56 protein-coding genes, 2 tRNA genes, 3 rRNA genes and 1 pseudogene (2 of these 62 only partly in view) are annotated in these 57,671 nt (G+C 39.0%); 37 read left to right on the forward strand and 25 right to left on the reverse strand.

Going from position 1 to position 57,671, the window contains the following annotated elements:
• The 7 genes from pyrE to CORI_RS00400 all read right to left on the reverse strand — a co-directional run.
• Positions 1 to 20, reverse strand: partial view of an orotate phosphoribosyltransferase gene (gene pyrE / locus CORI_RS00370; protein ID WP_173030346.1) — the start only. Its footprint begins 589 nt before the window's first position; the window shows 20 of its 609 coding nt (coding positions 1-20); its start codon is at positions 18 to 20; its stop codon lies beyond the left edge, outside the window.
• A gap of 50 nt (positions 21 to 70) precedes the next feature.
• A complete protein-coding gene (locus CORI_RS00375; protein WP_173030347.1) occupies positions 71 to 1,738 on the reverse strand; it encodes a DUF4153 domain-containing protein in 1,668 nt (555 codons plus the stop codon).
• 80 nt (positions 1,739 to 1,818) lie between these two features.
• Positions 1,819 to 2,376 carry a ribosome recycling factor gene (frr, locus tag CORI_RS00380; protein ID WP_173030348.1) on the reverse strand — a complete coding sequence of 186 codons (558 nt, stop codon included), beginning with the start codon at positions 2,374 to 2,376 and terminating at the stop codon, positions 1,819 to 1,821.
• Positions 2,366 to 3,337, reverse strand: coding sequence for a polysaccharide deacetylase family protein (locus CORI_RS00385; RefSeq protein WP_254064935.1), 972 nt, complete (start codon positions 3,335 to 3,337; stop codon positions 2,366 to 2,368). The genes frr and CORI_RS00385 overlap by 11 nt, the downstream gene beginning before the upstream one ends.
• A 15-nt stretch (positions 3,338 to 3,352) precedes the next feature.
• The gene (gene secG, locus CORI_RS00390) at positions 3,353 to 3,700 is read right to left on the reverse strand and encodes a preprotein translocase subunit SecG (protein ID WP_173030349.1); all 348 of its coding nucleotides are present in this window, start codon (positions 3,698 to 3,700) and stop codon (positions 3,353 to 3,355) included.
• A 63-nt stretch (positions 3,701 to 3,763) separates the two neighbouring features.
• Complete coding sequence (locus CORI_RS00395; protein ID WP_173030350.1) at positions 3,764 to 4,153, reverse strand: thiamine-phosphate pyrophosphorylase; 390 nt, start codon at positions 4,151 to 4,153, stop codon at positions 3,764 to 3,766.
• Position 4,154: 1 nt separating this feature from the next.
• A complete protein-coding gene (locus CORI_RS00400; protein ID WP_169943120.1) occupies positions 4,155 to 4,856 on the reverse strand; it encodes a Bax inhibitor-1/YccA family protein in 702 nt (233 codons plus the stop codon).
• Positions 4,857 to 5,015: 159 nt separating this feature from the next.
• On the opposite strand from CORI_RS00400, the gene CORI_RS00405 reads away from it, so the two are divergent.
• The 3 genes from CORI_RS00405 to CORI_RS00415 are packed head-to-tail and all read left to right on the forward strand — an operon-like array spanning position 5,016 to position 7,674.
• The gene (locus CORI_RS00405; RefSeq protein WP_169975711.1) at positions 5,016 to 5,651 is read left to right on the forward strand and encodes a carbonic anhydrase; all 636 of its coding nucleotides are present in this window, start codon (positions 5,016 to 5,018) and stop codon (positions 5,649 to 5,651) included.
• The gene (locus CORI_RS00410; RefSeq protein ID WP_173030351.1) at positions 5,648 to 7,525 is read left to right on the forward strand and encodes a mechanosensitive ion channel family protein; all 1,878 of its coding nucleotides are present in this window, start codon (positions 5,648 to 5,650) and stop codon (positions 7,523 to 7,525) included. Before CORI_RS00405 ends, CORI_RS00410 begins: the two co-directional genes overlap by 4 nt.
• Positions 7,522 to 7,674 carry a hypothetical protein gene (locus tag CORI_RS00415; protein ID WP_173030301.1) on the forward strand — a complete coding sequence of 51 codons (153 nt, stop codon included), beginning with the start codon at positions 7,522 to 7,524 and terminating at the stop codon, positions 7,672 to 7,674. Before CORI_RS00410 ends, CORI_RS00415 begins: the two co-directional genes overlap by 4 nt.
• A 259-nt stretch (positions 7,675 to 7,933) precedes the next feature.
• Here CORI_RS00415 and CORI_RS00420 read toward each other — a convergent pair whose 3' ends face one another.
• Genes CORI_RS00420 through CORI_RS00430 form a run of 3 tightly spaced genes read right to left on the reverse strand, consistent with a single transcriptional unit; the run spans position 7,934 to position 10,777 of the window.
• Positions 7,934 to 9,217 (reverse strand): TRAP transporter large permease, encoded by a 1,284-nt coding sequence (locus CORI_RS00420; RefSeq protein ID WP_173030352.1) that lies wholly within the window; start codon positions 9,215 to 9,217, stop codon positions 7,934 to 7,936.
• Positions 9,218 to 9,226: 9 nt separating this feature from the next.
• On the reverse strand, positions 9,227 to 9,769 hold the full coding sequence (locus tag CORI_RS00425; protein ID WP_173030353.1) for a TRAP transporter small permease: 543 nt from the start codon (positions 9,767 to 9,769) through the stop codon (positions 9,227 to 9,229).
• Positions 9,770 to 9,778: 9 nt separating this feature from the next.
• A complete protein-coding gene (locus CORI_RS00430; protein WP_173030354.1) occupies positions 9,779 to 10,777 on the reverse strand; it encodes a DctP family TRAP transporter solute-binding subunit in 999 nt (332 codons plus the stop codon).
• A 329-nt stretch (positions 10,778 to 11,106) separates the two neighbouring features.
• On the opposite strand from CORI_RS00430, the gene sodB reads away from it, so the two are divergent.
• From sodB to CORI_RS00460, 6 genes are all read left to right on the forward strand, one after another.
• Positions 11,107 to 11,754: a superoxide dismutase [Fe] gene (gene sodB / locus CORI_RS00435; protein WP_169943168.1), complete on the forward strand. Its 648-nt coding sequence runs from the start codon at positions 11,107 to 11,109 to the stop codon at positions 11,752 to 11,754.
• A gap of 113 nt (positions 11,755 to 11,867) precedes the next feature.
• Positions 11,868 to 12,794: an aminodeoxychorismate synthase component I gene (locus CORI_RS00440; protein ID WP_173030355.1), complete on the forward strand. Its 927-nt coding sequence runs from the start codon at positions 11,868 to 11,870 to the stop codon at positions 12,792 to 12,794.
• The gene (locus CORI_RS00445; protein WP_173030356.1) at positions 12,760 to 13,341 is read left to right on the forward strand and encodes an aminotransferase class IV; all 582 of its coding nucleotides are present in this window, start codon (positions 12,760 to 12,762) and stop codon (positions 13,339 to 13,341) included. The genes CORI_RS00440 and CORI_RS00445 overlap by 35 nt, the downstream gene beginning before the upstream one ends.
• Positions 13,342 to 13,507: 166 nt before the next feature.
• The gene (locus CORI_RS00450; protein WP_173030357.1) at positions 13,508 to 13,861 is read left to right on the forward strand and encodes a hypothetical protein; all 354 of its coding nucleotides are present in this window, start codon (positions 13,508 to 13,510) and stop codon (positions 13,859 to 13,861) included.
• A gap of 574 nt (positions 13,862 to 14,435) precedes the next feature.
• Entirely contained in the window at positions 14,436 to 16,529 is a 2,094-nt protein-coding gene (locus CORI_RS00455; RefSeq protein ID WP_173030358.1) for a ribonucleoside triphosphate reductase, read from the forward strand.
• Between the two features lie 143 nt (positions 16,530 to 16,672).
• Positions 16,673 to 18,013: an FAD-dependent oxidoreductase gene (locus tag CORI_RS00460; RefSeq protein WP_173030359.1), complete on the forward strand. Its 1,341-nt coding sequence runs from the start codon at positions 16,673 to 16,675 to the stop codon at positions 18,011 to 18,013.
• A gap of 13 nt (positions 18,014 to 18,026) precedes the next feature.
• Here CORI_RS00460 and CORI_RS00465 read toward each other — a convergent pair whose 3' ends face one another.
• The 3 genes from CORI_RS00465 to CORI_RS00475 all read right to left on the reverse strand — a co-directional run bounded on the left by CORI_RS00465 (position 18,027) and on the right by CORI_RS00475 (position 20,730).
• Positions 18,027 to 18,704, reverse strand: coding sequence for a hypothetical protein (locus tag CORI_RS00465; RefSeq protein WP_173030360.1), 678 nt, complete (start codon positions 18,702 to 18,704; stop codon positions 18,027 to 18,029).
• A 174-nt stretch (positions 18,705 to 18,878) separates the two neighbouring features.
• The gene (locus tag CORI_RS00470) at positions 18,879 to 19,688 is read right to left on the reverse strand and encodes a M48 family metallopeptidase (RefSeq protein ID WP_173030361.1); all 810 of its coding nucleotides are present in this window, start codon (positions 19,686 to 19,688) and stop codon (positions 18,879 to 18,881) included.
• Positions 19,689 to 19,749: 61 nt separating this feature from the next.
• Positions 19,750 to 20,730 (reverse strand): putative transporter, encoded by a 981-nt coding sequence (locus tag CORI_RS00475; RefSeq protein ID WP_173030362.1) that lies wholly within the window; start codon positions 20,728 to 20,730, stop codon positions 19,750 to 19,752.
• 134 nt (positions 20,731 to 20,864) lie between these two features.
• Between CORI_RS00475 and CORI_RS00480 the strand changes: the two genes are divergently transcribed.
• The 5 genes from CORI_RS00480 to CORI_RS00500 all read left to right on the forward strand — a co-directional run bounded on the left by CORI_RS00480 (position 20,865) and on the right by CORI_RS00500 (position 24,681).
• Positions 20,865 to 21,329, forward strand: a complete 465-nt coding sequence (locus CORI_RS00480) for a DUF411 domain-containing protein (RefSeq protein ID WP_173030363.1) — start codon at positions 20,865 to 20,867, stop codon at positions 21,327 to 21,329.
• A 159-nt stretch (positions 21,330 to 21,488) separates the two neighbouring features.
• Entirely contained in the window at positions 21,489 to 21,701 is a 213-nt protein-coding gene (locus CORI_RS00485) for a hypothetical protein (protein WP_173030364.1), read from the forward strand.
• Positions 21,702 to 21,831: 130 nt separating this feature from the next.
• Positions 21,832 to 23,157 (forward strand): hemolysin family protein, encoded by a 1,326-nt coding sequence (locus CORI_RS00490; RefSeq protein WP_173030365.1) that lies wholly within the window; start codon positions 21,832 to 21,834, stop codon positions 23,155 to 23,157.
• A gap of 94 nt (positions 23,158 to 23,251) precedes the next feature.
• Entirely contained in the window at positions 23,252 to 23,833 is a 582-nt protein-coding gene (locus CORI_RS00495; RefSeq protein WP_173030366.1) for a DUF4299 family protein, read from the forward strand.
• Between the two features lie 53 nt (positions 23,834 to 23,886).
• Entirely contained in the window at positions 23,887 to 24,681 is a 795-nt protein-coding gene (locus tag CORI_RS00500) for a DUF2314 domain-containing protein (RefSeq protein ID WP_173030367.1), read from the forward strand.
• 81 nt (positions 24,682 to 24,762) lie between these two features.
• Here CORI_RS00500 and CORI_RS00505 read toward each other — a convergent pair whose 3' ends face one another.
• The 3 genes from CORI_RS00505 to CORI_RS00515 form a co-directional block, all read right to left on the reverse strand.
• Positions 24,763 to 25,818 (reverse strand): TRAP transporter substrate-binding protein, encoded by a 1,056-nt coding sequence (locus CORI_RS00505; RefSeq protein WP_173030368.1) that lies wholly within the window; start codon positions 25,816 to 25,818, stop codon positions 24,763 to 24,765.
• 110 nt (positions 25,819 to 25,928) lie between these two features.
• Positions 25,929 to 26,402: a cysteine permease gene (locus CORI_RS00510; protein ID WP_173030369.1), complete on the reverse strand. Its 474-nt coding sequence runs from the start codon at positions 26,400 to 26,402 to the stop codon at positions 25,929 to 25,931.
• Complete coding sequence (locus CORI_RS00515) at positions 26,377 to 26,628, reverse strand: DUF2798 domain-containing protein (RefSeq protein WP_172201954.1); 252 nt, start codon at positions 26,626 to 26,628, stop codon at positions 26,377 to 26,379. The genes CORI_RS00510 and CORI_RS00515 overlap by 26 nt, the downstream gene beginning before the upstream one ends.
• 102 nt (positions 26,629 to 26,730) lie before the next feature.
• Here CORI_RS00515 and CORI_RS00520 point away from each other — a divergent pair, with 102 nt between their 5' ends.
• The 8 genes and pseudogenes from CORI_RS00520 to CORI_RS10640 form a co-directional block, all read left to right on the forward strand.
• A complete protein-coding gene (locus CORI_RS00520) occupies positions 26,731 to 27,021 on the forward strand; it encodes a hypothetical protein (protein ID WP_173030370.1) in 291 nt (96 codons plus the stop codon).
• Positions 27,022 to 27,083: 62 nt separating this feature from the next.
• Positions 27,084 to 27,461, forward strand: coding sequence for a RidA family protein (locus tag CORI_RS00525; RefSeq protein ID WP_173030371.1), 378 nt, complete (start codon positions 27,084 to 27,086; stop codon positions 27,459 to 27,461).
• Between the two features lie 350 nt (positions 27,462 to 27,811).
• Positions 27,812 to 29,326, forward strand: a 16S ribosomal RNA gene (locus CORI_RS00530).
• 121 nt (positions 29,327 to 29,447) lie between these two features.
• Positions 29,448 to 29,523 (forward strand) — tRNA-Ala (locus CORI_RS00535).
• 9 nt (positions 29,524 to 29,532) lie between these two features.
• A tRNA-Ile gene (locus CORI_RS00540) sits at positions 29,533 to 29,609 on the forward strand.
• 524 nt (positions 29,610 to 30,133) lie between these two features.
• Positions 30,134 to 33,283 (forward strand): 23S ribosomal RNA (locus tag CORI_RS00545).
• A gap of 175 nt (positions 33,284 to 33,458) precedes the next feature.
• Positions 33,459 to 33,578: ribosomal RNA gene (gene rrf / locus CORI_RS00550) — 5S ribosomal RNA — on the forward strand.
• The 16S, 23S and 5S rRNA genes sit together here with 2 tRNA genes alongside, the layout of an rRNA operon.
• A 536-nt stretch (positions 33,579 to 34,114) precedes the next feature.
• A pseudogene (locus tag CORI_RS10640) lies at positions 34,115 to 34,321 on the forward strand (ComEA family DNA-binding protein); the annotation flags it as partial.
• A gap of 795 nt (positions 34,322 to 35,116) precedes the next feature.
• Here the strand turns inward: CORI_RS10640 and CORI_RS00560 are convergent.
• Positions 35,117 to 38,017, reverse strand: a complete 2,901-nt coding sequence (locus CORI_RS00560; RefSeq protein WP_173030372.1) for a S8 family serine peptidase — start codon at positions 38,015 to 38,017, stop codon at positions 35,117 to 35,119.
• Between the two features lie 299 nt (positions 38,018 to 38,316).
• On the opposite strand from CORI_RS00560, the gene CORI_RS00565 reads away from it, so the two are divergent.
• From CORI_RS00565 to CORI_RS00600, 8 genes are read left to right on the forward strand one after another with little or no spacing between them, the layout of a single operon-like run.
• Positions 38,317 to 38,916: a CDP-alcohol phosphatidyltransferase family protein gene (locus tag CORI_RS00565; protein WP_173030373.1), complete on the forward strand. Its 600-nt coding sequence runs from the start codon at positions 38,317 to 38,319 to the stop codon at positions 38,914 to 38,916.
• Between the two features lie 2 nt (positions 38,917 to 38,918).
• Positions 38,919 to 39,551: a 1-acyl-sn-glycerol-3-phosphate acyltransferase gene (locus CORI_RS00570; RefSeq protein ID WP_216842247.1), complete on the forward strand. Its 633-nt coding sequence runs from the start codon at positions 38,919 to 38,921 to the stop codon at positions 39,549 to 39,551.
• Positions 39,548 to 40,489, forward strand: a complete 942-nt coding sequence (locus CORI_RS00575; protein WP_173030374.1) for a phosphatidate cytidylyltransferase — start codon at positions 39,548 to 39,550, stop codon at positions 40,487 to 40,489. The genes CORI_RS00570 and CORI_RS00575 overlap by 4 nt, the downstream gene beginning before the upstream one ends.
• Before the next feature lie 14 nt (positions 40,490 to 40,503).
• On the forward strand, positions 40,504 to 41,073 hold the full coding sequence (locus CORI_RS00580) for a DUF1287 domain-containing protein (RefSeq protein WP_173030375.1): 570 nt from the start codon (positions 40,504 to 40,506) through the stop codon (positions 41,071 to 41,073).
• Positions 41,074 to 41,083: 10 nt separating this feature from the next.
• A complete protein-coding gene (locus tag CORI_RS00585) occupies positions 41,084 to 42,859 on the forward strand; it encodes a bifunctional alpha/beta hydrolase/class I SAM-dependent methyltransferase (RefSeq protein ID WP_254064936.1) in 1,776 nt (591 codons plus the stop codon).
• Positions 42,860 to 42,884: 25 nt separating this feature from the next.
• The gene (locus CORI_RS00590) at positions 42,885 to 44,174 is read left to right on the forward strand and encodes a phosphatase PAP2/dual specificity phosphatase family protein (protein ID WP_173030376.1); all 1,290 of its coding nucleotides are present in this window, start codon (positions 42,885 to 42,887) and stop codon (positions 44,172 to 44,174) included.
• Positions 44,171 to 44,581: a hypothetical protein gene (locus CORI_RS00595; protein ID WP_169941025.1), complete on the forward strand. Its 411-nt coding sequence runs from the start codon at positions 44,171 to 44,173 to the stop codon at positions 44,579 to 44,581. Before CORI_RS00590 ends, CORI_RS00595 begins: the two co-directional genes overlap by 4 nt.
• Positions 44,582 to 44,605: 24 nt before the next feature.
• Entirely contained in the window at positions 44,606 to 45,703 is a 1,098-nt protein-coding gene (locus CORI_RS00600) for a nicotinate phosphoribosyltransferase (RefSeq protein ID WP_173030377.1), read from the forward strand.
• Positions 45,704 to 45,827: 124 nt separating this feature from the next.
• On the opposite strand, the gene CORI_RS00605 is transcribed toward CORI_RS00600, so the two are convergent.
• The 5 genes from CORI_RS00605 to CORI_RS00625 all read right to left on the reverse strand — a co-directional run bounded on the left by CORI_RS00605 (position 45,828) and on the right by CORI_RS00625 (position 50,195).
• Positions 45,828 to 46,874 carry an isoaspartyl peptidase/L-asparaginase family protein gene (locus CORI_RS00605; RefSeq protein ID WP_169941029.1) on the reverse strand — a complete coding sequence of 349 codons (1,047 nt, stop codon included), beginning with the start codon at positions 46,872 to 46,874 and terminating at the stop codon, positions 45,828 to 45,830.
• A gap of 288 nt (positions 46,875 to 47,162) precedes the next feature.
• Positions 47,163 to 48,227, reverse strand: a complete 1,065-nt coding sequence (locus CORI_RS00610; RefSeq protein WP_173030378.1) for a tetratricopeptide repeat protein — start codon at positions 48,225 to 48,227, stop codon at positions 47,163 to 47,165.
• Positions 48,228 to 48,285: 58 nt separating this feature from the next.
• Complete coding sequence (locus CORI_RS00615) at positions 48,286 to 49,059, reverse strand: UDP-N-acetylmuramate dehydrogenase (protein ID WP_173030379.1); 774 nt, start codon at positions 49,057 to 49,059, stop codon at positions 48,286 to 48,288.
• The gene (gene fliQ, locus CORI_RS00620; RefSeq protein WP_169941033.1) at positions 49,056 to 49,322 is read right to left on the reverse strand and encodes a flagellar biosynthesis protein FliQ; all 267 of its coding nucleotides are present in this window, start codon (positions 49,320 to 49,322) and stop codon (positions 49,056 to 49,058) included. Before fliQ ends, CORI_RS00615 begins: the two co-directional genes overlap by 4 nt.
• Positions 49,323 to 50,195 carry a menaquinone biosynthesis family protein gene (locus CORI_RS00625; RefSeq protein ID WP_173030380.1) on the reverse strand — a complete coding sequence of 291 codons (873 nt, stop codon included), beginning with the start codon at positions 50,193 to 50,195 and terminating at the stop codon, positions 49,323 to 49,325.
• A gap of 295 nt (positions 50,196 to 50,490) precedes the next feature.
• Between CORI_RS00625 and CORI_RS00630 the strand changes: the two genes are divergently transcribed.
• The 6 genes from CORI_RS00630 (at position 50,491) to CORI_RS00655 (ending at position 54,996) form a co-directional block, all read left to right on the forward strand.
• Positions 50,491 to 50,718 (forward strand): hypothetical protein, encoded by a 228-nt coding sequence (locus tag CORI_RS00630; protein ID WP_173030381.1) that lies wholly within the window; start codon positions 50,491 to 50,493, stop codon positions 50,716 to 50,718.
• Between the two features lie 13 nt (positions 50,719 to 50,731).
• The gene (locus CORI_RS00635) at positions 50,732 to 51,349 is read left to right on the forward strand and encodes a tetratricopeptide repeat protein (RefSeq protein WP_173030382.1); all 618 of its coding nucleotides are present in this window, start codon (positions 50,732 to 50,734) and stop codon (positions 51,347 to 51,349) included.
• 239 nt (positions 51,350 to 51,588) lie between these two features.
• Positions 51,589 to 52,683 (forward strand): recombinase RecA, encoded by a 1,095-nt coding sequence (gene recA / locus CORI_RS00640; protein WP_173030383.1) that lies wholly within the window; start codon positions 51,589 to 51,591, stop codon positions 52,681 to 52,683.
• Positions 52,683 to 53,933: a phosphopyruvate hydratase gene (gene eno, locus CORI_RS00645; protein WP_173031893.1), complete on the forward strand. Its 1,251-nt coding sequence runs from the start codon at positions 52,683 to 52,685 to the stop codon at positions 53,931 to 53,933. Before recA ends, eno begins: the two co-directional genes overlap by 1 nt.
• Positions 53,930 to 54,208: a septum formation initiator gene (locus CORI_RS00650; protein WP_169941043.1), complete on the forward strand. Its 279-nt coding sequence runs from the start codon at positions 53,930 to 53,932 to the stop codon at positions 54,206 to 54,208. The genes eno and CORI_RS00650 overlap by 4 nt, the downstream gene beginning before the upstream one ends.
• A gap of 11 nt (positions 54,209 to 54,219) precedes the next feature.
• Entirely contained in the window at positions 54,220 to 54,996 is a 777-nt protein-coding gene (locus CORI_RS00655; RefSeq protein WP_173030384.1) for an AMIN domain-containing protein, read from the forward strand.
• Positions 54,997 to 55,126: 130 nt separating this feature from the next.
• On the opposite strand, the gene CORI_RS00660 is transcribed toward CORI_RS00655, so the two are convergent.
• From CORI_RS00660 to CORI_RS00670, 3 genes are read right to left on the reverse strand one after another with little or no spacing between them, the layout of a single operon-like run.
• Positions 55,127 to 55,363 (reverse strand): hypothetical protein, encoded by a 237-nt coding sequence (locus CORI_RS00660; RefSeq protein WP_173030385.1) that lies wholly within the window; start codon positions 55,361 to 55,363, stop codon positions 55,127 to 55,129.
• Positions 55,363 to 55,704, reverse strand: a complete 342-nt coding sequence (locus tag CORI_RS00665) for a hypothetical protein (protein ID WP_173030386.1) — start codon at positions 55,702 to 55,704, stop codon at positions 55,363 to 55,365. The genes CORI_RS00660 and CORI_RS00665 overlap by 1 nt, the downstream gene beginning before the upstream one ends.
• On the reverse strand, positions 55,689 to 55,874 hold the full coding sequence (locus CORI_RS00670; protein WP_173030387.1) for a hypothetical protein: 186 nt from the start codon (positions 55,872 to 55,874) through the stop codon (positions 55,689 to 55,691). Before CORI_RS00670 ends, CORI_RS00665 begins: the two co-directional genes overlap by 16 nt.
• A gap of 830 nt (positions 55,875 to 56,704) precedes the next feature.
• Here CORI_RS00670 and CORI_RS00675 point away from each other — a divergent pair.
• Positions 56,705 to 57,671 carry the start of a multiheme c-type cytochrome gene (locus CORI_RS00675; RefSeq protein WP_173030388.1) on the forward strand. The gene runs 1,028 nt beyond the window's last position, so the window shows 967 of its 1,995 coding nt (coding positions 1-967); it begins with the start codon at positions 56,705 to 56,707; its stop codon lies off the right edge, out of view.

The raw sequence follows: 57,671 nt of genomic DNA on the forward strand, positions 1-57,671 counted from the left end.
TAAATTTGCTCTAAATTCATACTTTAGCCTTTTAAATTTTTAAGTTTATCTTAGCACGCAAGCGCTTAAGCTACTCTTTTTCTAAGAAGAAAGCAGGCGTTGCTCTAAGTAGCGTATATCCTTGACTTGGACTCACTTTAAGCTCAAGCCAGTCTATCACAAGTACTCCTTTATCTGTGTATATCACAAGCATATCGTCTGCAAGCTGATTTATAATTTCGTAAGAATAAACAGTGTAAAAATCAAGCCCTCGCTTCTCAAATACGCGCTTGATATGATCGTTCATGTTGATTGATACGATTTTTTGATCATCTTTAAAAATTTCTATGAAGCCTTGCTCTTGCAATGCCTCTCTTTCGTAGTTTAAGCTATCTACTATCAAGTTTTTATATCCCGATAGTGCAATCTGAGTGCTACTTAGCTTTAAGCTTCTATACTCGGTTGCCTCTTTGGCGGACTTTGGCAAGTAGCCATAATGCGTTAGTTCGTCAAGTAAATTTTCATTGTTTGGCAAAGAGTAGTTGTTGTCTAGGTTTTTGATCGCATACGCCATATCGGCTAGTTTGATCTTGTCATTTGAGCTTAAATTTGAGATGTCTATCTTTTTTACTTCACCGTTTTGGTCGGTTAAATTTAACTCGTTTAGATAAGAGTGTAGCCTTGAAATTTGCGAATTTAGGGAAATTTCTCTGGCGTCTATAACAAAAAATGTTATTAAGATCAGACTCACGCTTATAACGGCACAAATTCTATAAGAAAATAGCCTTTTAACCATCATTAGTATGTAGATTATCGTTGCTAGGGTAGCTGCTGCGATGAGATAAATTCTGCTTGGAGTTAGACCATATGTATCCGTTCGCTCTAAAATTCCAACCCATAAAAGTATGAGAGTAGCTGAGCCTAGATAGGCAAAAAATTTATAAAAATTTGAGATTTTACTTGTTTTAAGAGTATTCCTTGAGCCTAAATTTAGCACACTATCTAAGGCTGTTAGGATAAATCCCGCAAGCAGATAAATAAGCACGATAATCGCTACTCCACCCTTTGGTAGGCCACTTATAAAGGCGATATTTGCCATATAAAGATAAAGTATGCCTGTGTAGATGATAAGAGTGGGTGTTAGGATGAAATTTAAAATGTTTTTTAAAAGTTGGTTTGAATCCCTAAAATAAAATTTATCCTCAAAAAGCAGAAATAAAAACGGCACGAGTGCGATAAAATTTGCCACATGAAAGTTGACCAAAAAATTTACTCTATACAAATCGGTATCAAAAAAGTAGTCAAATGCCGCAATTATCAAGCTTATAATGATGGCTAGTAGTGCAAATATACCAAACGCCAAGGCTAAATTTAAAATTTTGCTTATCGCATTTTTGATAAATCCTTCGTCGTCTTTTGCAAATTTATCAGCCAAAAGCGCAATCGCCGCTATAGTATAAACAGCCCAAAATTTTTCATTATGGAAATAAAAATCACTTTTATACTCTAGGGCATAAACAAGAAAAGAGCCGATTATCGGCACTAAAATAGAGAATTTGTAAGCAAATTTATTGTACTTGCTTAGATAGATGACAACTAGATAAAGTGGCGAAAATAGCCAGTATTCAAAGTTTGCTTCTAAAAATTTATACGGCAAAAACAAAGCAGCGAGCGCAAACCCAAAAGCTGTTAAAATTTCGATCTTGTGAGATGAGATAGTAGGTTTGATTTGTTGCAAGACAGGTAAAAGCGCACTCATCACTCTCCTTTGTAAATTTCGGCTAAATTTGCAAGCTAGAGATTACGGCTTGTTTAGAGTGACAAGCCGTAAATTTGGGCTTAAACTTTAAGTAGTTCAGCCTCTTTTTCTTTTACTAAAGTATCAATTTTATTGGTGTATGAATCGGTAATTTTTTGCACTTCGTCTTGAGCTTTCTTGCTCTCGTCCTCGGTGATTGATTTGTCTTTTTCAAGTTTTTTTACATCATCGTTAGCGTCTTTTCTTATGTTTCTAACGCTTACTTTTGCCTTTTCGCCCATGGCTTTTGCATGCTTTGCATTTTCTTGTCGTTGCTCAACCGTCATAGGAGGGAAAAATAGCTTCACACTCTCGCCGTCGTTGTTTGGCGTTACGCCTATATTTGCCGCAGAGATCGCTGCCGTGATAGTTTTTAGCATTGATTTTTCCCACGGAGTTATGCTGATAGTGCTTGCGTCGCTTGTTAGTACGGTTGCAACTTGATTTAGCGGAGTTTGACTTCCGTAATAATCAACAAAGATGTTATCAACTATGCTTATGTTTACTTTGCCCGTGCGAAGAGTTGAAAAGTCGCGCTTAAGACCGTCTATGCATCTGTCGCAAGACTCTTTTTGTTTGTTATAAATTTCATTCAGCATTTATATCCTTTACTAGAATTTTTGTTGTCGTTTTGCCGTTTACTTTTAGGCTCATTCTTACTTTGTATCTGTCGATAGGCTCTTTAAATTTAACATTCATAGTGCCGTCTTCGAGCTTTACTTTTTTAGTTCCTCTGCCTGTGACTGAAAGATATCCAAATGACGCATTTTCGTCGGTTTTAATTATAACTTCACCTATTTTATTATTTTTTGGGTAGTCTTTTGGCATTATCCATTCGGCTTTTAGAAATTTGATTGCAAGCGCAGATTTTAGATTAGTTTCGTTTACAAGGGGAGTTCGATCAAGCTCAAGCAAGTCGCTACCTTTGCCGACTGCGCTTGAATTTTGAGCTAGTAAAACTTCAAGCCCGTATTCTACAGATAGATTTCTTATTTTATCATTGTATTCTCCGTACGGATAAGCAAAATACTTTGGCTTATAGCCCATGTGCTTTTCAAAAATTCTAATACCGTCTTCAAAATCATGTTTTAATCTATCGTCACTTAGCCCTATCATATGCAAGTGTCCGTAGGAGTGATAGCCGATTTCGCCGTATTTTGCCGCCTCTTTGATCTGCTCAAAGGTCATGAAATCGCCATATTTTTTGGCACTTGCTTCAACGTAAACCATCAAAGCAAATGGATATCCGTACTCGATAAATATCGGAAGTCCGTTTTCATAAAAGCTCTTATATCCGTCATCTACCGTTAAAACTACCCATTTATCCGGAATTTCCTCGTCGTTTTTAAGAGCATTTACCAGTTTTGAAAGAGGCACCACCTCATATCCGTTATTTTTGAAAAACTCAAATTGCTCTCTTAAATTTTCATTAGAGATATTTGTGCTTGGGTGTCTTGGATCGTTAAATCTATGATAGTTAAATATGTGCGCATCAGCCCAAAGAGAAACGCTTGCAAGCAAAAACGCCAAGCAAAATTTCAAACAGATATTTTTAACCACTTTTTTCTCGCAAATTTATTTAGTCGGTGCTATAGGTGCAGCAGGAGCACTTGGTGCGACAGGCGCGGCTGGAGTTGCGCTAGGAGCCGGAACTGTGATGTTTTTCGTATCTACGCTATCAATTAGCGATTTTTTTGTTTGAGTGTTGTAAGTGTAACCTAAGGCAAGCGTGTTTAAGATGAAAATAACGCCGACTACAAAGGTAAATTTAGCCAAAAATCCCGCAGGCCCTTTTGCGCCAAATAAGCTTTCGTTACTTCCGCTGTATGCGCCAAGTCCGATTGAAGAGCTCTTTTGAAGCAAGACGGCTACGGTTAAAATTGCCGCTAAAACGAATTGTAAAACCAAAAAGAATGAACTCACAAAAAATCCTTTAAATTTGAAAATAATTAGTAGCGATTATACTAAAAAAGTTTTAAAAATTCTCTAAATTTCTTTTTCGATTTCGTAAAGATCGTATCTGATAGATTTGAAAATTTCCGAATTTGTAGCATCGATAAGCTTAAAGCATTCCTCTAAAACCCTTGCACTCTCTTGTGCGCGTTTTAAATTTGCTATTTGTAGATCCGCTAAATTTGCTCTATCAAATTCGCTTTTTACGCTTGGTTTTAGCACATCGTTTTTAGCGTCTCGAAATTTTATAAATTCGCTTGAGTCGATTTTGGCTTTGTGTCTGAGTGTTTTGATTTTAGAAGAGAGGACAAAGTCGTCAAAGACATATCTTCTGATGTCCTCAACGACTCTTAAACCCTCTTTGAGTCTATTTAAATTTGCGTCAATTACTCTGTAAATACGCTCATTTAAATCGCCGCTCATTTTACTCTCTATTTAGAATTCCTAAAATTTGAAGCAGTGAAGTAAATAGATTTACAAAGTCAAGATATAGTGCAACCGCTCCTTCTATCGGAGTTTCGTAGTTGCCGCGAATGATATTTTGCGTATCATAAAGGATATACGCACTAAATAAAATCGCGCTTACGCTTGAGATAACAAGCTGAAAAATCGGGCTTTTGAAAAATAGATTCATAATAGCCGCTACTATCACTACGATAAGCGTGATGAAGAGCATTTTGCCCATAGCTGTAAAATCTCTTTTTGTATTCATCGCAAACACGCTTAATGCACCGAATGCAACAGTCGTAAGCGTAAATGCTTGAGCCACTATGCTAGCGCCGCCAGGCATTGCTAAAACCGAAGCTAGAAGCGGAGTAAGCGTAAGACCGCTAACAAACGTAAATGCAAAAAGCAATACTAAATTTAATCCCGCTTTGCGTTTAGCCGCCATAAGACCGAATAAAAGCCCCAGTTCAACTACGACAAGACCGATGAATAGAGGTAAATTTCCTATAAACATATGCGCTATGCCAAGACCGACATATGCTCCAACGCTTGCTGCTAGAAGTGAAGCGGCAAACAGCTGGTAAGTCTGCTTGATAAACGTGCTAAGCGAGCTTTGCGAATACTCTCTCGCCAACTCTTGTTCGTGTGAGTTTGCATAATTTCTATTGTATAAACTCATCAATTCTCCTTATGTAATTTTTTATAAATTTATCCAAAAAATAGTAAATAAAGTATAAAAGATTTTTTAAAACCACCAAAAAATGTTATTTCACAAGCCGTTAACCAACCTTGAGAGCGTTTTTGATATAATTTTAAAAAATAAAATTTCGGAGTAGCGATGGAGGCACTTTTAGACGGCGCTGTTAAATTCATGGAAGAGGGCTTTTTAGAGCACAAAGAGCTGTTTGAAAGTCTTGGACAAAAGCAAATTCCACATACTCTTTTTGTAGGCTGTATCGACTCGCGAGTGGTGCCGAATTTGATCACAAATACAATGCCCGGCGATCTTGTCGTGGTGCGAAATATTGCAAATATAATTCCTCCTTACAGAACCAGTCAGGAGTATCTGGCTACGACTTCGGCGATCGAGTACGCCTTGCAAACGCTAAATGTCGAAAACGTAATCATCTGCGGACACAGCAACTGCGGAGGATGTGCGGCGCTTTATCTTGACGAGAGTAAATTTAAAAATACGCCAAACGTTAAAAGATGGCTAAATTTGCTTGATCCGATTAAAAAGAGAGTCGAAGGGTTTTTGCCTGATCCTAAAGATAGCGCAAGGAGAGAGTGGCTAACAGAGAGATTAAACGTCATAAATTCTTATGAAAATTTGCTTACTTATCCTGATGTAAAAGCAAAATTTAGAGACGGAAGTCTTAAAATTTATGTGTGGCACTATATCATAGAAACGGGCGAAATTTATAACTATAACGTAGTTTCAAAGAGTTTTAGATTACTTGGAGTTGATAGATGAAAAAGATGATTTTGGCTATTTTTAGTTTTATTATCCTGCCTTTAAATTTAATAGCAGTAGAGCTTGATGATGTCGATATAGTCGTTATCGTAAGGCAAATTGACAAGATAAATAATCAAATAGCCTTAGTAAAGGCTCAAGCAACCGATAAAAACGAAACCGCCGATGCAAATAGTCTTTTTAAAGGAATTTTGATAAAGAAAAATCAGCTTTTGGATCAAATTCCGTCATTGCTTATGCAGACTAAATTTAGCCAAGAGGAGCTGGATAAATTTCAAAGAGAAAAATCGCTACTTGAAGCCAAGGTAAAAAAGCTCAAAAATAACTCAAACAAACGCTCTTATATACAAAGTGCCGTTGGGTTGGTTAAAATGAATATAGATGAAATTTTTTATAGTTCGGTTTTAAACTTTGAAAAGCTGTTTAAAGAGCGTGCTAAAACTGCCAAGATAAGAACGGCTATTGAAGAGGCTTTGCTAAATTTGCAAACCAGCGTTTATGCAAGCACTAAAGAGATAAAAGATATCGCCGGAGTTGAGATTGTAGAGGAGTCGTCAAGCCTTTTTGAAGGGATAAGTTTACATCAAAAAACTTTTGAGGAAATTTTGATATACCTTAAAGATAATGCTGAACTAATAACGTCAAATTATGTATTTTCGGAACTAAATTTAAAAACGGCGATAGATTTTGTGAATGATAAAATCCCTTTTAGTCTTAAGGGAGTTAATTTTGGCAAGATAGTGATTATACTTTTTGTATTTTTGTTTTTTATATCATTTACGAGAATTTTATCCAAGATCACTTCGGCTCTCTTGCTGAAGCTTTTTTTTAAGGGCAATCAAGCTGCCGCAACAGAAGATAAAATCATAAACATCATCAAAAGACCGATGCTGTTTATACTGGCTCTTTACGCTTTTGATATCTGCGCATCGATAGTTTATTATCCGCTTGCGGTACCGTTAAAATTTGCTAACTATTTGTCCGTTGTTTTTATAATCGCTTTTACTTGGCTTATCTTAAGCGTTTTGAGTGGATACGGCATAGTCTTTATCAGCGAGATAACTAAAAAAAGCGGACGCAAAGAGGTTATAAATCTGATTCTTAAGATAATTTATTTTATCATCGTCGTAATAGCGCTTTTGGCCATACTAAGCCGCCTTGGCTTTAACGTAAGTGCGATCATAGCATCTCTTGGTATCGGCGGTCTTGCAGTTGCTTTGGCGGCTAAAGACATACTTGCGAATTTCTTCGCTTCGGTCATGCTTTTGTTTGACAATTCGTTTTCGCAAGGCGACTGGATAGTGTGCGGAGACATCGAAGGAACGGTGGTTGAGATAGGGCTTAGAAAAACGACTGTGAGAACATTTGACAATGCGCTTATCTTTGTGCCGAATTTAAAACTGGCTAGCGATCCTATTAGAAATTGGAATAGACGCCGTTTGGGTAGGCGAATAAGGATGAACGTGGGGCTTGAATACGGCGCGACTTCCGCTCAGGTGAAAAAATGTGCAGATGATATAAGAAATATGCTTTTAAGCCATCCGGATATAGCAAAACCTGAAGATCTTGGCTCAAACAGCATTCATAGCTCTTTGCTGTATAGGCAAAATATGGTTTCGATTGACGATTTGGCAGGGTACAAGACGAATTTATTTGTAGTGGTCGACGAATTTGCCGATAGCAGTATAAATATCATGATATATTGCTTTTCAAAAAGCATTATTTGGGGTGAATTTTTAGCGGTTAAGCAAGATGTGATGTTAAAAATCATGGATATAGTCGAGGCGAACGGACTTAGCTTTGCGTTCCCTAGCCAAAGCGTATATCTTGAAAATTTAAAAGACATAGATAAAACATTAAAGGAGTTATCATGATGGGTGATGAATTTGAATACGAAGATGAAGAGATAGAAGACTATGCCGAATACGACGACGAGAGCGACACTAACGGCTATAATTACAACTACGACGAAAACGACTATAGCTATGAATACGAAGATGAAGAAGATAGCTACGAGATGTAGCTTGAGGTTTGTCTTTGCCTAATTTAACCGCTTTAAATTTTATCGTTTAAAAGGCTAAATTTATGCTTGCAGTAGAGTTTAAATTTATGCCTTTTTCTTTATATCAATAACTTTAAAATTTCCTGTAAATTTTTAAATCGCTTAATGTCTGCACTAAATTTTACTTATATAAATTTGCTAATAATCTTTGCTTTAATATCATAAAAAGATAAGAGAGAAGGGGGTGGTAGGTCGGATATATTTTCCGACCTAGTAAATTTTAATTTCCATACATCAAATTTGGAAGCCAGAGTGAAATTTCCGGAATGTATGTGATGAGTATAAGCCCTATAAATAGTGTAAGCGTCCAAGGCAAGCAAGCCATGATGACATCTTTTAGATTCATACCAGTTAGTCCGCTTGCGACAAATAGATTAAGCCCAACAGGCGGCGTGATCATGCCTATCTCCATGTTTACGATCAGCACGATACCAAAGTGGATCGGATCTATGCCAAGTTGAAGCGCGATAGGAAGCAACAGCGGAACCATGATCATAACCACGCTTGAAGGCTCCATAAACTGACCCATGATGAAAAGGATAATGTTTACGAAGATTAAAAATCCGATTTTGCCGATATTTGCACCAAGTATAGCGTCTGCTATGGCTTGTGGAATTTGCTCGCTTGTAAGCAAGTAGGCAAACACAACCGCGTTTGTGATGATGAAAAATATCATCGCTGTAGTCATCGCAGAGTCAAGGCAGATACTCCAAAGATCTTTTATCTTAATATCCCTATAAACAAAAAGTGAGATAAACAGCGCATATACGGCACTTGCAGCCGCAGCTTCGGTAGGAGTAAAGATTCCTCCGTAAATTCCGCCGATTACGACAACTATGATAAGTAGAGCCCAAAACGCTTTGCTAAATTTTTTGATTCTCTCACCCATAGGCTCAGGAGTGCCCGCTGTAAATCCAAGTCTCTTTGCTCCAAAGTAGGTTTGCGCTAGCATCATACTTCCAAGAAGCATACCCGGGATAACACCAGCCATAAATAGCTTGCCGATACTTACTTCAGCCGTTACACCATAAACGATCATAACGACTGAAGGCGGGATGAGGATTCCCAAAGAGCCGGCAGTTGCGATACCGCCAACCGCGTAAGAAGGTGGGTAACCTGCCTCTTTTATCGCAGCAAACATAATGGAGCCGATAGCAACAACCGTAGCAGGAGAGCTTCCGCTAACTGCGGCAAAAATTATACAAGCAAATATCGCACTCATAGGAAGTCCGCCGGGGAGGTGTCCTACCATAGACTTTGCAAAGTCGATAATTCTTCTAGCCGAGCCACCCTTGCTTAGCAAATTTCCTGCCAAGATAAACATAGGAATCGCCATTAGAGAGAATTTGTTGATACCGTCAAATATAAGCTGAGGTATAGTTGCTACATCAAGATCGGTAAAAAACAGCATCGTAAGAACAGTGCTTGCTCCAAGAGAGATAGCTACGGGAACGCCGATAAGCATAAGTCCAAATAGACATATAAATAAAAATGCTATAGTCATGTTGTGTCCTTATTTCTTAACAACTGAGTCGTGTATCATCTCTGCCTCGGCATTTCTGATAACTTTGTCCGCAGGAGTCTTTGATATCTCTATGATCTTTTCACCTGCTCTATAGCTGGCTCCTAAGAATGCTATAGGAAGCACTAGCATAGGTATCCACTGGGGCATATTTAGATCCACACTCATAAATTCAAGCTCGTGTAAAATTTGTAGATACTGAATGCTGTAAACCACTATAAAAATCAAAAAAGCGGTCGTTAAAACGCTTGAAAATATAAGATACATCTTTGCCAGTTGAGGAGGAAATTTCTCTATAAGAATAGTAACTGATATATGTATGCCCTTTTTAAACCCGTATGCCGCTGCAAAAAAAGCAGACCATATAAATAGATAATTAGTAGCCTCTCCCGCCCAGGAAAAGCCACTATTAAACACATATCGCATTACGACGTTAACGAAGGCAAGCAGCGTCCCCGCTACTATGCCTACCACGGCTATCGTCTTGTTTACAGAAGCGATGCCGATATCTAAAATTTCAAAGAATCTCTGCATTACAAGAGCCTATTTTGTATTTATAGTTTTTTCGATTAGGTCTTGTCCTATGACTTTATAGAAATTCGGATAAATTCCTTTCATAACCTCCGCCCATTTAGCCTTTTGAGCTTCATCAAGCTTTAAAATCTCAAGTTTTTTAGTTTCGCTTGCGTATTTTTCAAGCATCTCAACTATGTGCGCATCTTCTTTGGCGGTTTCTTCGCGCTCATAAGCAGTAGCCTCTGTCATTGCCTGATTTACGTGTTTTTTCATATCTTCAGGTAGGCTCTTCCAGAATTTCTCGCTGATTACTACTAGATATCCCAAGTATCCGTGAGATGAAAGAGTAAGTGAGCTTTGAACCTCATGGAATTTTGAGTTATAGAAGTTTGAAAGCGGGTTTTCTGTCGCATCTACAACTCTTTGTTGAAGTGCTGAATAAACTTCTGAAAACGGCAATACTTGCGGGTTTCCGCCAACTACTTTAAACTGCTCTTCAAGAACTTTTGAGCTTTGGATTCTAAATTTCTGTCCGCTTGCGTCTGTTGGTTCAACGATAGCTTTTTTGCTTGAGCTAAAATGCTTAAATCCCGCATCCCAGTAATCAAGCGCTACAAAGCCTTTTTTTGAAACTAGATCTTTTAAAGCTTTGCCGACTTCACCGTCTTGAACTTTGTGAAGGTGTGCTTCATCTTTGAATATAAACGGTAGGTCAAACAGCTGAAACTGCGGAACTATAGGCGTAAATTTAGAAAAGCTTGGAGCCGCCATTTGAACGTTGCCTAGTTTAAGTGCGCCAAATACACGGTCATCATCGATTAGCTGAGCCGAAGGGAAAACTTGAACTTTGATAGCTCCCTTGCTAAGCTCTTCAACGCGTTTGGCAAAGAAGTCCGCCGCCTTACCTTTTGGGGTTGTAGGGGCTACAACGTGAGCAAATTTTATAGTATAAACTTTTTGAGCTGCAAAAGCGCTGCCCGCAAGCGCACAAGTTAAGAAAAGTGCGGAGAGAAGTTTAAGTTTCATTTTGAATCCTTAGTGTAAAATTTGATTCACTACAAATTATTTATAGCTAAGTGAGATTATAAAATACAAAAATTACATTTTGGCAATTTTGTTTCGATAATTCCCAAAAATTTATTTTAATATGAGTAAAAATGTAACAAAAATCTTTTATAGAACGATTACAAGCTTTAAATTTAATATTTAAAATTTATTAAAATTTTAGAAAAGTGTTACAAAAATACACTAAAAACGAAACTTAGAAAATAATACTAATTTTATCCTATTAACAATTTAATTACTTTTTTATCTTATAATTCGTTCAAATTTCATTATAAAAAAGGAGATAGACCATGTTTAATCTTAGAAAATTACCATTTGATCCCGCATCAAACGCAATCGTTAGCAGCGACACCTGTAGCTACCACTACGGCAAGCACCACCAAGCTTATGTTACAAATTTAAATAACCTTGTAAAAGGCACAGAATTTGAAAAAGCCGGGCTTTATGATATCTTGATGAAAAGCTCAGGCGGTATCTTTAACAACGCCGCGCAGGTTTATAATCACGACTTTTATTGGGATTGCATTGCGCGCAAAAGCGAAATGAGCGCAGAGCTTAAAGCTCGCCTTGAAAAAGATATCCCAAATTTCAAAGAGGAGTTTTTAAAAGCCGCTACGACGCTATTTGGTTCAGGCTGGGCGTGGTTGGTTTATAATCCAAACTCAGACAAGCTTGAGATAGTTCAGACTTCAAACGCCGCAACACCTCCTACGACAGGTCTTGTGCCGCTTCTTGTTGTGGACGTTTGGGAGCATGCTTACTATATCGATCATAAAAACGCTCGCCCTGCGTATTTGGAGAGATTTTATGAAAATATCAACTGGGACTTCGTCTCCGTAGCTTACGAGTGGGCTCTTAAAGAGGGTCTTGGCTCCGTTAAATTTTACATTAATGACATCCATCCTGCAACTTGCGGAAGCGGTTGCGGCTGCAGATAATTATTTAAAAGCCCCAAAAGGGGCTTTTAACTACTTTTAAATTTTTCTATTTTCAAAATCCGTTTTTAAAACTTTGCTATTATTTGCTTTGAAATTCACACAAGGCTATAAATTTGTTTAAAGATATAAAAGATAGATTAAATTCCGTTAAAGACTCCCCTTTTGTCGCTCTTCTTAGCTATGATACTCCGGAACTTGATATAGTTTGCTCGCCTGAGGAATTGCATAAATTCGGTATCAAATTTAAACTAAATGCCAAAAATGATAATAAAATCAAATACGAACTGCAAAAATTTCCGATAGAATTTGGCGAGTATAAAGCCAGATTTGACAAAGTATCGTCTTATCTTAAAAGCGGCGAGATCAGTCTTTTGAATTTGTGTTTTAGGACTAGGATAAAGACAAATTTAAACATGGATGAAATTTACGCTCACGCAAACGCAAAAGCGCTCATTTACAAAAAAGATGACTTTATATGTTTTACGCCCGAGCCTTTTATAAGGATTGAAAACGGACGTATCGACACCTATCCGATGAAGGGAACTATCGATGCTAGTTTGCCAAACGCAAGAGAAATTTTGCTAAATGACGAAAAAGAAATTAGCGAGCAAAGAGCGATGGTAAAGCTTATGCAAGATGAGCTTTCAGGTATCTGCGATGAGGTTAGGCTTGAGAAATTTCGCTTTATCGAGCAGGTTGGATCACTTTATCAGACAAGTTCGCATATCAGCGCTAAACTGCGCGAAAATTTGGGCTTTGGAGATGTGTTTGAAGCGCTTTTGCCGGCCGGTTCTATCGCCGGAGCTCCAAAGCAAAAAGCGCTTGATGTGATCAAAGAGTGCGAGTTAAACCCGCGCGGATTTTATACGGGAATTTTTATCTATTTTGACGGGCGAGTTTTGCAAAGCTTTGTGCTTATAAGATTTGTAAAATGCGAAAATGACGAGCTTTATTTTTATAGCGGTGGCGGAATTACTGCTCAAAGTGAAGCTAAAAGGGAGTATAATGAACTCTTGGCAAAAGCCAATTTTCCTATTTGAAACGATTAAAATTTTGGGCTTTACGCCGCAGAATTTAAAATTTCACGAGCGCCGCATTAGTGATTCACTTGAGAGCGCAAAAGCAAAATTTGATCTAAATAAGCTTTTAAATTCGCCGTTTGACGGAGTCGTTAGAGCAAAAGTGATTTATGATGCAAGAGGAAATCTTGTCGATACGAAGTATTTTCCTTATGAAATGCGCGAATTTAGAGAATTTAAACTTGTTGATATTGCATTTGACTACTCTAAAAAGTTTCTTGATCGAAGCGATATCGATACTGCAAAGGGTAAATTTGAAGAGATTATCATGATAAAAAATAACTTTGCAACCGATACAAGTATCGCAAATTTAGCGATTTTTGAAGATGGCTGGATAACGCCTAAAGCCCCGCTTTTAAAAGGAACTACAAGAGCAAGACTGCTTGAAGAAGGCTTTTTAAAAGAAGATGATATAAGCGTGCAAAGGCTTTTAAATGCTAAAAAATTTGCCGTGATGAACGCTATGATAGGGTTTTGCGAGGTTAAAGAGTTTAAATTTATACTTTGATAAAATTTGAGCGTTTTGGTGCACTTTTGCCATTAAAATTTAATAGCAAATAAATTTAATTAATTCTCAATCAAATTAAACAAAAGACACATCTATAAAAACTTAAAATAATATAAATTTACTTTTTTATGCTAATCTTGTGCAATATTTTTAAAAAGGACAAGAAATGAAAAAAATTCTAATTTCATCTTTGACTGCTGTTGCTCTTTTGAGCGGTTGTGCTTATATGACGCCAAAACAAGAGGCTCCTGCCGCGAAAGTTATAGAGGTCAAAACTATTGATTTTCAAGGCGTAAAAGATAAAAAATATAAAGCCACTTTGATATCTGCTGATGATTTTGAAACAGCTGTTTTAACAGATACTAAAGGCAATAAATTTAAGTTAAAAGCTGCACCTGCAGGAAGCGGAACAAGACTAATAAGCGATGATGGAGCAGAGATACACTTCAAAAAAGGCGAGGCTGTAATGGTTCCTGCAAAAGGTCAAAAAGAGGTATTTTTAAAATATAACGAAGAGTAAAATTATGGGGCTATAAGGCCCCTTTCTTCAAAATTTACTTTTATCCCTCCCCAAAACTCAAACCAAAAACAATTATCTTACAAACAAAACGACATGATTAATCACTATTTCAGCCGATTAATTGCTTCGTTTGATTATATAGGTTTCACCAAGTTTTGATTTAAGAGATGTAAATATCAAGACATAAAAAAAGACATAGATAAATTAAATTGTCGGCTGTAAATTTTTACTAAAAGACTCGTGTAGTAAAATGACTTGATTTGGAATTTGAAACTGGGCTACAGGCGATTTATGGGCTAAATTTAAGAAAATTTGCCAAATATATTTAAAAATAAATATTAATATTTATTTTTAAGATTAAATAGGAGCATAATTGTCAAATTTTGCTATAAATAAGTTATAATTTAATAAAAATTTAAAGCTTAAAAAATTGTCATTTTTATATTATAAATGATAATCTGTTATCAAAAATAAAATAAATTTCATCTCCAATATTAAAGTTTAAGCCAGATTTTCTTATACTTTCAATTTAATTAAATTCTAGCATACAAATTCGGTGTAAAAAAGGGTGATTATGAAGCAAATTCTAAAGCGCGACGGCACAAGGCAAGAGTACCTTCCTTATAAAATTCAAGATGCGATCAAAAAGGCTTTTGAGAGCGAAAGTAAGGAGTATGACGATAAAATTTTCGCCTATGTGATGCAAGATGTCGCGCAAAAGGATTTGATCACCGTTGAAGATGTGCAAGACTACATCGAAAAAGCCCTTTTTGAAGCAGGACACTTTGACGTCATGAAGAGTTTCATGCTTTATCGCCATACGCATAAAATGCAGCGCGAGCAAATTTTAGGGCTTAATGAAGACACCACTTACATAAATTCAACCCAAACGATAAATGAGTATATAAATGGCACGGATTGGCGAATTTCGGCTAATTCAAACACAAGTTATTCAAACGCAGGACTTATAAACAACACCGCAGGCAAGGTCATCGCAAACTACTGGCTTGACGCGATTTACTCAAAAGAAGAGGGCATAGCACATAGAAACGGCGATTATCACATCCACGACCTAGACTGCCTTACGGGGTATTGTGCCGGCTGGTCGCTTAGAGCGCTTCTTAATGAAGGCTTTAACGGCGTTCGTGGCAGGGTCGAAAGTCGCGCGCCAAAGCACTTTCGCGAAGCTCTTAGTCAGATGGCAAATTTCTTAGGAATTTTACAAAGCGAATGGGCGGGAGCGCAAGCGTTTAGCAGTTTTGACACCTATCTTGCACCTTATGTTTTTAAAGATAAATTAAGCGATACAGAGATAAAAAAGGCGATTACAAGCTTTATTTTTAATCTAAACGTTCCTGCCAGATGGGGTCAAAGTCCATTTACTAACGTTACTATAGATATCACTTGTCCAAGCGATCTAAAGGATCAAATTCCAACTTCAACCGACATACATCTATTTTCAAATTTGGATGATGAGGAGCTTAACAAGCTTGCAAAAGAGCGCGGATTTAATAAACTTACGGATATGACTTACGGGGCGTTTGAGCCTGAAATGGCGCGTATCGATAAGGCGTTTTATGAAATTTTAACCACGGGTGACAAGTGCTCGCAGCCCTTTACCTTCCCGATCCCTACGGTAAATATCACGGAGGATTTTAACTGGGATAGCGAAGTGGCTCAAATTTTGTTTGAGAATACTGCGAAAATGGGCTCAAGCTACTTTCAAAATTTCATCGGTTCTCAGTATAAATTTGATGAAAACGGCAATCGCGTTCCAAACGAAAGCGCTTATAAGCCAGGACACGTTCGCTCGATGTGCTGTCGCTTGCAGCTTGATCTAAGAGAGCTTTTAAAGCGTGGCGGAGGGCTATTTGGAAGTGCCGAGATGACGGGCTCAATAGGCGTAGTTACTATAAATTTAGCGCGCCTCGGGTATCTTTATAAAGGCGATAAAAAGGGGCTTTATACAAGGCTTGAGTATCTGCTAAATTTAGCCAAATCAACCCTTGAAAAGAAGCGCAAATTTATCCAAGAGATGTATGATCGCGGACTTTATCCATACACGGCTCGCTATTTAAAGCACTTTAACAACCACTTTAGCACTATCGGTATTAACGGAATGAACGAGCTTTTAAGAAATTTTACAAACGATAAAGAGGATGTTTCTACGGAATTCGGACGAGAATTTGCACTTGAGATGGTTGATTATCTGCGCTCTAAAATTAGGCAGTTTCAAGAGAGCACGGGAAATCTTTATAACCTTGAAGCAACTCCTGCGGAAGGCACTACATACCGCTTTGCCAAAGAAGACAAGAAGCGCTATCCTGATATCTTGCAAGCGGGCATGGGTGAAAATATCTACTACACCAACTCAACTCAGCTTCCTGCAAATTTCACAGATGATGCTTTCGAGGCACTTGATCTGCAAGATGAGCTTCAAAGCGCTTACACGGGCGGAACGGTCTTTCACCTTTATATGAAGGAGCGCATCAGCTCGCCTGAAGCGTGCAAGGATCTGGTGCGCGGCATCGTAAATAACTACCGCTTGCCGTATATCACCATCACGCCTGTCTTTAGCGTCTGCTCAAAGCATGGATATATCGCGGGCGAGCATGAGTATTGTCCGATTTGTGACGAGGAGTTGATGAGGCAACTTCAAAAGGCTTAAATTTCTAAAATTTATGCTTTTGTTTATGCTAAATTTGAGCCTTTCAAGCGAACCAAAATTGCTTTTATAAGTGATATTTAACGATAAAATAAAATTTTAAGAATTATCTGGCACAATTCGTCTAAATTTTCATGGAGTAAGTCGTGTCAAATCACTATGATGTTTTGGTTGTGGGCGGAGGAATTTCAGGGACGGCTCTATTTTACGAGCTTGCACGTTATACGGATATAGAGCGTATGGCGCTTTTAGAGAAGTATCCCGCTTGTGCGACTCTAAATTCAAAAGGCACGAGCAACTCGCAGACTATTCACTGCGGCGACATAGAGACTAATTATACTTTCCAAAAAGCAAAAACCGTCAAAAAATCAGCCGATATGATCGTAAGATACGGCCTTATGCACGGCTATGAAAACAAATTTATGTTTGCTCATCAAAAAATGGTTATCGCAGTAGGTGAGATGGAATGTGAAGCGATAAAAGACAGGTTTGATAAATTTAAAGAGCTTTATACTTCGCTTGAAATTTTCGATAAAGAAATGCTAAAGAAAATCGAGCCTTTGGTAGTGCAAGGTATGGACGGAGATGACCGAAAAGAGCGGATCTTAGCCATGGGAGTAACCGGCGGCGAGTATACGACTGTTGATTTTGAGCGGATGTCAAATAGTCTTATAAAGCACGCAAAAGAAGAAAACAAGACCACCGATGTGTTTTTTGACGCTTGGGTGAGCAGTATCAAAAATCAAGGCGACAGGTATCTGGTTCAAACTCGCGACGGACGCAAATTTAGCGCAAATTACGTGGTTGTAAATGCCGGTGCGCATTCGCTTTATCTTGCTCACATGATGGGACTTGGGCTTGAATTTAGCTGTTTGCCTATCGCGGGAAGCTTTTACATGAGCAAAAAGCGGCTGTTAAGAGGCAAGGTATATACCGTGCAAAATCCAAAACTCCCATTTGCCGCTATCCACGGCGACCCTGATATCCTAGCCGATGGGCTTACGAGATTTGGTCCTACTGCTCTTGTGCTGCCTAAACTTGAGCGCTACCGAGGAAATTCGACGGTTGTTGATTTTGTAAGAAGCTTGCGACTTGACTCAAGTGTGATGAGTGTGCTTACGGGGCTTTTTAAAGATGGCGATATAAGAGAGTATGTGATGAGAAATTTCGCCTATGAAGTGCCTATGATAAATAAAATTTTATTTGTAAAAGCGGCAAGAAAGATCGTGCCTTCGCTTAAAAGCGATGATGTTTATTATGCTAGAAATTTTGGCGGAGTTCGCCCGCAGGTGATCGATAAAAAGAGCAAAGAGCTGATGCTTGGAGAGGCTAGTATAAACACAGGCGATGGGATTATCTTTAATATGACGCCAAGCCCGGGAGCTACAAGTTGTCTGGCAAATGCCTGTAGAGACGCTAAAAGAGTGTGCGAATTTTTAGGCAATAAATTTGACGAGGATAGATTTAACTTTGAGCTTGTAGGCTAAATTTGAAGCGAATTTAGACTGCCGGCGGATAGATGTTTAGCTTGTTTTTATCAAATTCGCAAAAGTGTCCGAGTAAGAAAATTTCAAAACGACTCTTTAAAAAATCCTTTTGAGGCTTATGTTTAAGCGCAGGATAGAGTAGGTAGCTTGCCAGTAGCAAATCTCCGGTAGCCGATCTATAAGCCTCTTTTAAAACCCAAGCTTTTTCTTCGGCAAATTCCGCTTCGTTTAGCCATTTGCTTATGGTTTTATATATTAGCTCTTCTAAAATAGGCTCAAAAACCGCCTCTCTTTGCTCTTGAATTTCGATTTTACGGACATTTTTAAGCGCTTTAAGAAGCTCTTTGTCTCCCATAAATTCGCCAAATTTTTTAATGTCTTCTATATGAGCCTTGCCAAGCGCCGTAAGTCTTGCTTCATCGCTTGAAGGAGGAGGTGAAAATATCTGGCTAAACCCCGCCTTGATCCAAGTATGAGCTTTTGCTTTATTTGCTTCATAAAGCGGCATAATCCTATCTTGTAGCTCCTTGCCGCAATTTAACGGCTCAAATACTTTATGCACGCCATCTCCGCATGGTAAAAATTCATCAAAAAGCCCGTAAAAGCAAGCGCTTAAATCTCTTAAATCGCCCGAGTAGATGTTGATTTGTATTAAATTTGCCAAATACTTTGCGTAATCAAGCTTGGTCATTTTATCCTCTGTTGTCGGCTAAATTTCAAAAATCATATATTCATAAAATAAATGTGCACGGAATTTAGCGCTCTTAAAACGAGTAAATATGTAAATTAATCCCGTAAAATAGTAAAAAGAATTTTAATCAAATTTACCTAGAGCAAGCGGGACACATAAACCCGCTTGCAAATTTTAATTAGCCTTTTGCGCCGCCAGATATAGAGGCTCTACCTTTTTAGCTATCTCTTTTAAGTCCTTTATACGGCTTGCGTTTGAAGGGTGAGTGCTTAGGATTTCAGGTACCGAGTCTCCTGATTTTTTAGACATCTTTTCCCATACCGTTACCGCTTCGTGCGGATCGTATCCCGCTCTTGCCATTAGCTCCGTACCGATGTGATCGGCTTCGGTTTCATGACTTCGTGAAAAAGGTAGGCTTATGGTGTATTGAGTAGCTAAATTTATAAGCCCTGTTGCCGTATCGCCAAGCCCTGCTGCGGTTGAAACGGCAAAAATTCCTATGTTTTTGAGCTGATCCGTGCTTGCTTGTTCGCGACTATGCTCTCTTAGTGCGTGGGCTATCTCGTGACCCATGACTGCTGCTATCTGCGCATCGGTTAAGGATAAATTTTTGATAAGTCCGCTATAAACGGCGATCTTGCCTCCCGGCATACACCATGCGTTTAGTGTGTTTGAATTGATAACATTTACTTGCCAGTCCCATTTAAGCGCATCTTCACGGAAAGCCCCGACTTGCGCTATCAGGCGCTTGCCTATAGTTTGAACGCGTTTAGTAAGCACGGGATCGATATTTAGCGCTTTTTCTTGTCTTGCGGACTGAAGCGTTTTGGCATAGGCTAAATTTGCACTTTGATTCATCGTCTCAGAGCTTATCAAAAACAGCTGCCTTCTATCGGCTCCAACCGCACCTGCACCTGTTGAACTTACGAAGCAACCCGCTAAAAATATCATAGTAAGAACAAGAGGAAGTATAAATTTTTTCATCTTTTAATCCTTAAATTTAGGTTATGAAATTTCAAAAATTATACTAAATTTTCTTAAATTTCTACTCCCAGCCGACTTTTTTATAGTTGATATTGTGCTCAAATTCTTTTAGACGTTTGTGAATGGAACGAAGCTCTGTTATGGTCTTCCAGTTACTGATGAAAACACCAAAGCTTGATCTAACTTGCGCAAAGGCGTTATTTACCTGAACCAAAACTCCAAGCGTGATAAGCCCTGTAAATAGCCCTCCACCCATTATGAGATATGGAACTATGGTTAAAATTTGATAGTAGGAGTAAAGCCAAGTATTAAAGTATCCGTAGTGTAAAAACAGTCTTGAGTAGTTAAATTTAAGCCCTGTAAATAGCTCAACTATCGTAGCGGGGTGAGCGTAATTTACTTTGTTATCCTCCGCTAAAACAAGCTCTTTTCTAAATGCGGCTTCGACTTTTTGGTTGTTGTATTCAAGCCCCGGAAGTTTGATACCTACAATCCAAGAGATGATAAGTCCGCCCACGCTGATAAGCAAAGCTATCCACACAAGAGAGCCCGGGATGTCTTTGATATAGGGTAAATTTACTTTACTGCTAAGCCCCCAAAGTATCGGGATAAAGGCGATTAGAGTCATTATGGAATCCAAGATATCAACTCCAAGATCCTCCATGATCTTTGCAAATCTATAAGTATCTTCTTGCATACGCTGCGAGCTTCCTTCTACGTCTTTTTCGACCTTTCTCCAGTAGTTAAGATAGCTAAAAGTCATCGCCTCGCGCCAGCGAAATATCCAGTGGCTTGAAAAAAACGATATAAAAACCCGAAGCAATACATAAGGCATAGCCAGATATAAAAACAGCTTTATGCCGTCCCAAAATTCCTGCACATCGCGCTCTTTTGCATTTTGCAAGATGTCGTAAAAGTTTTTATACCAGTCGTTAAACTGTATGTTTAAGTAGGTTTGAATGATAAGAGATAGCGATATCAAAGTTACGCCGCCGTAAGCCCAAGCAGCCCATTTTTTGCTTTTAAAAAAAGATGAAAACACGATCTTGTCCCGATGTTGATATAGAATTTCAAAAGTGAAAGTATAGCAAAAAAGTTATGAGTTTAAATTTTAATATTAATCTTAAATTTATAACTTTTTCATAAAATTGCGCTATTTTTTAAGAAAGGATCGGGATGAAAAAGAGTAAAAATTTATTTTTGAGTTTAGCTGCGGTTTGCGCCTTTGCTTCAAGCGCCTTTGCGGGCGGCATGATAGAGGTGTATAAGTCTCCAAGTTGCGGCTGTTGCGGGCTTTGGGCCAATATAATGAAGCAAAACGGCTTTGAGGTAAAAGAGCATATGACCGAAGCTATCATCGAACTAAAGGCTAAAAATAGCGTTCCGCTTGAGCTTTCAAGTTGCCATACGGGCGTGATAGACGGATATGTCGTAGAGGGGCACGTACCCGCTGAAGACATAAAAGAGCTTTTGGCCAAAAAGCCTGCCGATGTTGTGGGAATTTCCGTTCCGGGTATGCCTCTTGGAAGCCCCGGGATGGAGCAAGGCGGCATAGTTGAGGATTATGACGTGATAGCTTTTAAAAAAGACGGCAGCTACGAAATTTTCTCAAGATATAAAAACGGCAAAAGGTTCAAATAGTCCTTCTTAAAAATTCGGCTCAAATTTAGAGCCGAATTTCTGCTTTTAAATTTCTATTCATTTATAAATTCCATTTAAATTTCATCGATTGCTTGGCGTGAAGTCAAAATTTAGCTTAAATTTACTACCATTTTAAAAGCTAAATTTAAGGAGGTTAATTTGTTTAGAATTGTCTTTGTTTTAGCCGTTGTTTTTGCTCTTGTGTGGGTTTATATGGGTGCTGATAATAAAACCGTTGCCGATTATAAAAACATGAGCAAAGAGCAGCTTGAAGCTCTTTGTCTTGATAAGCGCGATAAGACCGCGTGTCAAAAGATCGCTATTGATTTTATAAATATCTCCAAATCAAACGGCGGAGAGCCTAAATTCTAGTTTTAATTTAGTTCTCATAAAAGCCGAATTTGTCTTTGGATATAGGGTTAAAGCACGAATTTTAGCTTGATTGAGATTTATTTGCTTTTTTGATATAATGCTGATTTATCTTAATTTCTAAGGATTTTAATTGCACCCCAGTAGCGATTCATATTTTATGATTTTACTCGCAGTTTTCTTTGTGCTTCTTAACGCTTTCTTTGTTTTATCAGAATTTGCCATCGTAAAGGTTCGCAAGAGCCGCCTAGAAGAGCTTATCAAAGATAAAGTTCCAAACGCAAAACTCGCTTACGAAATGTCAAACAAGCTTGATACATATCTAAGCGCGACTCAGCTTGGTATCACCCTTAGCTCGCTTGCGCTCGGTTGGATAGGCGAGCCTGCTATCGCCAGACTTATAGAAAAACCGATTCAAACATATTTTGACGTAAGCGACTTGGTGGTTCATACCGTTGCGTTTGCTATCGCATTTACTATCATTACGCTCTTTCATGTTGTGCTTGGCGAGCTTGTGCCAAAGTCCATAGCAATCGCAAAAGCGGAGAAATCAACCCTTCTTGTTGCAAAGCCGCTTCACCTGTTTTGGGTTGTGTTTTCGCCTCTTATTAAGACTTTTGACTATCTTGCGTGGATATCTTTAAAAATGCTTGGCATAAAACCTGCCAAAGAGAGCGAGCTTGCACACTCCGAAGAGGAGATAAAGATAATCGTAGGAGAGAGTTTAAAAGGCGGAGTGTTAGATAGCTTTGAGACCGAGATTATCAAAAATGCGGTCGATTTTAGCGATACGGTAGCTAAAGAGATAATGACGCCTCGCCGCGATATGGTCTGCATAAATAAGCAAAAAAGCTACGAAGAGAATTTAAAAGTCGTGTTTGACTCGAAGTTTACTCGCTATCCTTATATAGACGGAAGCAAGGACGTAATCCTTGGAATGATACATATCCGCGATATCCTGCAGATTGATCTTGTGGATAAGAAGCGAGATTTTGACGGTATAGTGCGCGAATTTGTGATCGTGCCTGAAAATTTATCTATCTCAAAAATTCTCGTTATGATGAATAAGCAACAAATTTCAGCAGCCTTGGTTGTCGATGAATACGGCGGGACAGCGGGACTTCTTACTATGGAAGATATTATGGAGGAAATTTTAGGCGACATCAACGACGAGCATGATGAAGCAAGACCTCTTTATAAAAAGATAAACGAAAATATTTACGAATTTAACGGCAGATTTGACATCGAAAGCGTTGAAGAGCTTATGGGCATAAGCTTTGATGACGAGACCGAAGAGCTTACGATCGGCGGATATGTGTTTAATCTCATCGGAAGGCTACCTGTAGTGGGGGATAGAGCGGAGGATAATAACTGCCACTATGAAGTGCGTAAAATGGACGGCACAAGCATATTAAGCGTGAAAGTCCGTAAGAAAATCGAAGAAGAAGATGATGATTAACAGCTTCAATTTATAGTTTTATATCGCATTCAAGCGGCTAAATTTGACCACCTAAAAGCCGCTTTAAAGCCTTAATTTTATTTAAGGAGCCAAAATGAGTGTTGTTTTTAAAATTAAAAACAAAAAGAAATTTTTCGGCTACGAAAGTGTTTTAAACGTTGCTCAGGCACTTGAAATTTTGCCCGGTTTAGAGCAGTTTAACTTCGATGAAAACGATCCGGCATTTAACAAGCAAAAATTTTATTCATTTAAAATACCTAAAGACGGGTATCTGTTTTTGGGTATAAGAGGCGTGAGCGGACGCGGATTTGAGCTTAGGTATGACGCTGGAAGTAAGAGTTATGAGATCCGTATCTTAACTCCGAGCGCAAAGAGCGATTGGGAAACGGGACTTGAGTATATCTCAAATTTAGCTTTAAGGCTTGGCTCAAGTATTACAGCCGATATCAATGAAGAAATTTACGACTCTCAAAGCGTGCTTAAATTTGATTATCAAAAAGACATTTTATTTGGCTTAAAAGGCATACAAAGCGAGCTTGCAAACAGCGACGAAGAGAGTATAAATGAGGGCTTAATAAGGGCTTTTGCAATAAATTCAAAGATGATAGATGAGATATTATCCTCTAGCGATCCCGTGGCTAAATTTAGCAAGCTTATGGTTGAAAGTCAGTGCTAAAGCCTTGAAATTGCACACAAATTTGCAAAAAATATCAAAAATTAGGAGTTAAAGTGAGCTTCTTTAAAAAAATTTTCGGCAAGCAAAGACAAGAGGACACGGGCGAAAAGATGCCGATTTATTATGTAGATAGTGAGCAAGATGCTATGAGTAGGGCTTATCAGGCGGCTCGCGATACATTTGGATATTTTTGGCGTGAGCTATACTGGGATCGCCGAAGGATAGTTCCGGGCATTAGCGTCGCATGCGTAAAAGTATTATTTAAAGATAATGCTGGCGGCGAAGAGATTGGCGAGCATATGTGGATCAACGATATAGAATTTGACGGTGAAAACGTGAGCGGAATTTTGGTAAATGAGCCAAATGACGTTAAAAACATAAAAAACGGTGATTTTGTGAAAGTGCCGCTAAGCGAGGTTAGTGACTGGTTGTTTGTGATTGACAACAAAAGCTACGGAGGCTTTAGCGTGCATGCTTTGCGTGCGAATATGAGCGATAAAGAACGCGCCGAGCATGACTTGGCTTGGGGGTTTGAATTTGGCGATTTTAACGATATTTTAGTCGCTTATGAGCAAAAAGAGTGTCCTGAAAATTTGATCGAGCACCCGATGTGTAAAAACGTGATAGATCAAGTTAAAGAGTATATAACAAACAACTCAAACATACTAAGTGATGTGGATGAGCTTGGATATACGCAGCTTCATCATGAGGCTATAGCCGGGAATTTGGGTGTTGTTGAGATTTTGCTTGAAAACGGCGCGGATAAAAATGCAAAGACAAATAGCGGCAAAACCGCGCTTGATTTTGCTAAGGCGTTAAAATGGGAGCACATAGCAAGAGTTTTATAAATTTACTACCGAGCTTGAAATTTGGCTTTTTGGGTTACTTAAAAGCAAGTTGTCCGATAAGAGATATTATCGGACGATGAGTTATTTTTGCATATTTTTGATGTAGGTGTAGTCTGAAATTTCAGTCCATTTTCTACTAATCTTCATAAAATTTCTTCTTGATTCCAAAATCTCCTTAAACAGAGGATCTTTGACCGAAAGCTCGTCTAAAATTTCATCCGTAGCCTTTTTAAGAGCGGCTATTATCTCAGGCGAAAAAGATGAAATTTTCACATCCGGATGCTCTTTTAGGATTTTTTGAAGAGCTAGGGAATTTTCATAATACGCAGCCTCCAAGACGTATGCCGCAACCGCTTTGGTGGCTGTTTCGACTATGCCTTGAAGATCTTTTGGCAGCTTCTCCCATAACTTTTTGTTGATGTAAAATTCATTTTCGCTGGCAGGCTCTTGCCATCCCGTGTAATAAAATTTAGCGATCTTTTCAAAGCCCAAATTTATATCTACGGCAGGGCTTACCCACTCGACCGCATCTATGGTGTTCATCTCAAGAGCCATATAAAGCTCTCCTATGGGAATTGTGTTTATGCTTACTCCAAGACGCGCCATTATCTCGCCGCCAAGCCCGGGAATTCGAACTTTTAGCCCTTTTAAATCATCTATGCTTTTTATCTCTTTTTTAAACCAACCGCCCATTTGCATGCCGAAATTTCCGCCGTTAAAAGGGATGATATTGTGCTCGCCATATACTTTTTGAGCAAATTCCTTGCCTCCTGCATGGCTATACCAAGCGTGCTGCTCTAATGCGTTCATGTCAAAAGGAACGGTGGTAAATAGCATAAGCTTAGGATCTTTGCCTTTGTAAAAATATCCCGCAGTGTAGCCGATGTCGTATTGAGCGTTTTTAACCAGATCAAGTATGGCAAACTGCGCTTTGTGCTTGGACGGATAATCAATCCTTACTTCAATGCGACCGTTACTCATGGTTTCAACCATCTCTTTAAATTTCTTAGGAACTTCGCCTAGAACAGGAACGTTGCTCTCATAAGTCGTAGCAAATTTTAGCTTATAGGTTTTTTGATCTCCGAGCAAAGAGCTAGCAAGTAGAGCCGTAAGCATAAAAGCGGCAAATTTCTTCATCATCTCTCCTTTAAGTTAGGGTTAAGTAGATTATACGAAATTTTATATTTCTTGCCGATTTTTATGAAAATTTATATATTTTAAAATATAAATTTGAGTAAATTTGTAATTTAGTAATATCCCAAGCACATAGCTTCGGTTAGCTTGATGCGCTTTTCAAGCGGTGCGGGAGAGAAGAAGCTGCACTTTTCTATATAAATTCTATATCCGTAGTCAAGCCCTAGATCGTCGTAAAATTTCTTTAAATTTATGAATTTTATCCCGCAGATTTTTTTAAACTCAAAGAGCGAGTATAATTTGGAGTTGTTTTTTTTGACCAGATGTGAAGGCGCAAGCGTGGTAAGCGAGCAAAACGCGCTTGTTAAAACTAGCCCGCTTAAGTCCGTGCAGCTTGATAAAACGTGGCTAAATTTAGCAGGAATGGTCTTTTTGTGAAGAAAAACGGTGCGAGAATTTTCAAATTTGGCTGAAACCACGCCTTTCCAAAAGAGGTATGCGTTTGAAGATACCCCCGCCTTTAGAGCAAATTCCGCGCCCAAAACGTAATCATCTAAAAATTCATTTGGCGCCAGAGTTACTTTCATCGTTTGTTCTTATGAGGGATTTGGTAGCTTTAGCGGCTATGGGAGCTATGAATAAAACGCAAGGGTAAGCCACTACAAAAGCTTTCATCCAGCCTTCAAGCCAGATGAGAAAAAAGTTGTCTATAAGCCCTAAATTTATATATGTAAGCACTCCGGACATGATAAATGACATAGTAAAAGACATAAAAAATGCAAATATAAATCTATAATATTTCTGTGAAAACATACCTATCCTTATAATTAATGCGCGATTATATCAAATTTGGGCTTGTTTGTTTGGAAAGATGACTCAAAATAGTTATAATGCGGTGTAAATTTAGGAGAAATAGTGAGAGATTTTTTGGGCAAAAGCGTGCAAGCAAGCTATATAGGAGTCTTTGGAGCTCTTGGAGCTATAAAAGGAGAGATGAAATTTAGCGAAAATTCTATGAAATTTGCTCCATTTAGCCAGAACTTGACCGAGCTTGACATAAGATATGCGGAAATATCAAATTTAAGCTCAAAACGAGGCTTTATAACAGGAAAGTTAAACTTGGCTATCGAGATGAAAAATTCTCAAAGATATAAATTTAGCTTTGCGGACGATGAGGCGGTTTTGTTTATAAAAAGCCGAATTTAGATTATTTGCGTGTCTTTTACTAAGCTAGATAAAATATAAATTCTATAAATTTAGGAGAAATAATGAAAAAAATAATACATACGACAAACGCTCCTCAAGCGATAGGTCCTTATTCTCAAGCGGTTTTGGCAAATGGATTTTTATTTATCTCAGGACAGCTTGGTGTAAAACCAAACGGCGAATTTGCAGGAGTCAGTGTTGACGAGCAAGCCGAGCAATCCATGAAAAATTTAGAAGCGATACTTCTTGAAGCTGGAATGAAATTTGAAAATATCGTAAAAACTACGATATTTTTAGCCGATATGGATGATTTTGTAAAAGTAAATGAAATTTACAAGCGTTATTTTAGCGGAAATTTTCCTGCAAGAAGCACTGTTGCGGTAAAGACGCTTCCAAAAAATGCTTTAGTTGAAATAGAAGCGATAGCTGTAAAAGAGTAAAATTGTTCTTTTGTTTGGAAGTAAAATTTCTAAATTTTTAAAATTTTACTTCCAAAACCCCATCGTTTCCACATTTTTTAACCTCCCTTTAAGCTTTGCTCTTATATAATTCCAGCTCACGAATTAAGAAACCACCTTTAACTTCTTCTTTCAAGTTAATAAAGCTTTTTCTTTTTTATCGTTGTTCTCTAACTTAACACTGTTAAACTAATTAGTCAATCTTTGAAATCTAAACAAGTGATCGATTGAGCCAATTTACTTTCAGGCTTTCTTCGGAAAGTAGTTAGTAAATAAAACTAATTAATATAAATAAAAATTAAAAGTTTTTTGATTAAAAACTTCATATAAATTATATGGAGAGTTTGATCCTGGCTCAGAGTGAACGCTGGCGGCGTGCCTAATACATGCAAGTCGAACGGAGATTAAAGTAAGCTTGCTTATTTTAATCTTAGTGGCGCACGGGTGAGTAATGTATAGCTAATCTGCCCTACACTAGAGGACAACAGTTGGAAACGACTGCTAATACTCTATACTCCTTCTTTACATAAGTTAAGTCGGGAAAGTTTTTCGGTGTAGGATGAGGCTATATCGTATCAGCTAGTTGGTGAGGTAATGGCTCACCAAGGCTATGACGCGTAACTGGTCTGAGAGGATGATCAGTCACACTGGAACTGAGACACGGTCCAGACTCCTACGGGAGGCAGCAGTAGGGAATATTGCTCAATGGGGGAAACCCTGAAGCAGCAACGCCGCGTGGAGGATGACACTTTTCGGAGCGTAAACTCCTTTTCTTGGGAAAGAATTATGACGGTACCCAAGGAATAAGCACCGGCTAACTCCGTGCCAGCAGCCGCGGTAATACGGAGGGTGCAAGCGTTACTCGGAATCACTGGGCGTAAAGGACGCGTAGGCGGATTATCAAGTCTTGAGTGAAATCTAACGGCTTAACCGTTAAACTGCTTGGGAAACTGATAATCTAGAGTAAGGGAGAGGCAGATGGAATTCTTGGTGTAGGGGTAAAATCCGTAGAGATCAAGAAGAATACCCATTGCGAAGGCGATCTGCTGGAACTTAACTGACGCTAATGCGTGAAAGCGTGGGGAGCAAACAGGATTAGATACCCTGGTAGTCCACGCCCTAAACGATGTATACTAGTTGTTGCCAAGCTAGTCTTGGCAGTAATGCACCTAACGGATTAAGTATACCGCCTGGGGAGTACGGTCGCAAGATTAAAACTCAAAGGAATAGACGGGGACCCGCACAAGCGGTGGAGCATGTGGTTTAATTCGAAGATACGCGAAGAACCTTACCCGGACTTGATATCTAACAAATCATCTAGAGATAGAAGAGTGTCTGCTTGCAGAAATGTTAAGACAGGTGCTGCACGGCTGTCGTCAGCTCGTGTCGTGAGATGTTGGGTTAAGTCCCGCAACGAGCGCAACCCACGTATTTAGTTGCTAACGGTTAGGCCGAGCACTCTAAATAGACTGCCTTCGTAAGGAGGAGGAAGGTGTGGACGACGTCAAGTCATCATGGCCCTTATGTCCGGGGCGACACACGTGCTACAATGGCATATACAATGAGACGCAATATCGCGAGATGGAGCAAATCTATAAAATATGTCCCAGTTCGGATTGGAGTCTGCAACTCGACTCCATGAAGCCGGAATCGCTAGTAATCGTAGATCAGCCATGCTACGGTGAATACGTTCCCGGGTCTTGTACTCACCGCCCGTCACACCATGGGAGTTGATTTCACTCGAAGCCCAAATACCAAACCGGTTATGGTCCACAGTGGAATCAGCGACTGGGGTGAAGTCGTAACAAGGTAACCGTAGGAGAACCTGCGGTTGGATCACCTCCTTTCTAGAGTACAATGAATATTCTCTCACAAGATATTCATCAAAGGAAAATTTAGATTAGCCTTTTAAACTAATCTACTCAATCATCCTTGTTTAGTTTTGAAAGATTGATATTGAAGCTAATTGGGGAATTAGCTCAGCTGGGAGAGCGCCTGCTTTGCACGCAGGAGGTCAGCGGTTCGATCCCGCTATTCTCCACCAAATACATTAGGGCCTATAGCTCAGCTGGTTAGAGTGCACCCCTGATAAGGGTGAGGTCACAAGTTCAAGTCTTGTTAGGCCCACCATTAATTAGTAAATAAATTAGTTTAACTACAAAAGATTTTAAACATCAAAGTTTAAATCAAGTATTCTAAAATGAATATTTGCTTTAGACTTTGAATTATAGCCTATCTACTAATAAATACGGCAACGCTTAAAGCGTTGGTGTGCTTTAGGTGGGTGCAGGGAGTGAAACTCCTGCTCGGAGCAAGAGCTTTGCTCTTGCGAGAAGTCTAAAACGTTCTTTTATTTATCATTGTTAAGAGTCACAAGCAAGTTTTAAATAAAACAATTTTACAGGACTTGTTAAAGATTTAAATATCTTATCTCTTGAATATAATCAGTATTCAGAAGTTTAACGTCACAAGATATCTAGAGTTAAAACTTATCTATATATCAGTTAATGCTTTCCGTCTTGGGGATGAGAGTTTAAATTTAGTAATAAACTTAAATTTGCTTCATATATTCATATATGATTTTAAATTTTTGTTATTTATATTACCTTTAACAAGGAAGTGATGCGAATTAGAATATGAAATATACTAATAAAAGGTAAGCTGCAAAGAGCAAATGGTGGATGCCTTGGCTAGTAGAGGCGATGAAGGACGTGCCAGGCTGCGATAAGACTCGGGGAGCCGTCAAGGGGCTTTGATCCGGGTATTTCCGAATGGGGCAACCCAACTGATAGCGATGTCAGTTACCGTAATGGAGCGAACGAGGGGAATTGAAACATCTTAGTACCCTCAGGAAAAGAAATCAAACGAGATTACGCTAGTAGCGGCGAGCGAACGCGTAAGAGGGCAAACCGTTAGTTTACTAACGGGGTTGTAGGACTGCAATATAGACTAAACAAAGCTAATAGAATAAGCTGGAAAGCTTAAGCATAGAGGGTGATACTCCCGTATATGAAAGCGATGTTTTACTTAGCAGTATCCTGAGTAGGGCGGAACACGTGATATTCTGTCTGAAGCCGGGTAGACCACTATCCAACCCTAAATACTACTACTAGACCGATAGCGCACAAGTACCGTGAGGGAAAGGTGAAAAGAACTGAGGTGATCAGAGTGAAATAGAACCTGAAACCATTTGCTTACAATCATTCAGAGCCCTATGATTTATCAGGGTGATGGACTGCCTTTTGCATAATGAGCCTGCGAGTTGTGATGTCTGGCGAGGTTAAGGAAACCCGGAGCCGTAGCGAAAGCGAGTCTTAATAGGGCGTTTAGTCAGATGTTGCAGACCCGAAACGATGTGATCTATCCATGAGCAGGTTGAAACCGGTGTAAGAGCCGGTGGAGGACCGAACCCGCTAGCGTTGAAAAGCTATGGGATGACTTGTGGATAGGGGTGAAAGGCCAATCAAACATCGTGATAGCTGGTTCTCTCCGAAATATATTTAGGTATAGCGTCATGTAGTAACACTAGGGGGTAGAGCACTGAATGGGCTAGGGCATACACCAATGTACCAAACCCTATCAAACTCCGAATACCTAGTGTGTAATCATGGCAGTCAGGCGGCGAGTGATAAAATCCGTCGTCGAGAGGGGAACAACCCAGACTAACAGCTAAGGTCCCTAAATCTCATTTAAGTGGAAAACGATGTGGAGTTACTGAAACAACCAGGAGGTTGGCTTAGAAGCAGCCATCCTTTAAAGAAAGCGTAATAGCTCACTGGTCTAGTGATTCTGCGCGGAAAATATAACGGGGCTAAAATGAGTACCGAAGCTTTAGACTTGCACTTAATCATTTATACTAGCTCGTCTTTTGAGCGTATTTAAATGAGCTTGAAATTTTCTTAATCGACAGCCTATATGGCTAGTCTCAATCGAAAATGTCATCGCAACATTTAAATCCATCTCAAAACAAGTGAAGCGCTTTTTGCGTAAGCAAAAATGTTTCATTGAAAATACTTTGCTTAATCCGTTCTTTTAAATTTCAGGTTAAGCACTAGAATTTAGAGTATAAATTTGATAGTATGAATAATTAAGTGCAAGTGGTAGGAGAGCGTTCTATTCAGCGTTGAAGGTGTACCGGTAAGGAGCGCTGGAGCGGATAGAAGTGAGCATGCAGGCATGAGTAGCGATAATTAATGTGAGAATCATTAACGCCGTAAACCCAAGGTTTCCTACGCGATGCTCGTCATCGTAGGGTTAGCCGGGTCCTAAGCAAAGTCCGAAAGGGGTATGCGATGGAAAATTGGTTAATATTCCAATGCCAACTATTATGTGCGATGGAAGGACGCTTAGAGTTAAAGGAGCCAGCGGATGGAAGTGCTGGTCGAAAGGTGTAGGTTGAGTTACAGGCAAATCCGTAACTCTTTATCCGAGACCCCACAGGCAGACAAAGTTCTTCGGAACAGCGTTTGAATCCTTGATACTGTCGAGCCAAGAAAAGTTTCTAAGTTTAGTAATAGTTGCCCGTACCGTAAACCGACACAGGTGGGTGGGATGAGTATTCTAAGGCGCGTGGAAGAACTCTCTTCAAGGAACTCTGCAAAATAGCACCGTATCTTCGGTATAAGGTGTGCCTAGCTTTGTTAAGGATTTACTCCGTAAGCAAAGAAGGTTACAACAAAGAGTCCCTCCCGACTGTTTACCAAAAACACAGCACTCTGCTAACTCGTAAGAGGATGTATAGGGTGTGACGCCTGCCCGGTGCTCGAAGGTTAATTGATGACGTTAGCTCTGCGAAGCGTTTGATCGAAGCCCGAGTAAACGGCGGCCGTAACTATAACGGTCCTAAGGTAGCGAAATTCCTTGTCGGTTAAATACCGACCTGCATGAATGGCGTAACGAGATGGGAGCTGTCTCGAAGAGGGATCCAGTGAAATTGTAGTGGAGGTGAAAATTCCTCCTACCCGCGGCAAGACGGAAAGACCCCGTGGACCTTTACTACAGCTTGACACTGCTATTGGGATAAAGATGTGCAGGATAGGTGGGAGGCTTTGATCTATAAACGCCAGTTTATAGTGAGCCGTTGTTGAGATACCACTCTTTTTTATTCTGATAGCTAACTGGCATGAGTTATCCTCATGCAGGACAATGTCTGGTGGGTAGTTTGACTGGGGCGGTCGCCTCCCAAAATGTAACGGAGGCTTACAAAGGTTGGCTCAGAACGGTTGGAAATCGTTCGTAGAGTATAAAGGTATAAGCCAGCTTAACTGCGAGACGTACATGTCAAGCAGAGACGAAAGTCGGTCTTAGTGATCCGGTGGTTCTGTGTGGAAGGGCCATCGCTCAAAGGATAAAAGGTACCCCGGGGATAACAGGCTGATCTCCCCCAAGAGCTCACATCGACGGGGAGGTTTGGCACCTCGATGTCGGCTCATCGCATCCTGGGGCTGGAGCAGGTCCCAAGGGTATGGCTGTTCGCCATTTAAAGCGGTACGCGAGCTGGGTTCAGAACGTCGTGAGACAGTTCGGTCCCTATCTGCCGTGGGCGTAAGAAGATTGAGGAGAGTTGACCCTAGTACGAGAGGACCGGGTTGAACCAACCACTGGTGTACGAGTTGTCCTGCCAAGGGCACCGCTCGGTAGCTAAGTTGGGATGTGATAAGAGCTGAAAGCATCTAAGCTCGAAGCCAACTCCAAGATGAATCTTCTTTTAAGACCTCATAAAGACTATATGTTTGATAGGCTGGGTGTGTAATGGATGAAAGTCCTTTAGCTGACCAGTACTAATAGGTCGTCTGCTTATCTTTTAATAAGCATCACTTCCTTGTTAAGGGTAAACCTTGCAAGAAAAGATTGTTGTTTAAAACGCTTTAACTCTTAACAAATAAAAGACAGTGTTAAATAAGAAATTAGGAAGCAGGTTGTTGAGATATAAATAAAAATATCTTGGTTAAACTCTGCAATGATTTTTTATTTAACACTGCCCGTGACTATACAGACGAGGAAACGCCTTGCTCCATCTCGAACCAAGAAGCTAAGCTCGTCCTGGCTGATGATACTCTCCCTTACTGGGATGTTTGGAAAAGTAGGTCGTTGCGGGCTTTGTTATTATTCTTCTAAATTCATATCAAAAACAGCTAATCCAAAAATATTAACAATAAAGATAAAAATTTTTTACATTTATTATATTTTTACATACTTTTAAATTTAAACCGATTAGTTTTTAAATTCTTTATATATTTATCTGCTTTATTTACAATTATCCAAAGTAACTTCTGTATTTATTCTTTATATCTATAGTTTATTTGTTTATTTTATTTATTAAGCTTGTATGATTACTTTACGAATTAAAAGATATTGTAAAAAGTCCATATTTTTTTATGGTCGTCTTTTAATTCATTTTTTCATAGAATTGTAAAGCTCCCTGTTATTAAGCTTTGTTAGTAACACAATCATAAATTTAATAGATTAAGACGCTTCTTGTGAAATTTAGATTAAAATAAATTTGCTTATACTTATTTATAAATTTATCATTTCTTTAACATAGTGTTATAGAATTTTAACTACTTAAATTTAAACATCTTAATAAAAAGGAATTTACTATGAATACGGTAAAAAATATACTATTAGCACTGATTATGCTTTGGCTATCTGCATTTGCTCAGATAAATTTAAACACGGCCACTAAAGAGGAGCTTATGAGCTTAAAGGGTATAGGAGAGTCCAAGGCTGAGGCTATAATGGAATATAGAAAAATGAATAAGTTTAACTCTATAGATGATATTAAGAATGTAAACGGAATAGGAGATAAGACATTTGAGGCGTTAAAGCAAGATATATCGGTATCGGGTAAAAGCGTAATGCCTGCTAATACTACTAAAAAGATAAAAGATAAAGTATCTAAAACAAAAGATACAAAAGAAAAAACAACTAAACAGGCAGACAAAGTAAAAGATACTAAAGACAGTCTAAGCAAAAAAGTTAAAGACAAAGAAGATAACTTAAAGAAAGAGGCAAAGAAGGCTAAGAGTAAAGAAGATAAGACAGATAAGGCTAAGGATGCAAAAGAGAAGATACAAGACGCCAAAGAGAGTATGAAGAAGGATACTAAAAAAACAAAAGAGAGTAAAGACGGAAAAATAAAGAAAGAGAAGAAGGGGTAGTAAGGGTTTTTGGGGAGGGGGGGGAGAAAATAAAGGTGAGTAGGGGTGGATTAATATAGAAAGACTATAAAGAGATAAGAGGATGGAAACAGGAAAATATTAAAAGAGACAGTGGATGTAGAATGGTAGAGTGAGGTTATGAAAGAGACATATAGTGGTCGCCACTTTCTACTGATGAAACAACATTAAAACATTCTACGATAATCACTTATAAGACATTTATAGCGTTTATGAAGTTGAAGGTGGTTCGGGTAATGAAACGGAAGCAAGTTGAGGCAAAAAATGCAAATAAGAGAATTAAAAAAACAAAAAACGAGAAAGACTAAATAAGGATAAATAAGAAAGCAAGATAGCGCAATAATAGAAAGATGAGTAGCGGTAATAGACTACTGCGGCAGATGCGGTTTAGATCAAGGTGTGAGAGGGTTTAAGAGGGTGCCTCCAACAATGGAGGCGAGATTTGGAAAGTGGAGATATTTAGTTAAATCTATAAACGCAGCCTATGCTAAATACACCACTGTCTTTTCTGTTGTATTGTATAGATAAAATGTATCTAGAATCAATTATAAATTTATCTGATATTTTATAGTTTAGTCCAAGGCTTAAATGAGTAGAATTTTTAGGCTCACTTGTGCCTTTTATTTTTATGTTCTTATCAGATCCTTTAAATTTAGCGTCAAAAGCAAAGTTTTCAGGAGACGGTGTGTATGTGTAAGCTATGCCCGAATTTATACCAAATTTATTTAAATTTATATCAGTCCTTAGTCCCGCGGTAAATGAATTTGTTTTATATGATGTTTTATTTGAAACAATACCAAAAGGAACATTTTCTTCAAATTTTCCTCTTGAAATTCTAGAGTATTGAAAAGCTGCAAAAGGATTTAGCAGTAGATTTTCAAATTTCATAATAGTTCCAAGCTCGGTATATAGATTGTAAATTCTGCTTTTGTAAGAGGTGCTTGAGCTGCTATCTATAACGGTTCTTTGAACTTCATTTTTTGAATCGTTTATTCCGAATTTGCTAAGCGTATAAAAATTTGTAAAATCATATGAGCCGTATATTGAAACGCCGTTATTTTTTATGTTGATATTTCCGAAAGGCTCATCAAAATTCGCTTTTGACTCTCCTTTAACTAAAGCCACGCCAAGTGTTATCTCATCTGTTGGTTTTGTGTCCAAACCCATAGCAGAGCCTTTTATTTTAGCTTTTGAATCCGCATATCCCTCTTTGTGTATTTTACTATCCGCATATATTCCGTCTATCCAAAATCCGCTTTTATCCGAGTTCATAAGAGAGGCTATGCGGTTGCTTAGCGTGCGGTTAAAGATACTGTTTTGTTTAATTAATATATTTTGACTTGATGAGTGAATTTCGCCCGAAAGAGAATCTATCATCTGAGGCAGTAAATGAGCTTTTGCATTTACTATTTTTATGGCCGCATTTGAAATTTCACTCTGCTCATTTTTTTCTGCCACATCATCTAAAACAGCGTCTAAATTTCTGGCGGTATTTAAAGAGCTTACATTCGCATGTCTTATAGAATTTAAGACATATTCGGTAGAATTTCTATTGTATTGTACATATATATTTTGTTTTGTTTTGTCCATGTAGAAATTTGATAAATTTATATACTTTGAAACATTTTCTGAAATTTTATAATCGCCACTATAGTTTTTAATTTCACTTGCTGTTATTATTTTTTTCGTTTGAGTTTCAGATTTTGGAACCAGTCTTACATCTTCTACGTCCGCTAATACATAAGAGCTATTCCCCATATCCATAGAACCTGTTATTTCTAAATTTGACCTATCTATGTCTATCGCTATTCGACCATTGTCTTTAGATATATAGTCTCCGTCTATCTTTAGACCTACTCCATAAACATTTAAAGAACCGCCGTTGTTATTGATTGTATATGTATAATTTGTATTGTTTTTACCGTTTCCTATTTTTACTTTATTGTTGTTTTCTGATTTTGCAAGCAGGGTTCCTTCTTTTTCTATAGTAATTTCTGAATTTAACATCAAATTTGAGATACCTATAGTTCCTTGCTCTATCCAAGTTATGCTTTTATATGTATTTTCTCCTGTTAGATATAAAGTTCCTGTTCCTTTTTTATGTATTCCGGCATCGCCTGCCATGTTATTACTCCATGTTAGCTTGCTTTTATCCATATAGTCTCTATGGTCAAAATTTACCGTAAATAATTTTTGCAGCGGTCCGTGCTTATCTTTGTCTGTTAAAAGTAAGCTATCTAAGCGACCGGGCCCCTTAAGCGCCCTTTGCTCATTTAAAATTCCCCAGCCAAAAGTAGAGTCTGGAGCCTCGGTTTGTTCTTGAGTACCTGGTTTATTGGCAGAAGATAGTATCGTCATAGTTACTAAGTGATTGTTCATCCAAGGAAATTTTTCCCATACGTTTGCGACCGCAGCAGTTACTCTAGGAGTTGCAAAAGATGTTCCTGTTTCTCGTTTTGTTTTTCCGGGCTCATACTCTATATCCCAATTTCCTTTAGCCGTTATACCCCATGTTTTGCCTTTGTCGCCTATTTTATTTGAGTACCATGTAAGAGCACTGTCGTTTTCGTTAGCTACCGCCATTACCGCTATCCATCCGTTTTTTGCATTTTGGTTTAGGCTCGGGTATAAAGCTTGAGGCGATGCATTGTTTTTAGACTCGTTTCCTGCCGCCCAAACAAATATACTATCTTTTTGCGCATATCTAGCTATATTATCAAATGGCGCTATCGCACCGGAATTTGGCATTGGATCGCTTCCGTAAGAGTTGTTAAAAATCCTAGCTCCTTTTTTGTAGGCATCGTCAAACTGATCGCTGCCGCTAGCTATAATAACTCCGCCTCGTCTAAACCCTCCTTTATATGCAAATATTCTTGCATTTTTATTATGATCGGCTATTATGCTAGCAACCATAGTTCCGTGTTCTGTTTTGTCTTCGGGCAACATATCGTTTTGTTCTTGGATATGTATTCGCCAGCCTCCGTTATCTTGTTTAAATTTATTGTTTTTATAAAAGAAAGTATCGACTATTGCGATATCTGTGATTTTATTTTCATCTCTTTTTTGATCTAACAGCACCTGTTTGTTTATTTTTTCTTCGCCTTTTGACAAGCCGACTATTCTGTCTTTTTCATCTATTTGAGGAACCGGATTATTTATTACAGGCGGCACTATAGCCATTGGAGGAACTTGATTTGCCTGATTGTTTCCTGTATTGTAACTTGGTGTAGATGGACCTGAGCTACCTCCGCCTCCACCGCCTCCACCACATGCGGTCAGCATTATGGATGATATGGCTAAAATTATAAAAAATTTATAATCTGAGCTTTTTATAAAATTAATGCACTTATTAAATTTCATTTAAAATCCTTTGGTTTAATAAATTTTTGATGTTGGCCAATTTTATTTCTGGCGACAAGTTTATTTTTGTACTCTCGTTTGGATAAGCTAAAATTTATTGATTTTGAAGCAAGTTGTCTGAGTAAAAGCGAGGATTATACTATAAAAATTTAAAAAAATCAATAAAATATTAACTTTTATTAAATTTATATTTATAGAATATAAATTATTCATGTAATATAAGATGATTTTTTGAAATTAAATTTGGTATAAGAAAATTTATACAATAATACTATCTATTAATATTTTTTGGAGCTTTTATGACTATTTATGAGCTAAAGCCAAAATTCCAAAATCTCCTACGTCCTCTTACGACTAAGCTTTTTAATCTCGGTATCACGGCAAATCAAGTTACCTTTTTTGCCTGCATTGTATCCGTATTCATAGGATTTTTGCTGGTTAAATTTTCTCATATTTCAGCGCTGTTTTTTATCTTGCCTATTTGGCTTTTTCTTAGAATGGCGCTTAATGCCATTGACGGAATACTTGCTCGCGAATTTAACCAAAAATCAGCCCTCGGAGGCTATCTAAACGAAGCTACGGACGTGATTTCAGATAGCGCTCTTTATCTGCCTTTTGCCTTTATCGCACCGTTTGATTGGGGTACTATTATGCTTATAATTTTTTTATCGCAACTTAGCGAATTTCTGGGTGTTTTGGGGCAGGTTTTAGGCAGGAACCGTAGATATGACGGCCCTATGGGTAAAAGTGACAGAGCCTTTGCTTTCGGGCTTTTTGGGATGCTATACGCTTGTTTCGGCGAGCTTTGGCAGTGGGTTTATTATCTTGGCGTTTTGATAATAGTATTGCTTGTGATAACCTGCATAAATCGCGTGAAATCAGGACTTAAGGAGGCGTAATTATGATAAAAGATATGGCGGCTAGGGTTGTTGATTTTGCATTGTGTAAAATAGCGGTTTTTATCACGGGTATTCGCCCTAGCGAGCAGTTAAAGAAGATGAGCGATTTTACGCCTAAAATTTACTATGCCAACCACACTAGCCACGGCGATTTTTTGCTGATTTTCGTATCGATGCCCTATAAGTTGCGCAAGCAAATTCGTCCCGTTGCGGGCGCTGATTACTGGACTAAGGGCAAAATTCGTCCGTTTTTAGCTAGACACGTTTTTAACATGTTTTTGATAGATCGCAAGTCTAAAAACCCCATGGAATTTATAGAAAAGATGAGTGAGGCGCTAAAGACTCATTCTCTTATCATCTTTCCTGAGGGCACGCGCAAGATGGATGATGACATTGAAATCGGAAATTTCAAAAGCGGAATTTACCGCCTAGCCAAAGCTAATCCAAATGTAAATTTAGTCCCTCTTTGGATAAATAATATCCAAAACGTTCTTCCCAAGGGTTTTTGCCTGCCGATTCCGCTTATTTGCGATATTTGCGTGGGAGATGAATTTAGATACGAAAACGAAGACAAATTTGAGTTTCTAGCAAAAGCCAAAAAGGCCTTATTAAGCCTAAAAAAGGATGAGAAATGAGTAGCGGCGAGGCGATTTTAAAGCTATTTTTGGGGCTTTTAGTTATGCTGGCGCTATCTTCAACCATAGCTTTTATACTTAAAAAATTTGTCGCTAAAGGCGCGCCAAACGCTACGATCGATAACCTAACCGCGCGCATAAACGCTTGGTGGGTGATGATTTTAGTCATATTTGGCTTTGTTTATATGGGCACAAAGGCGCTTATATTTTTGTTTTTTGTCATATCCTTTGCCGCTTTGCGAGAATTTCTATCGCTCATTTACATAAGACGCAGCGATCACATCGCTCTTGTGGCTTGCTTTTATGTCATCTTGCCGCTTCAGTATCTCTTTATCCTTATGGATTGGTACTCTATGGCGATGATATTTATCCCTGTTTATGCGTTTTTGTTTTTGCCGATTTTGTCCGCCCTTCTTGGCGATCCTGCGCACTTTTTGGAGCGCTCGACTACTATCCAATGGGCGATTATGATAAGTGTTTTTTGTATCTCTCACATCCCTGCGCTTCTTATTCTTGATGTGCATGAATTTGAAGGCAAATCGGTTCTTTTAATGCTCTTTTTGATCCTTGTAACTCAAGCTAGCGACGTGCTTCAGTATATCTGGGGCAAGCTCTTTGGTAAGACAAAGATAGCTCCAAATATATCTCCTTCCAAAACTGTCGTAGGCTTTACGGGTGGAGTGATGAGCGCTAGCTTGCTTGGGGCGTTTTTGCACTGGCTAACGCCTTTTAGTTTTATTCAGGCGTTTTTTATCAGCCTTGTTATTTGCCTTATGGGCTTTTTGGGCGGACTTGTGATGTCTGCCATTAAACGGGATTTGCGCGTGAAGGATTGGGGCAATATTATAAGCGGGCACGGCGGAATGCTTGATAGGATGGATTCGCTATGCTTTTCTGCGCCGATATTTTTTCATATAGTGCGCTATTTTTGGGCGTAAATTTAAGGAGTAAGATGAGAAATTTTAAAATTTTAGTTAAATTTGCCTTGCTACTAGCAGGCTTAAATTTGCTGGCTTTTTCGCCAAGCGAGCTTGTAAAAGACGCAAGAAGCCAGATCGGTGTTACGCTTTATTATGACGCGAGCTACGAAAGGCTTGCCTATCCGATGGGCGATGTGGATATCTCAAAGGGGGTTTGTACCGATGTGGTTGTGCGTGCTTTAAGAGAGCAAAATATCGACTTGCAAGAGCTAATCCATAAAGATATGAGCGCAAATTTTAGCTCCTATCCTAAAAATTGGGGCTTAAAAAACACCGATAAAAACATAGACCACAGAAGAGTGCCAAATATCGCTACATATCTTAAGCGCAAAGGCTACAAAGTAAGCGATAAAATTTATAAACCGGGCGATATAGTTACTTGGACGCTTGATAACGGCAGACCGCATATCGGCATAGTATCCGATAAGAAATCCCTCTTTGGAAACACCCCGCTTATTATTCACAATATCGGGCTTGGCGTGCAAGAAGAAGACGTGCTAAATGATTTTAAGATAACCGGGCATTTTAGGATTACGAATTAAAGGAATTAATATGCAAGAAAAAACTTTTCTCACAAGCGACGGAGCAGAGCTTTTTTATCGCCACAAGTCGCCAAGCGATCAGGGGCAAAATGGAAATTTAAACAGCGTGCAAAGCTCAAATTTAAGCCCCCAAAAAGCTATCGTGCTCTTTCACAGAGGACATGAGCACTCCGGACGCATGATGTTTATGAGCGAGGAGTTAAATTTAAGTGATTTTCATTTCTTTGCTTGGGATGCGCGCGGTCACGGCAAGAGCCCCGGAGAGCGAGGAGATGCGCCAAGTATCGCTAGGCTTGTGGCCGATGTGGACGAATTTATAGAGCATATAAGCAAGCATTACGATATAGCCAAGGAAAATATCGCTGTGATCGCTCAAAGCGTAGGTGCGGTGCTGGTTGCTACTTGGCTGCATGATTATGCGCCTAAAATTCGCTGCGCGGTGCTTGCAAGTCCGGCGTTTGACGTGAAGCTTTATGTGCCTTTTGCCAAAGAGGGTTTAAAGCTGCTTTATAAATTAAAAGGAAATTTTTTCGTAAACAGCTACGTCAAGGCGCACTACCTCACGCACAACAAGGAGCGCATAAACTCTTATAACGAAGATAGCCTCATAGCGCGCGCCATATCGGTTAGGATTTTGCTTGGGCTTTACGAGGCAAGCAAGCGGGTTGTAGGCGATGCTGCGGCTATCACTACGCCTTTGCAGCTGCTTATATCAGGCGATGACTGGGTGGTAAATCACACGCCTCAGCATGAATTTTATAACTCGCTTGGCTCGCATATCAAAGAGCGCCACGTCATGCAGGGCTTTTATCACGATACTTTGGGCGAGCAGGATAGACATCTGGCTTTTAAGAAGATTAGGGGCTTTATAAACGAGCGATTTAGCAAGCCTTTAAGCGAGGTTGATTGCACGCAGGCGGATAAATTTGGCTTTAGTAGAGAAGAGGCTGATAGACTAGCCACTCCGCTTTGTAAATTTCATCCTAAAAACGTCTGTTTTAGTGTGCAAAGATTTGGCATGAAGCTGCTTTCGCCTTGGGTTAAGGGGCTTAAAATCGGCGAAGATAGGGGTTATGACAGTGGTAGTACGCTTGATTATGTCTATCAAAACCAGCCGCAAGGCTCAAACGCTTTTGTAAAGTGGGTTGATAAAATTTATCTAAATTCAATCGGCTGGAGAGGCATAAGAAAGCGCAAAGAAAATATCGCTCATGCGCTAAATTTCGTGATGAGCGAGCTAAAGCAAAAAGGCGAGCGTATAGAAATTCTCGATATCGCTTCAGGGCACGGCAGATATATACTTGATGCGCTAAGCGGTGAAATTCGCCCCGAAAAGATACTTTTAAGAGACTACGACAAAGTAAACGTAAAAGCGGGGCAGGAGCTCATAAAAGAGCGAAATTTAGAGGATATCGCGACATTTGAAGAGGCAAACGCCTTTCATAAATCAAGCTATGAAAATTTAGAAAATTTCGCAAGTATCGGCGTGGTTTCGGGGCTTTTTGAGCTATTTAGCGATAACGCACTGATAAATACTGCGCTTAATGGCTTTGGGCGTAGCGTGCGCAAGGGCGGATATCTCATCTATACGAATCAGCCGTATCATCCGCAGCTTGAGATGATCGCAAGGGCGCTTTCAAGTCATAGAGACGGCGAAGCGTGGATCATGCGTAGACGAAGCGTGGTCGAGATGGATCAGCTTGTTAGTAGAGCGGGATTTAAAAAGATCCGCCACTGGATAGATGAGGACGGGATATTTACCGTTAGCGTCGCAGTAAAAGAGTGAAATTTGTCCCATTTAAAGATGAGAAGTGAAATTTAGCCCTAAGCTTAGCCGGTTTTTAACTAGACTTGGTTATCTGCTTTGCGTAGCAACTGCATTTTACGCAAGCTACGGCTTTGCAAACTACCTTGCTTCAAAGCAAAGCTTCGTGCCCGAAATCATCTTTGAATGGGAGCATGCTATCCCGTTTATCGCTTGGACGATACTGCCTTATTGGTCGTTAAATTTGCTTTACGGGCTTGGATTTTTGCTGTGTAAAAATTCTCGCGAACTAAACCGATACACGGCTCAGCTGCTGCTTTCTCAGCTTATCGCGGTTGTATTTTTTATACTCTTTCCGCTTCAAATTTCTTGGAGTAAGCCTGAGAGTTTTGGGTTGTCCAAATTTCTCTTTGATAGCCTTGCGACGTTTGATATGCCGTTTAATCAAGCTCCATCGCTTCACATCATCTTGTGCGTGGTCGTGGGTTCGCTTTATATATCAAAAACGAGTAAAATTTGGCTTAAGGCTATCATTTTAGCGTGGTTTGCCCTGATAGCTCTTAGCGTGCTTACTACATATCAGCACCATTTTATCGATATACCTACAGGGTTTTTAGTGGGCTTTTTAGTGCTTGTTATAGTGCCAATTGAGGGCGAAATTTTAAAATTTAACCTCGCTCATACGACATCTCATATCAAATGGGCGAGCTTTTACGCTCTGCTTGCGCTCATATTTGCCGCATTTGCTTTTTATCTTGGCGGAGCCTTTCTTTGGTTGCTTTATTTTAGTGTTAGCTTTACTCTTGTCGGTTTTGGTTACGCCTTGTTCGGTGCACAAATTTTTCGCAAAGAGCAAAACGGCAAAATTTCATCTTTTTGGCTGCTCTTGCCATATCTTATAATGGCTCGGTTAAACATCATCTACTGGCTAAATTTAAAGCATGCGCCAAAAAGCAGTGAAATTTTGCCAAATGTCCATCTTGGCTCGATCACCGAGGCGCATACATTTGAAGCCGTTTTTGACCTTACGGCGGAGTGCGAATTTCATCCCAAAGCGGAGCAAATTTACTTAAATTTCGCCATGCTTGACATGGTAAAGCCAAAATTTGATGAGCTCAAAGCCGCCGTAAAGGCAATGGATAGTATAATTAGCAAAAATAAAAGAACGCTCATTTGTTGCGCGCTAGGATACGGCAGAAGCGCTCTTGTGCTGCTTGGTTGGCTGGTTTGGTGTAAGAAAATGAACGTAGATGATGCGATTTTACTGATTAAAAATTCGCGCCCTAAAGTTGTCATAGATGATAGCGTGAGAAAATTTTTTATGGAGTTTGGATGAGCAAATCATCGCTGGCACTTACTACTTCGCAGCTCATAAATACCCATAAGATAATATTGCTTGTAAATTTGATCCACGCCTTTATATTTTGGCAGTATCCGCACAAAATTTGGCAGGAATTTATCTTCGCCGCGCTTTATATTTTTATATTTTATCTTCATATCAGGCTTTATTTTGACGCGAAAATTTTTAAGGAATTTGCTGACGGCATGCTTAGTCTTGAGAGGTTTGACGAAAGTTTAAGGACGCTTGGACTTGTTAAGCAGATATCTTTTAAAGATAAAAAATCCTTCATCCAAAGAGATATGACCTCAAGGTGCAAAGGCGCTATGAAGCTTTGGTTTATGCTGATTGGCGTTAGCTTTGCGGCTGTTATTTATACGCTTTGCCTTAAGTGGATAGCGTGAAGCAAATTTATATAAAGAGGTGTGATGAGTAACGAGATAGAGCTAAAAAAACAAGGCGTCATCAAGCGTCTTACGAACAAGACTTTTAAATTTGACCCAAGGATAGCCGAGGGATTTTATACCGCAAGATATTTTTTAAAGATAAATCAGGTCATAAAGCAAAATTTACCCGACCAGCACGTAACTATGCAGTTTTTTCAAAGGGCGAACAACATCACTTTGTGTGGTATCGATGAAGCTATAGCGATCGTATATACCTTCGCTAAAGAGCCTGAATGGCTTGAAATTTACGCGTTAAATGACGGTGATATCATAAACGCAAACGAGCCTGTTTTAAAGATAAGCGGCAAGTATGAAAATTTCGGCTTTTTAGAAAATATTATAGACGCCACTCTGGCTCGCAGAAGCTCGGTAGCTACGAATGTTGCTAGAGCCTTAAAGGCCGCAAACGGCAAGGTAGTCTTTTCTATGGCGGATAGGCAAGATGACATCTCAACGCAGATAGGCGACGGATACGCCACTTATGTCGCGGGCATAGATCGCGTCTCAACCGACGCTCAGGGCTTTTGGTGGGGTGGCAAGGGTATGGGGACTATGCCCCACGCGCTTGTTCAGATGTGTGAGGGAGATATAGTAAAGGCGTGTGAAATTTACGCTAAAACATTTCCCGGCGAGCTTGTAACGGCACTTGTTGATTACAATAACGACGTGATCACTGATGCACTTTTAGCTGCAAATGCGCTAAAATCAAGGCTTGGTGCCGTTAGGGTCGATACATCTCAAAGCCTCATAGACAAGTATTTTGAGGACAAAGACACAAGCGGATTTGATCCGCATGGAGTCTGCAAAGAGCTTATCTTTGCACTTCGTAAAGCTCTTGATGAAAATGGCTTTAATCACGTTAAGATAGTCGTTAGCTCGGGCTTTACTCCTGAAAAAATTGCCGAATTTGAAGCGCATGATACGCCTGTTGATATCTATGGCGTAGGAAGCTTTACCGTTAGAAACGATACTTGCGGATTTACGGGCGATCTTGTGGAACTAAACGGCAAAGCAGAAGCCAAAGTTGGGCGCCGAAATTTCATCTCCGAGAGACTGCAAAAAGTAGAGTTTGAAAGATAAATTTAGGCGCAAACGAGCTAAATTTGCGCCTTTGATTTTAAATTCGCAAACGTTTTTGCGCTACAAATTCTAATCCAATGCAGGTAGGCAGACAAATTTGCCACCTGCATCGATCTTGTATGAATCATTTGCCGACAGGCCAATGCACGATAGGTTCAGACCCTACTTTTGCTTCACCGTGATACATTCCTAGCTTATGTTTTGTCCAAGCAAAGCCGATTTTGCCGTTTTTGTCAATTGAGATTATGCCGCCGCTTCCGCCTAGAGCATCTACTTGTTTTATAGCATTTTCGGCAGCTTTTTGCACATCGCCGCCAGCGTATTTGTAGTGGGCTGAAACTTCGTGAGCCGCATTTACTCGCATATAGATATCTCCGGTGCCTGTGCATGAAACTGCTACAGAATCGTTATCCGCATAAGTTCCTGAGCCTATGATAGGACTATCTCCGATACGTCCTGTCATCTTGTTTGTCATGCCGCCGGTGCTTGTTGCTGCGGCAAGATTGCCGTTTTTATCAAGTGCGATCGCTCCTACCGTGCCAAGATAAGGCTCGGCTTTATCTTTTAATGCTGCGAGTTTATCGCTCTTATCGTCATCTTTCATAAGCATGAGTTGTTGTTTTTCTTTGGCTTTTTTGAGCTGATCGTATCTTTTTTGCGTGAAATAATACTCTTGCTCGACCATTTCAAGCCCGTTTGCTTTGGCTAGCTTGTCCGCCCCTTCGCCAGCTATAAGCGTGTGCCAAGTCTTTTCCATCACAAGGCGCGCGCCTAAAATAGGGTTTTTGATATGTCTTGACATAGCCACTCCACCCGCTTTTTTAGTTGCACCGTCCATGATAGAAGCGTCAAGTTCGTTAAATCCATCTGAAGTAAAAACAGCTCCTTTGCCCGCATTTAAATTCGGATCATCTTCCAAGATGATTATAGCGGCCGTTACCGCATCCATCGCTGTTCCGCCTTTTTCAAGGACTGCTTGGCCTGCTTTAAGAGCCTTTTTCATCGGTTCTGCACGAAGCATAAATTCATCTTGGGATAGATCAAGTTTGCTTGTGCCCCCGTGAATTACAATTAGTGGAGTAAATTTCTCACCGGCATTAAGGCTTAAAAAGCTTAATGCAACAATACTAGCTGCAACCATTGCAGTTTTGGTTAAACTAAAAAATTTCATGCACTCTCCTTTGTGAGTAAATTTAAATAGTTATTGTAATTTTATTACTTAATATCAAATTTATAATTAATAAATTATATTTGAGGCTTTTAGTGTTGGACAGGTTCTCAAATTGAGCTTATTCTTTTGGGGGTGTAGTAAATTATCATACTTAGTAATTTACCGCTAAGAGTTAAATAATAAATCAGAAGCAAAAGTTGGGCGCCGAAATTTTATCTCCGAAAGATTGCAAAAAGTAGAGTTTGAAAGATAAATTTAGGCGCAAATGAGTTAAATGCGCCTATAAGTTTATTTTATAGATTCTAGCGCGCTACAGCATTGAGCCGAGCCTATATCGCAGCCTTTTTTGAAGTAAATTTTAGCCTTTTCAAGATCTTTTGCGACCCCGCTTTCAGCAGGCGGCATCTGGTATGTGTAGCCTGCAAATAGGCATGATTCGACTAAGCCGTGTTCGCAGCCCTTGTCAAAATACTCCACCGCTTTGGCAAATTGCTTTTCTTGATAGTATGCAGAGCCTGCGTATTCGCATCCAATGGCGATCTTGGCTTCGCAAGCTTTTGCGGCATTGTTTTTATCTTTTACGTATTTTCCTGAAGCTTCATGATCTTTTTTTTTAAAGGCTAGCAAATAATACTCAAACGCCTTTATCTCGTCTTTTTTGCCGTATTTGTCGTCTTGGTAAATTTCGCCCAGCTTTGCGCATCCGTCAAATTTATCGCCCCCGCAAATTTGGCTTAGAATTTCGATCGCTTTGTCTATGTTTTTCTCGACACCTTTGCCGTCTCTATAGCCCATCGCTACGAATTTGCAACCGTCATCGTAGCCACTACTGCAAAGTTTTGAAAATATCTCAAAGCCCTTTTTAGGATCGTGCTGCGCGCCGTTTTTGCCTTCAGTGTATGAATATCCAGTCCATAAACATCCTAAATTTGAGCCCAAATCGCAAGCTTTTTGGTAGTATTTGATGTCTTGTTTTTCATAGGCGTAGTCTATACAAGCTGATGCATCGCCGTTTTCACAACCTTTTTCAGGGCTTACGGCTGTTTTATCTTTTACTTTATTGCAGCAATCGGATCTTTTGCCAAATGATATCTCGCAGCATTTTTCATAAGCCTGCTTTGCAAGCCCAGAATCTTTTTTGACATCAGAGCCCTTTCCGAACTCATAAAGCTGCCCAAGCTCTTTACAAGAAGAATCAACTTTTTCTTTATAGCAACCTAGCTTGAAGTAGTGCTCCGCATCTTTCCACTGACCTTTGGATTTTGCCGCTAGCCCGTTGTTGTGATTTGGTCCGGCTTGTGCTACCGACAAGCAACTAAATACTAAAAACAGGGTTAAAGCTAACTTTTTCATAGACTCCTCCTTGCGAGTAAATCTGTAAGAATTATAACTTTTTTAATATATTTTTAATCTAAATTATAACAACTTCCGTTTTTAGTTCTAGGCCGAATTTTTCCAGCACTAGTTTTTTGGCTAAATTTATGAGATTTATTGCATCATCAAAGCTTGCATTATCAAAATTTATCAAGAAATTTGCGTGCTTTTCGCTAAATTTTGCTCCGCCGATAACGTGCCCTTTTAACCCGACGGCTTCGATAAGTCTGCCTGCGTAATCGCCAGTTGGATTTACAAAGCAGCTTCCAAAGCTGGCTCCTTTTGGCTGGTTTGAGCGTTTAAGCGCAAATTCGCTTGCAAGTGCAGCGTTAAAGCCTTTTGTTGCTTTAAATTTGGCTGCAAAAACAATTTCGTTTAGCTCACAATATCTATAAGCAAATTTTATCTCTTCTTTTTTTACCCAGCCTTGTTTTAAACGCATCTCAAGCAGATTGTCACTCATGGAAATTCCACAAAGCCCCGCATTCATCTTAATCATTCCTCCAAGCGTGCCCGGGATATTTTGCAAAAACTCAAAGCCCGCTAGATCGTGCTTTTTAGCAAAATTATAAATTTTACCACTCTTTGTAGCAGCACCTATCTCTAAAATTTCGCTTTCAAGCTTTATATAGTCAAATTTATCGCTTAAAATCGCCATCGGTGCAGGGCTTGGCGAAACTAAAAGGTTGTTTCCGCTACCTATTATCACGCGTCCTTGCGTATCATCTTGCGTGCTATCTATGAGCAAAACCTCGTGCATGCCGCCGATTTTAACGGAAGTAAATTTAGAAAAATCAATAAGCCTAGTCATTGCACGAAATGCGGGATAAACTCAATCATTCGGATAGTAAAATCAACCATCATGCTTACCATCCAAGGCATGAGAAATATGATAACGACGACTACGAGGATGATCTTTGGCACGAAGCTTAGCGTCATCTCGTTTATCTGCGTAGTCGCTTGAAAAATGCTGATGATAAGACCCGCGCTTAGACCTGCTAAAAGCATGGGAAAGCTTAGATAAAGCGCGGTTTTAAAGGTCTCTATGCCCAGTTCGATTAGGGTTGATTGCATTTAGCTAAACCTTACGTCGTTGTATTCAGTTGGCACCAGATAGTCGCGCGCATCGATTAATTCATCGTAAAAGCCGTGCTTGTAGCCTATCTCAAACAGCTTGTTTACGGCGTTTAGTTGTGTTTCATTCATCGATATGGAGCTATCGTTTGCATATAAATTCAGATAAATTTTAAGCTTTTCTTTATCGACTCGGATCAAATTTCGCTCCATGAGCATGTGAGATAAAAACGGCTTATGCTCGGTTGCGATTTTAACGGCTTTGGTAAGCACTCGCTCGCACTCTATGGCGTCGGTTATGGGAAGTGAGCGACGAACGGCCATGCCCCCAAGCGGAAGAGGTAGATCCCCGCCTGAAAACTCCTGCCATATATCCCAAATTTCACGCTCTACGCAAAGCCCGTCGCTAAAGGTTAAGATACTTTCGTGTATGAGCACCCCTGCATCAACTTCGCCGCTTAAAACGGCATTTTCTATCTCTAAGAAATTTTTATAAACTATGCGCACCTCAGGATATGCCACACGAAACAAAAGCGCGTTTGTGGTGTGTTTGCCTGAGAGTGCGACCTTGAAATTTCGTTTTAGAATTTTATCTTTTTTCTTTACCAGTTTTGGTCCGTATCCCTCTCCGAAACTAACCGCGCACCGAAGCAAGGCATAGTTATCCCTTATAAGCGGATATAATCCAAAACTAATCGCAGTAGCGTCGTAAGTGCCTTTAAGCGCCTCTTCGTTAAGCGTTTGGATATCTAAAGCAAGGTTGCTAAAACGCAAATTTGTAGAATCAACCCAGCCGAATTTTATCGCCATATACATAAAAATATCGTCCGCATCGGGTGAATGCGCTACGCTAATATCTTTAAAATGTCTCAAATTTAATCCTTTTTAGGATTATAGGTTAAATTTTATGAATAGTTGATTAAATTTAAGCTTCAAACAAGCTTTTATATCTTGAATAATAAAATTTGCTTTATTGCGATACAAGTTCTCGGTAAAATTAAATAGATTCGTGGAGAGTACTATGAAAAAGCATTGTTTTTTAGCGGATGTGCGAGTATTTTTGACGGTACGAGTTGGTATATAAATCCTAGTTTAAAGCAACTAAAAGGACAGCATATATCGCTGGTGATAGATCGTATTAAGTTATTTTCCTCATGTAGATATCGGTATGCTTAGCAATAAGTATTATATATACAAAGAGTGCGAGTACAAGGGGGACAATATCACTTATAACGGATACGGCGTAATCTTAACTCGTTATCCGATTTATCACTGCGGAAATATGCACTTTGTTACCGATAAGGACGGCTTCATCAAAGATTACGTAGAAGAGGGCTACAGATATCATGACGACTATCAGAAGTATTTTAAAGATCTGATAATAATCAAGAGATAATTAAGGAGAGATAATGAAATTTAAAATTTTAACCGCGATACTTGCCGCTTTTGCCATTAACTGCTTTGCCGAGGTTCCCCAAGATGTTGTGAATAGATATTTTGAGCTTACGGATAACGGCAAATTTAAAGAGGCGATTGATCTCATGATGCCTTATGCCGAGCAAAAGGATGATGACGCCGAGCTTAAAGTAGGCTATGCTTATGAAGCGGGGCTTAAAAACTACAAAGACGGCATGATGTGGTATAAAAGATCGGCAGATAGAGGAAATCCCGTGGCTAAGTCGAATTTGGCGAATATTTATTATCATATGTTTGATTATAAGCAGGCCTTTAAGCTATATGAACAAGCAGATAAGCAAAACTACGCACCTGCAGCTTATATGCTGGGTATTATCTACTACGACGAACAAGGCGATATAAAAATCGGAAGAGACTTAGTAAAGGCGGCGAATTATTTTAAAAAGGCGGCTGATTTAGGACATGCGGGGGGGGGTCAGTATATGCTTGGAATTTGCTACATGAACGCCCACGGTGTAGCTCAGGATCTAAAAGAGGCTAAAAGACTTTTTACTCTTGCGGCTAAAAATGGAAACAAACGGGCTGAGGAGATGCTTAATAAAATTAATTGATCAAATTTGCGGCTTATATGAAATTCTTTATAAAATCGCAACTTTTATAAATTCAAATTTACAAAAGAGCTATATTTTGGTAGCTCTTTTGGCTTTATGGTGATTATTTATTTTGGTTTTAGGGCTTTAAGCTTTTGTGCAAATCAAATATAAAATTTAAACTTCAAATTTCAAATAAACGAAAATTCATCTCAAATTTGATAAAATCAGACAATTTATTACAAATTTAAAGGCAGTAAATGGCAGCTGAAAAAGACGACAAGAAAAAGTTAACCCCCCTAGAATCCGAATCCGACAAAAAGAAAGCTCTTGATCTGGCGTTAAAGCAGATCGATAAAGCTTTTGGTAAGGGCACTATGGTGCGCCTTGGAGATAGGCAAGTAGAGCCTATAGACTCGATAGCTACGGGCTCGATCGGACTTGATCTGGCTCTTGGTATAGGCGGCGTTCCAAAGGGTAGGGTTATAGAAATTTATGGACCTGAAAGCTCGGGAAAGACGACTTTAACGCTTCATATCATCGCCGAAGCTCAAAAAGCGGGCGGAATTTGCGCATTTGTCGATGCGGAGCATGCTCTTGACGTGAAATACGCTTCAAATTTAGGCGTTGATACGGATAATCTTTACATATCTCAACCCGATTTTGGCGAGCAAGCTCTTGATATCGTAGAGACTCTTGCAAGAAGCGGAGCGATCGATCTTATCGTAGTTGATAGCGTCGCCGCACTTACGCCAAAAAGCGAGATAGAGGGCGATATGGGTGATCAGCATGTAGGACTTCAAGCAAGACTTATGAGCCAAGCCTTAAGAAAGCTAACCGGAATCGTGCATAAGATGAAAACCACCGTCATCTTCATCAACCAAATTCGTATGAAGATAGGCGCTATGGGGTATGGTACGCCTGAGACTACAACAGGTGGAAATGCGCTTAAATTTTACTCTTCCGTTCGTCTTGACGTTCGTAAAATCGCGACCCTTAAACAAAATGAAGAACCTATCGGCAACCGAACGAAAGTAAAAGTAGTGAAAAACAAAGTTGCGCCTCCGTTTAAAACGGCTGAATTTGACATAATGTTTGGCGAAGGAATCAGCAAAGAAGGCGAGATAATCGACTACGGCGTTAAGCTTGATATAGTCGATAAAAGCGGCGCTTGGTTTAGTTACAATGCGAGCAAACTCGGTCAAGGCAGAGAAAATGCCAAGGCGTATTTAAAAGAAAATCCTGAAGTGGTCGATGAGATCGTAGCTGCGATAAAAGGATCTATGGGAATTGAACACATTATAAGCGGCGGCGGCAAAGATGACGAAGATAGTCAAGAAACAGGAGATGAATGATGATTTTTGTAGATGATGTTACGGCGATAGAAGTTTTAGACAGTAGAGGAAATCCGACTGTGCGCGCTACGGTTGCGCTAAGCGACGGGACGATTGCAAGCGCTGTCGTACCAAGCGGAGCTAGTACCGGCAAGCGCGAGGCTTTAGAGCTTAGGGATAAGGATAGTAGATATTGTGGCAAGGGCGTGTTAAAAGCGGTTAGCAACGTAAATGAAGCTATAGCCGAAGCGATAATCGGGCTAAACGCTTACGATCAAAAATCAATCGATGATGAGATGAAGAGGCTTGACGGGACCGATAATTACTCAAATTTAGGCGCAAATGCCGTGCTTGGCGTATCTATGGCGGTTGCTAGAGCGGCTGCAAAAAGCTTAAATATGCCTCTTTATCGCTATCTTGGCGGAGCGAATGCAAGCGTGCTTCCCGTGCCGATGTTTAACATCATAAACGGCGGAGCGCACGCAAATAACAGCGTGGATTTTCAAGAATTTATGATTATGCCTTTCGGGTTTGAGAAATTTAGCGATGCCCTAAGAGCCGCGGCTGAAATTTATCAGGTTTTAAAAGGAATTTTAAACGAGCTTGGACACAGCACCGCAGTTGGCGATGAGGGCGGATTTGCACCGAATTTAAAGGATAATGAAGAGCCTCTTAAGATCATAATGCAAGCGATTGAAAAAGCTGGATATAAGCCGGGCGAGCAGATAAAACTGGCTCTTGACGTGGCTGCAAGTGAGCTTTATAAAGCGGGCTCTTACGAGCTTGAAGGCAAGAAATTTAGTTCCGAAGAGCTTATAGAATACTACGCAAAACTTTGCGATAAGTATCCGATATTTTCTATTGAAGACGGACTTAGCGAGGATGATTGGGACGGTTGGGCGAAGCTCACGGCTAGACTTGGAAGCAAGGTTCAGCTGGTAGGAGACGATCTTTTCGTAACTAATGAGAAAATTTTACGAGAGGGCATTAAAAAAGGCGTTGCAAACGCGATTTTAATCAAGCCAAATCAGATAGGAAGCGTAAGTGAAACTATGCAAACTATCCGCTTAGCGCAACGCAAGGGCTATCGCTGCGTCATGAGTCATAGAAGCGGCGAGAGTGAAGATAGCTTTATAGCTGATTTTGCCGTAGCGATGAATACGGGTCAGATAAAAACGGGCGCAACCTCAAGAAGCGAAAGAAACGCCAAATACAACCGCTTGCTTGAGATCGAGCTTGAGACGGATGAATTTTTAGGAAATGAAATTTGAGTGAAATTTTAAAGGAGTATGACGAGAACGAGATAAAGAGATCATACTCTTTTAAAACTATTGTTAAGATTATCGGATTGCTTCTTTGTGTGGCTCTTTTTGGCATATATGTGGGAAATATAATGTTTGGCAAGAGGTCTTTAGATGTAATGCTGGGGCTTCAGGATCAAAAAGAGCAGCTTAAAAAAGATGTGGAAATTTTAAAAAAGCGCAATGCCGAGCTTCAAAAGTCGTTTTTTGAGCTAAAAGAGCTTGAACCGCAAGATAGTAAATAATTGGAGTTGATATGGGTAAAATTTGGTTTTTTGTATTGATTTTTTTAAGTGCTAGCTTTGGCAGAGAGAATCCGTTTGTGCCGACGGGCGAGTTAAATACAAGTGTAACTACGACAAATTCGGTTGAAATTTTAGCTCCTTTTGAAAAGCAAAACATAAAATTCCCGAGCGATGCAAGGAATTTTATCTCTATATCGGTTAAGTATAAGAGCGAAGACGGAAGTATCAAAGAAAAAGTTATTGATGTAAATAAGAGTATAAATTGGCATGATGAACTAACGCTAACAAAGACTCTATCGCCTGCGGTAGTGCTAAAGCCTGATGTGTCGGTTACGATGAATGAGCCTGTTGTTGATGTTTCGGTTAAAACCGCTCCCAAACCTATGGGCGCTGATATAAATTTAACCGGACAAGACACTATGAAACAAGAGCCGATGCAAGAAGTGGTTATCAAGCCTGCTCCTGCTGAAGAAAAAAAACAAGAGCCACTTAAAAAAATAAGCTTTCATAAAGCGGATTTTGAATTTGGTCCTATGAGCCTTAAAATTCTCACAAAAGATATTAAAACAAGAGACTTTGCCGTGCTTAAAGACAAAAAGATCGTAATTGACTTCAAAAATCCAAAAGGGTTTCTTACTAAGACTTTTAAGCTTGACTGCGGTGCTTTTGAATCAATCACTTTTGGAGCTCACGATGGATTTTACCGAGCTTCCATAACTCTTGATAAGAGATATAAATACACAATTACTAGTGACGAGGAGGGATATGTCTTAACTTTAAAGAGGTAACCTTTGCTCTATTTGACTTTTAATATTGTTAAGATATATTGGTTTAAGCGTTTTTGTAAAATTTTTATATCTGCATGATAATAAATTTGGTTGTTTAAAATTTAAGCCTATGGGCTTTGTTTGATTAACTTCACTGTATAGTTGCTTGATTCATATCTTTACTAAAATTTCTTGATGTTTTCCTAGTGTCATATTTAAATCTTATCTCGGTTTGTTTTGTGATTATCTTAACTAAGTTTTCTAGGCTGTCAAGTCTTTTATTAATGCTATCTATCCTTAAAGATATTATCCAGTTAAGACCCGTAAGCAAAAGAGCCGATACTGTTACTATCGGCTCAAGATGATTTAAAAAATCAAATGAAGTCATTACGATATAGCAACTTCGGATATACCGATGATATAAACTTCATCAAATTTAACGTTATTAAATGTAACGTCTTTTAATGCCGCTTTTATTTCGCTCTCTTTAAGTCCGGCTTTGCCGTAAAAAGTTAAAGTATGCTTTCTACCTGCTTGACTTTTACCCGTAACAGTTACCCTTAACACGCTTGCCTCTACTTCATTACCTGAAGTGCTTTCAACTTCATAAATGTTGTAAATTCCCTCTAAGTGATTATCACAAAAAGTTTTAGCCGTTGCTCCGTCGGCAGGAACTGCAAAGCCAAAGGTTCTGCCTGCTATTTGATTTCTTACTAATGATTTAGCCATTTTCTTATCCTTTCTTGCTTGTCAAATTTAAGCGTTACGTATTCGCATTTTACATCGCTATCATAAGAGCTATCAAATTTACCTTTTATATCGGCTAAAAGCTCTGGATATTCGCTTGCGGATTTAACGTGAGGAAACAAGATGTAATTACTGTCGCAAAAGATAAACATTAAATTGGATATGGAATAAAATTTGATGCGAACGGATTCTTTTTAGTATTTATTTTTACTATTGTACTAAAGCTAGTCAATACATAAATTGCTCAAAATATTTAACTCTGTTGAATTTAAGTTTGGAATACAAAAATGAATTAGCAAACAACAAGTATTCATTAAAATGAGACTTAATAACTCTTAAATTTAATTAGAAAAATTAAATTTTAAATTTTAAAGAATATTAAAGAATGTTTCAAATAGTTACATAGTGTAGTCAGAGTATTTTAAATAAACTAAAAGTATTATTTTATGCATAATTTTAATTTATTTTTAACAAAAAATAAATTTGGCAAATTATAATTTGTAACGATTTAGTTACTATTTTTATTATTTAAAATTATGTATATCTAAATTTTGTACATAGAATTATATATAATAGTAATACATCATATTTTTAATATTAAATATCAAATAGTGAATTTACAATATTTCTAGATAATAAATTTATAATTTATATATAGAAAGGTTATAATATTAAAAAAACATCATAAAAAACGTGAAAATAATATTTCGCTTACACTTAAATTTAGAATAGTTTAAAAAAATATATATTAATATTTTATTTAAAATAGGATTAATACATTAGTTCTTGTGTTTCTCTTGTCATGAAAGGAGGGTATAAGGACAAGAGCTAGATTTGATTTGTTTCTATATAAAAAGATCAAATAGTCAAAAATTTGGCTTTAGTTTTTTTAAATCTAAAGATTAAATTTTAATATTTAGATTTGTACCGATAGCATAATTTTTGAAAAATGTTGTTTATAAAATTTATGAAGGAGAATGAGATGAAACGAGGTTGGTTAAAATTTATAACCTGTAGTTGTTTTCTTGCTATGTGCGCTATATCTCCTCTAAGCGCAAACGACAAGTACGAGGAGCCCTTTGAGCAAGGTGAGACATTTCAGAATGACGGTGTTGCCCCAAGAACTTTGGAAGACTATGTTGGGCATGAAAAAGAGTATTGGGAGTATTTGAAGAAAAATCACCCAGTTTTTCATTACGAAAAAGAAGGTAGGCTCGTAGGTAAATACGGCTTAAGCGATCGTGTGGAGGAATTTATCGAGATAAACCAAGGCCCTGCTTATGCTAAAGAGAACAATATGGAGCATACCGCAGTTACTTATCGTCTTGGTATGGAGTCATTCCTTGACTTTCCAAACAAATTCGTAGGGCATAAAAAATGCGGCGAGTGTCACCCTGCTCAATATATGCAATGGGAGCGCTCACGTCACGCTAAAACCATAAGATGGCCAGAAGAGCTTGAAGAGGTAGGCGGAGATGTTAAAAAAGGACTTCCGGGAGCTATTGAGACAACTCCTATTCTTACTACAGGTATTGAGCCTGATGATACATATGGCATCATAGGAACCCCAAGAACAAAATACGGCTTCCTTGATAAATGGTTAGTTCGCGGAACATATCACGTTGAAGACGGAAATTTAAGCGATCTTAGCGGTAAACTAGTAGCGGGCGGTAACCAATACTCAGTTTTATGGGCTAAATTCCTAACTCCTGAAATGACTAAAAAGATAGCAGAATTCTCACCGGGATTCCCTACTAAAATGGAAGATTTCGGCAAGAGCGGTTCTCATATGTGGGGTATGAACTCATACGGCGCATCAAATAGAAAAAATTTCAAATTCCAACCTGCAAGTGCGTATTGCGAAATTTGTCACACATTTAAATTCGACTTTAAATCTAAAGATGAATTCTATGCAGCGCTCGGCGATGCTAAAAAGCTAAGAGAGCATA

Source organism: Campylobacter sp. CCUG 57310, assembly GCF_013201975.1.
Taxonomy (GTDB): domain Bacteria; phylum Campylobacterota; class Campylobacteria; order Campylobacterales; family Campylobacteraceae; genus Campylobacter_A; species Campylobacter_A canis.

Excerpts from the sequence above, each read along its gene's own strand:
- CORI_RS00375 (WP_173030347.1), bottom strand. The coding sequence starts at position 1,738 with ATGAGTGCGCTTTTACCTGTCTTGCAACAAATCAAACCTACTATCTCA.
- frr (WP_173030348.1), bottom strand. The coding sequence starts at position 2,376 with ATGCTGAATGAAATTTATAACAAACAAAAAGAGTCTTGCGACAGATGC.
- CORI_RS00395 (WP_173030350.1), bottom strand. The coding sequence starts at position 4,153 with ATGAGCGGCGATTTAAATGAGCGTATTTACAGAGTAATTGACGCAAAT.
- CORI_RS00400 (WP_169943120.1), bottom strand. The coding sequence starts at position 4,856 with ATGAGTTTATACAATAGAAATTATGCAAACTCACACGAACAAGAGTTG.
- CORI_RS00405 (WP_169975711.1), top strand. The coding sequence starts at position 5,016 with ATGGAGGCACTTTTAGACGGCGCTGTTAAATTCATGGAAGAGGGCTTT.
- CORI_RS00410 (WP_173030351.1), top strand. The coding sequence starts at position 5,648 with ATGAAAAAGATGATTTTGGCTATTTTTAGTTTTATTATCCTGCCTTTA.
- CORI_RS00415 (WP_173030301.1), top strand. The coding sequence starts at position 7,522 with ATGATGGGTGATGAATTTGAATACGAAGATGAAGAGATAGAAGACTAT.
- CORI_RS00420 (WP_173030352.1), bottom strand. The coding sequence starts at position 9,217 with ATGACTATAGCATTTTTATTTATATGTCTATTTGGACTTATGCTTATC.
- CORI_RS00425 (WP_173030353.1), bottom strand. The coding sequence starts at position 9,769 with ATGCAGAGATTCTTTGAAATTTTAGATATCGGCATCGCTTCTGTAAAC.
- CORI_RS00430 (WP_173030354.1), bottom strand. The coding sequence starts at position 10,777 with ATGAAACTTAAACTTCTCTCCGCACTTTTCTTAACTTGTGCGCTTGCG.
- sodB (WP_169943168.1), top strand. The coding sequence starts at position 11,107 with ATGTTTAATCTTAGAAAATTACCATTTGATCCCGCATCAAACGCAATC.
- CORI_RS00445 (WP_173030356.1), top strand. The coding sequence starts at position 12,760 with ATGAACTCTTGGCAAAAGCCAATTTTCCTATTTGAAACGATTAAAATT.
- CORI_RS00450 (WP_173030357.1), top strand. The coding sequence starts at position 13,508 with ATGAAAAAAATTCTAATTTCATCTTTGACTGCTGTTGCTCTTTTGAGC.
- CORI_RS00455 (WP_173030358.1), top strand. The coding sequence starts at position 14,436 with ATGAAGCAAATTCTAAAGCGCGACGGCACAAGGCAAGAGTACCTTCCT.
- CORI_RS00465 (WP_173030360.1), bottom strand. The coding sequence starts at position 18,704 with ATGACCAAGCTTGATTACGCAAAGTATTTGGCAAATTTAATACAAATC.
- CORI_RS00470 (WP_173030361.1), bottom strand. The coding sequence starts at position 19,688 with ATGAAAAAATTTATACTTCCTCTTGTTCTTACTATGATATTTTTAGCG.
- CORI_RS00480 (WP_173030363.1), top strand. The coding sequence starts at position 20,865 with ATGAAAAAGAGTAAAAATTTATTTTTGAGTTTAGCTGCGGTTTGCGCC.
- CORI_RS00495 (WP_173030366.1), top strand. The coding sequence starts at position 23,252 with ATGAGTGTTGTTTTTAAAATTAAAAACAAAAAGAAATTTTTCGGCTAC.
- CORI_RS00505 (WP_173030368.1), bottom strand. The coding sequence starts at position 25,818 with ATGAAGAAATTTGCCGCTTTTATGCTTACGGCTCTACTTGCTAGCTCT.
- CORI_RS00510 (WP_173030369.1), bottom strand. The coding sequence starts at position 26,402 with ATGAAAGTAACTCTGGCGCCAAATGAATTTTTAGATGATTACGTTTTG.
- CORI_RS00515 (WP_172201954.1), bottom strand. The coding sequence starts at position 26,628 with ATGTTTTCACAGAAATATTATAGATTTATATTTGCATTTTTTATGTCT.
- CORI_RS00525 (WP_173030371.1), top strand. The coding sequence starts at position 27,084 with ATGAAAAAAATAATACATACGACAAACGCTCCTCAAGCGATAGGTCCT.
- CORI_RS00560 (WP_173030372.1), bottom strand. The coding sequence starts at position 38,017 with ATGAAATTTAATAAGTGCATTAATTTTATAAAAAGCTCAGATTATAAA.
- CORI_RS00565 (WP_173030373.1), top strand. The coding sequence starts at position 38,317 with ATGACTATTTATGAGCTAAAGCCAAAATTCCAAAATCTCCTACGTCCT.
- CORI_RS00570 (WP_216842247.1), top strand. The coding sequence starts at position 38,919 with ATGATAAAAGATATGGCGGCTAGGGTTGTTGATTTTGCATTGTGTAAA.
- CORI_RS00575 (WP_173030374.1), top strand. The coding sequence starts at position 39,548 with ATGAGTAGCGGCGAGGCGATTTTAAAGCTATTTTTGGGGCTTTTAGTT.
- CORI_RS00580 (WP_173030375.1), top strand. The coding sequence starts at position 40,504 with ATGAGAAATTTTAAAATTTTAGTTAAATTTGCCTTGCTACTAGCAGGC.
- CORI_RS00585 (WP_254064936.1), top strand. The coding sequence starts at position 41,084 with ATGCAAGAAAAAACTTTTCTCACAAGCGACGGAGCAGAGCTTTTTTAT.
- CORI_RS00595 (WP_169941025.1), top strand. The coding sequence starts at position 44,171 with ATGAGCAAATCATCGCTGGCACTTACTACTTCGCAGCTCATAAATACC.
- CORI_RS00600 (WP_173030377.1), top strand. The coding sequence starts at position 44,606 with ATGAGTAACGAGATAGAGCTAAAAAAACAAGGCGTCATCAAGCGTCTT.
- CORI_RS00605 (WP_169941029.1), bottom strand. The coding sequence starts at position 46,874 with ATGAAATTTTTTAGTTTAACCAAAACTGCAATGGTTGCAGCTAGTATT.
- CORI_RS00610 (WP_173030378.1), bottom strand. The coding sequence starts at position 48,227 with ATGAAAAAGTTAGCTTTAACCCTGTTTTTAGTATTTAGTTGCTTGTCG.
- CORI_RS00615 (WP_173030379.1), bottom strand. The coding sequence starts at position 49,059 with ATGACTAGGCTTATTGATTTTTCTAAATTTACTTCCGTTAAAATCGGC.
- fliQ (WP_169941033.1), bottom strand. The coding sequence starts at position 49,322 with ATGCAATCAACCCTAATCGAACTGGGCATAGAGACCTTTAAAACCGCG.
- CORI_RS00630 (WP_173030381.1), top strand. The coding sequence starts at position 50,491 with ATGCTTAGCAATAAGTATTATATATACAAAGAGTGCGAGTACAAGGGG.
- CORI_RS00635 (WP_173030382.1), top strand. The coding sequence starts at position 50,732 with ATGAAATTTAAAATTTTAACCGCGATACTTGCCGCTTTTGCCATTAAC.
- recA (WP_173030383.1), top strand. The coding sequence starts at position 51,589 with ATGGCAGCTGAAAAAGACGACAAGAAAAAGTTAACCCCCCTAGAATCC.
- eno (WP_173031893.1), top strand. The coding sequence starts at position 52,683 with ATGATTTTTGTAGATGATGTTACGGCGATAGAAGTTTTAGACAGTAGA.
- CORI_RS00655 (WP_173030384.1), top strand. The coding sequence starts at position 54,220 with ATGGGTAAAATTTGGTTTTTTGTATTGATTTTTTTAAGTGCTAGCTTT.
- CORI_RS00660 (WP_173030385.1), bottom strand. The coding sequence starts at position 55,363 with ATGACTTCATTTGATTTTTTAAATCATCTTGAGCCGATAGTAACAGTA.
- CORI_RS00665 (WP_173030386.1), bottom strand. The coding sequence starts at position 55,704 with ATGGCTAAATCATTAGTAAGAAATCAAATAGCAGGCAGAACCTTTGGC.
- CORI_RS00670 (WP_173030387.1), bottom strand. The coding sequence starts at position 55,874 with ATGTTTATCTTTTGCGACAGTAATTACATCTTGTTTCCTCACGTTAAA.